This window comes from Rhodococcus sp. IEGM 1241 (genome assembly GCF_033142365.1).
GTDB classification, from domain to species: domain Bacteria; phylum Actinomycetota; class Actinomycetes; order Mycobacteriales; family Mycobacteriaceae; genus Rhodococcus_F; species Rhodococcus_F erythropolis.
On the sequence record NZ_JAWLSE010000005.1, the window covers coordinates 1 to 57671 of the forward strand.

Below are 57671 nucleotides of genomic sequence, written 5' to 3' on the forward strand. Positions count from 1 at the left end.
CTACGCTACTGAGCAGGGTGAGCAGGCCTTGGTTGAAATCAAATAGCCAGAGCCTCCATCAGACCCAGGGCGATTCACCCCTCATATTCGGCCAGCTGTAGCGTGAGCGCTAGCCGAATTGATAGTTCTGGTCGAAAGTTGCCGAGATGGACCTGAGTGACGCCGGACTTCCTTCCGTCGCCATATACGGGCACGACGAGCTCACGAAACGCTCGAGATTGGTCGGGAACATCCAGAAGGGTGATTTCAGCCATGGTGCAGCACATTCATGACCCTCCCGATTTCGTTTCCCGGGGGAAGTCGGCGAACCTCTGAGATCGCTCTGTACTCCTCCTGGATGTTGACGTTACATATTCTCGCCAGCTGTGTAAAGATTGTAAGATGTCCGACTGTGTGATCTCGAGGGCATTCGGCATCTCCCGTTTTGGAAGGTTGGATTTGTTGAGGGGTCGTTGTTTTCGTGACTCATTTTCAGGATCCGTCTGAGGTGACCGCTGCGCACTCAGGCGTAAGGTCCACACCTGCGAAGTAGATATTTGTATCTATCTGGCATTCTTCGATCGCTCAGGGGCTGTTTGATATGCCGCCTAACGGTGCTTCCCGCCGAGTTCATCATCATTTCCGCTCGGTGCTTGATGACGGTATCCGGCCCGCTTGTCGGACCGGATACCGTCAGGTCCGCGCACACCCAGGTCCGCGCACACCCAGGTCCGGGGGGCAGCTATGTCATGACTGAGCGCGCTCGCGAGCTGGCATGCTCGAAAATTCTGCCGCGCTCGTTTCGCGTCGACTCTTGTCGCGCCACAGTAGGTAGACCAGAACTGCGGTGGTCAGAGTTGGGATGATCATGAGTCGGAAGAGCGACTCAGGCGACCATGATCGGTCGATCAGCATGCCGATGCCGATCGGCATGAGGATCATTCCGATTCGGCTGACGCCGATACCGAGACCCATTGCTGCCGAGCGATTTTCCGGACCGAATAGTTCGGGGACGAGTGCATAGAGGCCGATACTGATTGCGCACTGGACCAATCCGAGGGCAGGGGCAACGACCAATGCGAGAAGTAGATTCGTCGACACCAAGGAGAAGATGCCGAGTAGCACAGCGGAGGTCAGTGTGAACACAGTGATGAGCCGGAACAGGGATATCCGAGTGGACAGAACCGCCACGACGATACCGGATGTTGCTGCGCCCAAAGAGAGGAGGAGAACTCCGCTGATACCACTGTCTGTGGACATCCCCGCCATTACCAACAGCTTCGGTAGCCACATCGTGCTGAAGTAGTAGGTCACCACGATCATGACGAATAGCAGGATGACCACTATCATCTGCCAGGATCGAATTTCGAAACCTGTTGTGGAGTTGTCTTTCTCGACCGCGTTGGCAGTACCGTTGCTCACGGAGGAAGTATGGGGATCGATGCCCATGCGGACGAGTAAGTCGTCGAGTTGTAGGCGGGACCGGTTGGTGTTTTTGGTCTCGAGAAAGTCGGGAGTGTTGGGAATGCCGACGACGACCAGTGCACAGGCGATGCCGGTGATGACTGCGCCAAGGGCGAACGCACCTTCCCATCCGCTACGAGACATCAGAACTGCTGCGCCGGCACCTCCAATGGCGCTGCCCAGTGGCAGTCCGATGGACAGCACTCCGATGGCGGCCGTTCGACGATGGGTGGGTGCGAACTCACTGACTGTGATCGTGAGAAGGGGGAGCATTCCACCGATTCCGATGCCGGCGAGCATCCGGAACGCCGATAGCTGGAAGATATCGCCGGCAATTGCTGAAAAGCCGGTAAACACAGTGATGAGAGCTAGAGACACGATCATCAGTATTCGTCTGCCGAAGCGATCGGACATGGGGGCCAATCCCATTGCACCGATGGCCATTCCGATCGGTCCCATGGCAAGGAGGATCCCGGTGTCTGTTCCGGTCAGGTTCCAATCGTCGGCCAACGGTACGACTGCCAGCGACATCGACAGTAGGTCATAGCCTTCGGCCATGTTCGCAAAGATGCAGATTACGAGTACTCGGATCTGTAGCCGACTGACTGGTGCTGCATCGATCAATTGTCGGGCATCGGTCATGCGTGGTCCTCTTGGTGGAAGTGGCAGAAAGGGGGGCCGGGCTACCGGTGTCGGGGTGGGGAGTCGACGTGGATGGTCCTACCGAAATGCTTGGATTTCAATCGCTGACTGCTCGCTCTTGAACCGCGATGCGACGCGAGAAATGTGTGGACGGCATTGAGGTTCCACGTCAATTGAATACTAATGTGCCTCAATGTATTTCGAGGGAGTTTTGGGAGATTCTGCCAGCGGTGCTGCGTGGAGGCTGCACGTACTGGTTCTGCGCACGAAATGTGCGATCCGGGGCTGGTGTGCTACCTAAGATACGCGAAGACCGTTGCCCGCCTGTGATTCTTGCGGTAGGCAACGGTCTTCGTGCGATCGGAAGGGTACCTCTACATGCTTGCCGGACTGAGATTGGACTCGTTGCTGGTGGTCTCGAAATCGTCGAGATCAGGCCGGTGCATCATTTGGAAATAGTCGACCAGCCGCCATGGCATCACGGTTCGGATCGATCCGAATGCATTGCGGTAGTACGGATTCATTCCTGGGTGTGTCCACACCAGGTTCTCATGTTCGGCGTCGACCCGGGCGAGGTAGCGTTCGAATGGTGCGGGTTTGACCTCGATAGTGGCCAGGTCGCGCACCAATGCCTCTGCCATAAGCGCCACGGCATAGCGCGACTGCACTTCCGAGGTGAAGAATGCACTCCCGCCGTGTCCGAGACCTGTTGTGGGGCCTTGCAATATGAACATGTTGGGGAATCCGGGAACAGTCACACCGAGATGGGCACCAGTTCCCCGCGTCCATGCTTCCGCGAGCGTCGTGTTCTCGCGCCCAATGATGTCGAGTTGGGCGGCGTTCTTCGAGACGTCGTATCCCGTGGCAAGCACGATCACGTCCGCACTGACCAGTTCCCCGCTGTGGAGCCGGATTCCTCCTGATTCGATCTGCTCGATTGCCCCGGTCTCCAGCCGGACCTGGGGCTTGGTGAGCATCTTGTACCAGCCGTTGTCGAGGAGTATTCGCTTGCCGTATGGCGGGTAGTCAGGAACGCATTTGTCGATCAGGTCCTCGCGTCCGGACAGTTGCTCGTGGATGTGTTCGGTCATCTCCTCGCGGTGGCGATCGTTGATCCGATTGAGAGACCGCTCGGGATGTGGCCAGTCAGGGTCCTTGCGCAGAGTCGGCAGCAATCCATCGCCGTAACGCCAGATCATGATGAAGCGGTACCAACTCGAGTAGTACCGCTCTTGTGTCAGCAGCGCCTGGGCGTCCTCGTTTATCAGCTCGTGAAACCGGGGAATGGGGCGAATCCATTGGGGAGTGCGCTGCAGGACGGTGAGTTCGGATACTTGGTCGGCGATCGTGGGCGCGATCTGCATGCAGGACGCACCGGTGCCGACGATGGCCACCGACTTCCCGGAGACATCCAGGTCTTCCGGCCACTGGGCGGCGTGGAAGATGGGCCCGTCGAATTTACTGACACCCGCGATATTCGGAGTCTGGGGCGCGCCGAAGGGGCCGATCGCCGTGACGAGATACCTGGCCTCGATGGTCTGCTGGTTCCCGTCGTGATCGACGAGGACGCGCCAAGTGCTGGTGTCCTGTTGCCATGTGGCAGAGACGAAACTCGTGTTGAACTGGATGCGCTCGCGCACCGCGAACTCGTCGGCACAGGTTTCGAGGTACTCCTGGATTTCGCTTCGTGCAGAGAAGAAGCGGGGCCACGGGTAACGCGGGCCGAAGGAGTATGAGTACGAGTGATTCGGTGTGTCGACACCGCATCCGGGGTAGGCGGTCGATCGCCAGGTTCCGCCAACTCCCGATTGTCGTTCGATCACCAGATGGTCGATCCCGATATCCGCCAGCATCGCGGATATCGCAATCCCGCTCTCGCCGGCTCCGACCACAAGGACGGGTAGCAGTCCGTCAGGAGATACCGTTGCTCTCTCTGAACCGGTGGGATCCGGGATGCCGGTGAGTGGAGATTCGAATCCGATCTGCTCACGAATCATCGTCGCGTACTCGGCGGGGACACGACGTCCGATCGCGACACTCATCATCTCGGTCAGTAGTTCGTCATCCGGGGAGGTGAGGACAGGTTCAGCTGACCCGCTCAGGATCTGCAGCGCCATATCGCGCAGCTCTTGCTGTACGTCATCCTCCAAGCCGGCGTCTTCAGGAGCGATCAGCCGCACATCATTGACGGGTCGGAACCGAGGGCTCAGCCAATAACGATCCCCGGTGTGGTGGAAGACCATCATCAACAGGGCACGTAGGTCGGCTGCCGCCACCGCGCGGCGCGCGGAGTCTGAATCGAGTGTAAATCTTTGTGCTTGAGGGGGATCCGTGATCCGGGTTGTCACGAGCGTGCTCCTCTGCCTTCGTTGCCGACCAGATTGAACTGGCCGAGTCCTACGCCTCCGTCGATACCGATTTCCTGCCCGGTGATGTATCCGCTCGCGTCCGCAGCAAGGAATCCGATCAGGTCGGCGACCTCGGAGGGCTGGCAGAGCCGGCCCGTGGGTATCGTTCGAAGCAGAGCTGAGCGGTCCGATTCCCGAAGCGCCGCGGTTCCAGGGGTTTCGACGAACCCAGGCTGCACACAGTTCGCGGTGATGCCGTAGGCGACATTCTCGATGGCGACGGTACGGATCGCGCCCTGAAGTCCGGCTTTGGACGCAGCGTACGCAACTTTTCCGGCGAGACCGGTTTTCGCCGCCATGCTGGAAACTGCGATGATTCGCCCATAGCGGCGTTCACGCATGCCCGGTAGGCACGCCTGAACGACGCGGAAGGCACCCGTCAAGTTGACATCGATGTCGCGGTTCCATTTCTCCCTCGACATCGAATGTGCGGGAGCGATCGTGTCGACGATCCCAGCGTTGCTGACGCAAACGTCGACATCGCCGAAGATATCTTCGGGCAGTGGGTCATTCGCCACGTCGAGAATGACGTCGGCCGGTGGGTTGATATCTACCGTGACCACCTTGAATCCGATATCACGCAGTCGATCGACAATGGCGCGGCCGATCCCGCCCTCGGAACCTGTGACGAGTGCAACTCGTTGGCTCATATTCACCTCTCTTGGAACAGACGTCGCGTATCCCGGGCGGTTTGCGCGCCGGGTTCTAGGGAATCAGACCATGTTGTGTAAAAAAATACTAGTGGGAATATTTACAGGACATGGGGTATTGCGTTGTTGCGGATGAAGAGTTAGCGTAGGGCGCGTCATTGTGAAGAGGATCACTTTGCCGGCTCCAGTCGGCTCCTGACCATTGATGAATCCAAGCTCCCCAGCTATGTGAAACCCATTCACGGAACGTGGATCACGGGAAGTCGACTGTGTCGAGACCCCGAATTCCGACCGATAGCTCTATCACCGTCGAAAGGCTGAATAGTCGATGACCCGCACACAGGAACTGGAAGCGCTGCTCGAGTTCGATTTCGCAAACGCGGTCGATGCGCTTGACCACTTTGCGCGCGCCACCCCAGATCGCCTCGCTGTCCTGTACGGCGAGACCGGAGAGCGTTTCACCTTCGGAAAGTTCAGCCAATTGACTGACAATTTCGCAGGAAATCTCGAGAAGATCGGGATCAACCCCGGTGATCACGTTGGGGTTCTATCGATGAACCCCATGGTTTCGGTGATCGCCATGTACGGCGCCTGGAAGGCAGGGGCGGTCTACGCGCCGGCGAACTATCAGTACGCCGGCGATCTGCTCGCCTATCAGTTGAGCGATTCTCGGCCGGCCGTACTCATTGTCGATGAGGCGCTGTACGGGGAGGTGGAGCGAATCGCCGACCGGTTGTCGTCGTCACCACGGATCGTCCGCGCCGAAGGTTTGCAAGCAGGCGAGTTCGCGCAGATGCTCGAGGCCGCGCGGCGACCGCAAGTCCGGGTCGAGTTTGATGATTCGGCGAGCATCATCTACACCTCAGGTACAACCGGACCATCCAAAGGTGTTGTCCAATCGCACCGTTGGCTGAACGTGTACACCTGGATGGGGCGGCGCCTCCTGACTGCCGACGACGTGGTGTACAACGACCTGCCGATGTACCACATCGCGGGAGCGCATATCACCTTTGTACGGGCACTGTGGGCGGGTGCTTCGGTCAGCTTGTGGAACCGGTTCAGTCCCAACGATTTCTGGCACAGGATCAATGAGACTGGCTGCACCACTGCAGTGCTGTTGGACGTGATGATCGCATGGCTGGTCAATGCTGCTCCGTCCGATGCGGATCGCCATAACCCTCTTAACAAGGTTCACCTCCAGCCGTTGCCGGTCAACCACCACGAGTTTGCGACACGGTTCGGCATCGACTTCACTACGTCGGGTTTCGGTCAGTCGGAATCCGGGCTGAGTGTCATTGCACTCTCGGAGCAGTTGCCTGCCGGTGAGGGAACACCGTCGACGCTCTACCGGGGGTTGACCCACGATCAGATACGAGACATGTTCATCAGCAATGGATTGCCGGTGTACCAAGGCGCTGATGAGATACCGAAGGGCACGATGGGTAGAGAACTGCCATTTTCCGAGGTGACCGTTCTCGACGAGCAAGATCGCGAGTGCCCGCCGGGTGAGGTAGGTCAGCTCGCCATCCGGCCCCGCATCGCCGACGCATTGTTCAAGGAGTATCTGGGCAAGCCGGAGGCAACTGTGCGTGCCTGGCGAAATCTGTGGTTCCATACGGGGGATGCTGCAACCCGTGATGCCGATGGCACATTCTATTTCGTCGATCGCATCGGCGACCGACTGCGCGTCAGAGGCGAGAACATCTCGAGCTTCCATATCGAGGAGTTGCTGATCAAGCACCCCAAGATTCAATTGGCAGCAGTGGTTGCGGTTCCTCCCGCCGAGGGCGATGAAGACGATGTCGTCGCGTTCGTCGAGATGGTGGAAGGCGCCGAGTTCGACGTAGATGAGATCCGCGAGCACTGTTCGAACACAATGCCCAAGTTTATGAGGCCGAGGGAATTCGTTGCTGTGGAACAGATTCCACGGACAGCAACCAACAAGATCGAGAAGTACAAGTTGCGAGATGCGTTCTTGAAAGGTGCGTCAGTGTGAGGATCGCCGGAAAATTTTGCGCTACGCCGTACGAAGCACTGTGAGGAGAGCTCGTGTTCAACATTGGAGTTGATATCGTCGACCGGATCGATGTCGAATTGCTTCGTGACGGCGATGAGCCATTGGTGGACTTCATGATCGAGGCGGCAGAGAGCTGACGATGAATACTGTGACGACAAACATTGCGACATTGATCGGCGCGTCGTGTCGCGAGAACAGCGAGCGAATTGCGTTGGGCGATGCGCAGTGTTCGCTGACCTACCGTGAGCTCGAAGAGCGAATCGTTTCTGCGGCAGCTGATCTGGTACGGCGCGGCGTCAAGCCAAACGATCCGGTCGCATTGTTGATGCTCAACGGAGTTGACTACAGCGTGGCCTACTTCGCAGTTCAGACAGTCGGTGGCATCGCAGTGCTGGTGAATGCGCGACTGGCCGCACCGGAGATCGAGCATGTCCTCGAGGACAGCGGTGCGCGAATCCTGGTGACCGAGAGTCAATTATTGGACCGGGTGCCGTCGCGAATTGCATCGAGCGTTGTGACCGTTGCCGAACTACGTGGATCGCCGACCCAGGACGGGTATATCGGCGATTGGGCAGGGGCGGAGCGAACGGCCGGCGATGTGGCAAACATTCTCTATACTTCGGGAACCACGGGCCGACCGAAGGGCGCGATGCAGACACATGCGAACCTGCTCGCGAACTGCGAGACGTCGCGAAGAGAGTTTGTCATCGGCGCCGAGGACACCGCACTCGTGGTCGCGCCACTGTTTCACGCCACCGCGATCAACTCTCAGCTGATCCCGTTCGTGGCGTCCGGGGCGACCTGCGTGCTGGTTCCGGCATTCGACCGTTCGACTGCAATCGCCACGCTGCGCGATCACCGCGTGACGGTGTTCGCCGGTGTGGCCGCGATGGTCGAATTGTTGGCACTCGATGATGCATTCGTCGAGGCCACGGTGCCAGATCTCCGAGCGGTCATTCTCGGTGGTTCACCAGTCGGTCCTTCTACGCTGGAAGTGCTGCGGAGACGTTTTCCGAGCGTAGGCGTCGCGAACGTCTGGGGGATGACAGAGGCGACATCAATTGTAACCGTCGGCCATCGCGATGACCTGTTCGAACGACCTTGGACCGCAGGGAAAGTCGTCGATGGAACCGATCTGCGAGTCCTGGTTGACGGCGAATTCGTCGTTGATCCGGACGTTGTTGGTGAACTAGTCGTGCGGGGGCCGAACGTCACAGCCGGTTATTGGAAAAATCCCACGGCCACCGCCGAGACGTTCGTCAATGGCTGGCTGCATACCGGAGACATCGGTCGAATTGATCCCGAGGGCTTCGTCGAGGTACTGGATCGATTGAAGGACATGATTATTCGAGGTGGTGAGAATGTGTACTCGGTCGAGGTCGAGGCCGTACTGGTCGCTCATCCGGGGGTCGCCGAGGTCGCTGTCATCGGCGTACCGGACTCTGTGTTCGGGGAACGCGTGTGTGCTGTCGTAGCGCGGGCCGCGGGCTCGAATGTCTCGGCGGAGCAACTGCGCGAGCATGCCTCTCGCGATCTGGCCGACTACAAAGTTCCTGACGAAGTCCGGTTCGTCGAGGCTCTGCCTCGCAATGCATCCGGAAAGGTGCTCAAGCGCCGGATCGGTGAGGCGATCCCTGCAGGAACGTAGAGCTGGAGCCTCAGCGGTTTGATCGGCGAAACTTGCCGGATGCGAGGTTCTCGGGCAGAACACAGTTTGTGCCTTGTTCGCAGCGGAAGCGGTGGTAAATGCTGACCCAGGTCACTCGTAGCTCAGATTGCGGTGTCCGGTGGCGCAGTCGCGGCACCGGACACACGCCGACTAACGCGATCAGTCGGCGGCGATGATCGGTCGATCACATGGCGAGGCTTTAGACGGGAACAATCAAGCAACTGCTGCTCGCGGTGGCGAGGACGGTTCCGCTGGAGTCCTGGACCTCGGCTTCGGCAAATGCAATTCTCTTGCCGGGCTTGGTGACCCGCCCGCGGGCGAAAATCTCGCCTTTGCCGGCGTGGATGGGCCGCAAGAAGTTGACCTTGATCTCGATTGAGCTGTAGCCGAGTCCGATCGGAAGCGTGGAATGGACCGCGCAACCGGCCGCAGAGTCGAGCAGAGTGCACGCCAAGCCTCCATGGACCATCCCGATCGGGTTGTAGACCGACTCGTCTGGCTCGCATGCGAAGACGACATCTCCGACGTCAACGGCGATGAGTCGTGCGTTGATAAGTTCGCAGATCGGTGCCCCGGCGGTCTCGCCTCTCATCCATGCTGTGAGGAACTCCAGGCCTGAACGTTCGTGCCCGGCGGCCGCTGTTGCATGAGGATTGTGCCAGGAAACCGTCTTGGTTCGGAGTTCGCCGGCGTCTGAAATCGCCTCATTGTGTTTGGTTGTCATGCCTCGGACCGTAGCATGCTGAATCCGTAATCCGGACTCAGGGTTATGATGAGCTAATGGCACGTGAATGTTCTGTCGCAGCAGCCTTAACCGTGGTCGGCGAGCAGTGGTCGCTACTCATCCTCCGCGAGGTCTTCCTCGGTGTGCGTCGCTTCGACGGCATTATGGAAACCACGGGGGTCTCACGGACGATTCTCACGAGTCGGCTTCGAAGCCTGGTCGCGGCCGGCGTGCTGGAGCGCATCGACTACCATGAAGCGGGTTCACGAACCCGTCAGGAGTACCGCCTCACGCCAGCCGGTCGTGAACTGCAGCCGGTATTAACTGCGCTTATGCAGTGGGGTGACAGGTATCTCGTCAGTCCAGCCGGCCCGCCATTGACGGTGTTCCACGCCGACTGCGGTGCTACAGTGCGCGCCACCCTACGATGCGAGCAGGGACACGTACTTCCCGACACCGGACATGCGCTGAACGTGCGACACAACCGATGACAACGGTGCGTCTCGGGTGCCGCAGTGGTCGAACGGACCAGTTGCTCGACCGCTGTCAGGTAAGGGATCAGCCTCGCCGTAGTTATGTACGCGTCGTGAAATACGTTCGTCGACAAGCATGAACTCGACGACACTCTCGATATCCTTGCTGCAATGATAGTTACCCGTGAATTGATGGTCGCAGTGGCGGGGAGTGTCCAAGATGTGGCTGCTGCCTCCACAGCATTGGCAATGCCGGTGTCGACGCTGCTCTGCCCAGACTTTGTTGGTGATTGCGGCACAAGGATTTTCGCTTATCCATCAGGGGCGACGAGTATCGCCTAGTCGCGGTGAACAACGCGACGGCCGCTCAACGCGGCAGGACTCATCGTTGACGCGGCCGTGACTCCGGCAGTCGGCTATGCAACGGCTTTCCAAATTTTCGGGATCGTCGCTGTCGTGGCTGCCTTGATCGCATTGGCCACAATCAATCCGACACGAGATGCAGTACGCGTCAACGGCAAAACGCATATCGCTAGTTGAGGGTCAAACCGCTGGTTGTCACTTTCGCGGGCTGGTCATGTGGCAACGTGGACTCATCCGGAATTGGTGGACACGGCGATGGACAGGTTTGTGCCAGCGCTTCGCGAGATATGAGTCGAGAGGGCGAATTCGGTGCAGTCTTTGCCCTGGAATACTCAGCGGAACTGCGGTATGTCTAAAGGTCGGTCGCCCGGATGTGGTCGTGTCAACCGACCACATCCGGGCGAAGGCTTTTGTTAGGCGTGTCGTTCGAACACGGCTGTCGATGCATATGGTTTCGATGCCAGAGCGACCTTCGCCTCGATCCATTTCGGCCTCTTGCGTGGCGGTGTGCGTCAGCCCTCAGGGCGTGAATCCAAGAAATTTCGTGTGCGGCTGCATACGGACCTATCCACCGCAACCTACGGCACCGTAGGTTACGGTGGAGGTGAAACCTACGGTGCCGTAGGTTGGGGCGAAGTCGCGCATTCACTCAACATGGAGGCAAGAAATGACGAGGATTCTGACGCAGCTGGAGCTGCTACAAGAGCTGCAGCCGGTTGCCGAGGAGAACGTCAACCGCCACATCTCCATGGCCAAGGAATGGCATCCACACGACTACGTTCCGTGGGACGAGGGTCGTAACTTCGCAGCCATGGGCGGCGAAGACTGGAGTCTCGAGCAGTCACAGCTCGGCGAGGTAGCTCGCGCCGCGATGATCACCAACCTGCTCACCGAGGACAACCTGCCCTCGTACCACCGCGAGATCGCCGAGAACTTTTCGCAGGACGGCGCCTGGGGAACGTGGGTCGGCCGGTGGACCGCCGAGGAGAACCGTCACGGCATCGTGATGCGTGACTACCTCGTCGTCACTCGCGCAGTCGACCCCGTCGAGCTCGAGCGCTTCCGCATGGAACACATGACAAACGGTTACAGCGCGCCCATCGACGAGGGCGACGCCGGCCTGCTGCACTCGGTCGCCTACGTGACCTTCCAGGAACTCGCGACGCGCGTCAGCCACCGCAACACCGGCAAGGCTTGCGACGAGCCGATTGCCGACAAGATGCTTCAGCGCATCGCCGCTGATGAGAACCTGCACATGATCTTCTACCGCAACATCTGCGCCGCCGCGCTCGATCTTGCTCCCGATCAGGCGCTCAAGGCTGTGGCGAACATCGTCCAGAACTTCCAGATGCCGGGCGCCGGCATGCCGAACTTCCGTCGTAACGGCGCTCTCATGGCCAAGCACGGCATCTACGACCTTCGCCAGCACCTCGACGAGGTCGTCTGGCCCGTCTTGCGCAAGTGGAACATCTTCGAGCGCAACGATTTCAGTGCCGAAGGCGAGAACACGCGCGAAGAGTTGGCGGCCTTCCTCGAGACCCTCGCCGCCAACGCGACGAAGTTCGAGGAACAGCGCGATCGCATGCTCGCACGCGAAGCCGCCAAGCGCGAACAGCAGGCCTCTTAGGGCATGTCTCATGAGGACGAATGGACTTGTGGGCGTGCTGTGGCATCTCAAGTGAGCAGCTGTTGCGGTTGGTTCCGGATGCGGTGTGTGAGATTTCCATCAAACCTATGGCGGTGACCCGGCGTCGCGATCGGTGCGTGATAGTACGAAAAAGGTCCGACGACGTGAGCGTGATGACGCTGGTGAACATTCAGCGCATCGGCGCACCCAACGCAGCGCGCCGACGGTGACCTTGCGCGGCAACCTGGAGACTCGTCCGGGATGCGCAGGATGCAATCTGACTGCGCACCAAGAGAACCCAAGAACTGCGCTCGGTCCCGGATTCGTACGACCATGATCTCAACGTGTTCGCCCGCACTGGTCACACGAACCTGGAAATGGAGGACACCAGCCCGATGCGCGTGATCGCATACACACCTGCTCAGGGTGCGCGCTTGACACAGTCCGCATCGTTGCCGCTTTGCGGTGGGCGGGTAAGCAACGTCGCCACGAGGCCGCCGCGACTTGGATGTAGAACGCGCTTGTCCCTCCATAGCTGCGACAAGCGTTCTTGATGGAGCAGGTGATGGGGAGCCAGGATAGCGCCTTGTCGACGCCCCGGACCAAGAATTTGTCGATGCAGATAACCTCAATGAGCCTGCGGCCGAGGCATATCGGAATCATCTTGGTCACGCAGTCAGCGGCGGCGTGAAATCATCGATGGCGGCGGCGAGCTGATCGACCGCATCAGTTCTGTTCTCCAATCACCGGTCTGCCAGCCGTCGTCGGCCCCTGGGAATCCTGTTCGCAGCCTTGGCAACCCGACGGGCTCTGCAGTCGTCGCATGTGTGAACGGCGCGATTATGCGACGAGCAGGGCAGGAGATGATGTTCGAGCAATGTTCGCTACGCACTCGTCATCGTGATGAACGGAAGTTTTTTTTGTGTCGCAGGACTCCATGGTCGGGCACCTATCCGGCGGCCAAAGCATTGATCCGGACCAGATCTCCGTAATTGCAGATCCAGACCAGCATAGCGCGGTATCCGCTTCGAGTTCGGGGGGCTTTGTGAGCTCGGAGACGGTGTCATCGTTATAGATGACTGCTACGACGTGCAACTTTTGTGAGGTCACCAAATCTCCGGGAGGTACCGTGATTTGCTGCCGTCCACACGTGGGGGGGCGGGCACGCCGATGATCCCACCTTGCTTGGCTCGAATCATCATTTCCGGGTGTGGGCCATGCCGGATCTCGGGCAGGGTTCCCGCCGCCTGTTCCCGACCTGAACTCCGAAACAACCAGCCGGTGAACGTGACTCAGTCCGATCAGGACACAGCGGCGACCTGCTGTCGATTCGACGAGCGGGCGAACTCTGGCCGCGAGATGCTCCTGTGTAGCCGGACGGTACTCCGGTCTTTCAATCCTGCCGATTGCATTGATTCCTGCACATGAACTTGGCCAGTAATCTTGGCCGTCGCCCCACTTCGAAACCAAGACAGGAGTCTCGTGTGTCGTCATCGCCGACCACCGACGCTATAACTAATTTTCCGAACAAAGAATCGTCAGCAAGACGCCGAAAGCTGAAATTCGGCATGATCGTCTCGGGCGTCGGGGGAGGCGGTGGTGGGTCCGGCACGGAGTTGTGGCGTCTTCCTGACGTCCCTACTAACGCGAGTACCAATATCGACTGGTACATCCAGCAGGCACAGGAAGCCGAAGAGGCTCTCTTCGATTTCGTATTCGCAACAGACAGTCAGTACGTTGAGCCAACCTTCACTCAGCATCATCTTAATCGGCTCGAACCGCTGTCTATGCTCGCTGCCGTTGCCACCCACACTCGGCATATCGGGCTGGCAGCTACGGTTAGCACGTCGTATTCCGAGCCTTTCGACGTTGCCAGGCGATTCGCGTCCCTTGACCTCATCAGCGGCGGCCGTGCGGCTTGGAATATCGTCACCAGCTACGACACAGGTACCGCCGGCAACTTCAGTCGCACAGGCCATGGCGATTACCCCGACCGATACCGCCGAGGATCCGAGGCGGTTAAGGTGGTGCAGGGTTTGTGGAATTCCTACGAGGACGGGGCGTTTGCGACGTCGAAGTCCGCCGACAGCTACCTCGATCCGGAGAAGATTCATCGTCTCGATCATCGCGGTGAATTCTTCGCGGTCACCGGTCCGCTGAATGTGCAACGGTCCCGGCAGGGGCAACCCGTGCTGATCCAGGCGGGGACCTCCGAGGACGGCCGAGAACTGAACGCTCAGGTCGCCGACGTTGTATTCAGCTTTGCCCGGAGCGTCGAGTGGGCAGCGGATTTCGCGAACGATGTGCGGCGTCGTGCGCAACTGCACGGCCGTAATCCAGACGACCTCATCTTCATCCCCGCACTGAGCGTCCGGATTCGCGAGACCGACGAGGAAGCCCGTGCCGCCGAGACGGCGACGCTCGCCAAGCGATCAGTGCTGCGCCGACTGGACAGATTGCGACGTCAATACCCGCAGGTCGATTTCGACCAACTGGAACTCGACTCGCCGCTGCCTGAATTTGGCAGCAAGGCAGCAGTTTCCGCCGTCGAGGAGCTCTACGAAGAGGCCTACCGGAACGGTTGGACCCTGCGGCAGCTTCTAGATGCAAGCGCTTATCATCACGCGCACTTCGTCGGCTCCCCGGTGACAGTGGCCGACGAGATCGAAGCCTGGTACCGGTCCGGAGCGGTCGACGGCTTCAACATCTTTGCTGGCGAGCCGGAGGACTTCGCAGCATTCCGGACACTGGTCGTGCCTATCCTGCAGGCACGAGGAATCTACCGGACGGAGTATGAGGGCGATACTCTGCGCCAGGTCCTCGAGATCCCTGTTCCAGTCAACAGTCACACCTTAGCTGCGATCGGTTCCGGCACCGCCTGACACCGAGTATTCGAGAAATGCCGCCTGACGCCGAGTATTTGAGAAATCAGGTTCGGAGGACCAATCAGGCCATGGCAGCGCGGCCGAGGACCTCCGAATGGTCGGAGTGCGGTGACGACTCTCGACGATAGCCGCCCAGGGACTACTCAAGTAGACGTCGTCGTCGCGCTGCTGTTATCGGTCCCCACCTCAGGAGCGATGGAGGTACGACGCACAGGCTCATTGGCATCCGAGAAAGACCAACACCCGTGCTACCAAAAGATTCGCGTACGCCTCTAGAGACGCCGGCGAACACGTAGTCGACACACTTTAGGCCTCGGCAGCCCTGCAAACCGCGTAGCGCAGACACAATGATCCGCGCAGCCGCAACAATACTGACGAAACAAGGAGAACGGGCGATGACTGAACGTCGACCTCTAGTGTTCGGTGCGATTCTGAATGGTGTTGGTGGAGCCGGAGGAGCTGAAGAACTTTGGCAGCATCCCGAAGTGCCGATCGATGCGAGCTCGAATTACGAATGGTACATCTCCCAAGCCGAAGAGTTGGAAGCGGCGCTGTTCGACTTCATCCTCATCACCGACGGCCAACATGTACATGCTAAGTCGCCGCATCATCATTTGAGTCGGTTGGAACCGATCACGCTGCTGTCGGCGATAGCAGCTCGAACCTCTCGAATCGGGTTGGTGGCGACGGTAAGTACCACGTATACGACGCCGTGGGATATTGCGCGGCGCCTTGCTTCGCTGGATCACATCAGTGGTGGGCGTGCCGCTTGGAATATTGTAACGAGTTACGATCCAGGAACTGCGAAGAACTTCGGTCGAAGCGAGCATAGCGACTATGAGGATCGGTATGCCAAGGCGCACGAGTCGGTCGACGTGGTGCGTGGCCTGTGGGACTCATACGAGGATGATGCGTTCGCGTCGTCGAAGAATGCGGATCGGTTTCTGAATCCGTCAAAGCTACATGCATTGGATCACTCCGGCACGTATTTCGATGTCGCAGGCCCGTTGAACATAGCGCGCTCGCCGCAAGGACATCCGGTGCTGGTGCAGGCTGGCGTGTCGGAGCCAGGACGTGAGCTAAACGGTCGTGTTGCGGACGTTGCGTTCAGCTTTGCGACATCGGTTGATTGGGCGGTGTCGTTCGCAGACGATGTGCGTGCGCGCGCAGTCAGTTACGGACGCGATCCCGAGCAGATCATGTTCCTCCCTGCACTCGGAGTGGTAATTTCGGATACAAATGAGGAAGCGGAAGAATTGCATTGGCAAATCATTGATCGCACCCCTTACGAACGGCAGTTCGACCGCTTGCAGCGCCAATATCCGACTATTGACCTGAGCGGACTTGATCCGGAAGGCAGACTGCCAGATTTCGGGATCTCTGCTGTGCAAGCTTCGAACGATCGCTTGATCAACCACGGTCGAAATGAGCGTTGGACAGTGAGAAGGATCGTTCGAGAGTTACAGCTGAACTCGGCCCGGTTTTGGGGTTCGCCAACAACGGTTGCCGATCAGATTCAGCAATGGTACGAGGCTGGAGCCGCTGATGGGTTTGTGCTGTTCGTCGGTGACCCGGAGCAATTTCGACGTTTCGCCGGGGAAGTGGTGCCCGAACTGCAACGCAGAGGAATCTACCGTGCGGAGTACTCGGGACCGACACTACGAGATCAGTTGGGGCTGCCACGCCCTGAGCGGCTCGATCGTGCGACGCCATCGCAATCGAAAGATTTTCGTCAACAGATCGCTTCACTCGACACATGAGCCTCCCTGGAATGTTTTGCTGAGTGTGGCGTCAGATGTAGCCCCAATTGTTAAGAGCGCTCGGATGCTTATCAATTGCGGCTTGTTCGTCACCGTCGATGGCGGCTCCGGCATTGCACTCAATGAGGACGAAATCGTCTCTGCCTTCTCCTGTAGAGACAGCAAATATCCAGGCGCAGCAAGATTCATGCTGGCCGTTGCCGTCCAGCAAGGTGGGCAACGGCTGGACTGCTTCGACACAGTCTTGCCCAGAATCTATAAATGGGACGACGATTTTGCGCCTGATGGCTGGAATTACGACGTCTACAACCGGTATGGCGGGGGGACGTCCGGACGTTGTGTTTATGGCCTATGACCTGACCGCCTTGGACTCGCGATACGTGCAGGGCACAGGACACTATGTGGACTCTCGTACGACGAGGGAATCGACGCCGCTCACGCGCGACTACAGGTGATGAGCGCTTCGGCGGGCGCAAACAGATGCTTCCGAGCGATTGAACTCGCGTGGAGTTGCCCTTCGGCGAGATGGCTGTGAGTTGACGAAACTCGAAATATTCATATTCAATTTTGCTTATCTGGTTGAGCTTTCATCTACGGAAAGGGCCACCCAACGCCTCGCTGAAGGCCGGTCGAGCGCCCCGGAAAATGGACTGTCGATAGCGGCCACCAATCCGGACAACCCTCACGCGTGTCGTGGCTTGTGTGTGGATGGAGCGTCATCCGTTCCCCTCAGTCTGCTCACGTCTGTCGCGGGTAACAGCAAGTATGCTGCTGCCACTGACCCACAGAAACTGGGTCTGCTCGCCACGTCCGGAATGGGTGCGGACCCCCTGTAGCGGGACAGTGAACGCCATACCGCAACTTCTTTCTGAAGCGCTGCGGCAAACTTCCCATCTGGATCAACATCGGCTGGCAGAGTCGAGTGGTTGTCAAACGTGCACTCGAATGCCTCGACGTCGAACTCTCAGAGGCCGGTCGGCCCATCTTGCTCGGCGAGATGGCAGTCGCCGCGGTGGTGCGGGCTGTTGGACTCGCGGGTCGCTCCGGCGCGCTGCCTTGATGACCTGACAGCAGCATAGGGTAGAAGGTCCTCGCAGGACGCGGATGAATCGCCACCGAAAGTATGAGCGGGTCCCCGAAAGGGTTGAACTTTCTCCGGTTTGTGTGACTTCGAGTACTACTGGTCGGTAGCCTTCGCTCCGAGCACGCAGATGTGACTCACGACATATCGACGATCGTGATCTCGCGGTGTGTCGATTCCATGCCTGAGGAGCCCAATGTCCAAGAATGCCTTGAGAACCCGAGTTGCCCCCACTATGGCGATCGCTGCAGCCCTTGCATTGATAGGAGGCGGGATCGCCACCGCAGAGGAGAATTCCTCGCTCGGTTCGTCCGGTACACCCACCGCTACTCCTTTGACGTTCGACGGGTGGTCGTCATGCCCCGTCGAAGACCTCGACGTTGCGACCTGCGCAACCGTCGTGGTGCGCGGCGGTTCGATGAAAATCGGGGGACTGACCGTGCCCGTCCCCGACGGCGGACTGAAGATCGCCGGCGGAGTCAAGTACGCCACCCAACCCGACGGCAGCTTCGTCGAAACCTTCGTCCCCAAGCCGGACGGCCGCAACGGGGTGTACTCGAACCCAATCTCCGTCCCGGGTGGCGCCATCGGAATCGACACTCCACTGAATCTGACCCAGATCACCGCAACAGTCGAAGCTGTTGGGCTACCGAACATCAAGGTGCTCGATCAAGAGCTGACGATGCCGGTACGACTGAAACTGTCGAACTCGTTGTTGGGTAACAACTGCTATCTCGGCTCCACAGCGAACCCGATCAACCTGCACCTCACCACCACCGGTAACCCGCCCTCGGAGCCCATCGGCGAATATCCCGGAGCAGTGTTCCCTGCCGTTCAGCACACCGACAATCTCTTCGCAGCGCCCGCCGCCAGCGGATGCGGGGTCTTCGGTGCACTCAACTGGGCGGTGAACCTGCGAGCAGGAACCCCCTCGGCCAGCGGAAAGAACTCTCTGACCACTTCCAGCGACGTCTACACCGTCGCCGCGCGCAAGGTACGACCGCCGGCAGCTTCCGCTGCGCAGGCAGCCGAACCTGCAGCTGTGGCGCAGATGGGAGCCGCCGGGTAGAGATCACACCCGCCTGAATTTCTTTCGACTGACGGTTCACCCCAAAGGTATTCGACAGAAAGGCACATCACATGTCATCACGCACAATGCTCGGCAAGGCCCCCGCGATCGTCGGGGCAGCAGCCGCATTGACCCTCGCTGCATCCGGGATCGCAGCAGCGTCCACCACGATCAGCCCCGCCACAGCCACTCCGGTGACGGCCACCAGCAGTGGGCTCAGTTTCGTGACAACCGGCGGTCTCGAGTTGTACTGCACCAGCGTCAGCGGAACCGGAACCACCCCTGCAGCGCCCGGTAACGTGAACTCCGGAACAGGCGGCATCAACATCAACATCGCCAGCGTGGCACTGTCCGGATGTGACCTCGAAGGTGTGCCGGCAACGATCACCACGTCCGGTTCCTGGGCTCTGAACGTCAACGCCGACAGCGGATCACCGATGGGAAGTATCAAAATCCCCAACGGCGGAGCCCACGTAGTCGCTGGTAGCTGCGTCATCGACGTCACCGCCAGCACCGCCGGCCCCGTCCCCTACAACAACACAACCCACACCGTCACCGCCAACAACACCGGAACGGTGAACTTCACCTCCAACGGCGGAAGCGCATCCTGCCCTGCAGCAGGAGCCGGAACAGCGAAGATGACCGGAGCGCTCAAGTTCAACTCCACGCCCGGCATCACCGTCACTCCCTGACCCGGAATGTAGTTGCATCACAGTCACACCCACCTTTCGGTAACACTGCGGGTGGGTGTGACTGCTCTCCGTGGCTCCACCACTTAGACCCGCTCCCGTGGGAGTCGATCCGCCTGAGAGACATGGAGCTACATCGACCACCAACCTCGGGCAGAAAACCTCCCTAGACGAACACCACATAGGGAACCCGGGCGGCGTCGCTGGTTCGGCGTACTCCACCGATCCGGGGCAGCTCAATCCGTCCCTCGACGACCTGACGTCGTACTTCGCCCATCGCGCACCCCTGTCATCGGCGGCAGCTACCCATCATTTAGTGCAGTTAAACAGGACTGATGGACAGTGGCTCTGTTGTGTGAAGATTCACGCCACCACGGGCGACGGTAAGACAGGCTTGGACCTATGAATGACGATGAGTTCAGGGGCACGTGGAGTCAGGGGCACGTGCCGCAAAAGAAGCACAGGGAACGTCGCGGCACACCTTTCTTGGTGTTGTGTTGCGCTCTGCATCGTTCATAACCTCGCAATAGGCGAACCGAGCTTGTCGACAAGTTAGGTTTGACGGGAACATCCGCGAAGCGGGTGCGTGCGTGAGCTTGTGCGGGTTCCGGCGCGTCGAGGAGGTGAGGTCGGTGTCGAGAGTTCGCACGGGGGAATCCGTTCTCGCTCGTGGCGTGCGGGTCATCGAGTCCTTCGGTGTCGGTGATGTCAGTCTGACCGTCTCCGACATCGCGCGTCGTTCCGGTCTGCATGTCGCGACCGCTTCGCGTTTGATTCACGAGCTCGTGGGTTTCGGATGGTTGGAGCGGGATGGCCGACGCGTGCGCATCGGCGTCAGGCTGTGGGAGGTCGCCTCCCGCGCGTCGTCGACTGTGGGGCTTCGCGAGGCCGCGATGCCGTTCATGGAGGACTTGCACGCGGTCGTCGGACAGCACACGCAGCTCGCTGTCCTCGAGGCTGACGAGGTGTTGTTCGTCGAGCGCTTAACGGCACCGGGCGCGGCGGTGAACTACACCCGGATAGCGGGTCGCTTGCCGCTGCATGCCTCGTCCTCCGGGCTGGTTCTGTTGGCGCACAGCGCCCTTGAGGTTCAAGATCGCATCTTGCGAAGCGAACTGCATGCCTACACCGACAAAACAATTCGAACTTCTCGCCAGTTGCGGACAGCGCTGGCGGAGGTTCGTCGGCAGGATTTCGCGTTCTGCGCTGGCCACATCTATCCGGAGACGACGGGTATCGCCGTTCCCGTCCGAGACTCGAACGTCGTCGTGGCGGCGGTGGCGCTCGTAGTCCCCAACGATGACCAGGCACGTACCTGGATACCCGCCTTGCAAGCGGCAGCTCGGGGCATCACGCGTGTGATGGCCACCATATCGTTCCCTCGAAGTGAGTATGAACATAAATACTCTCTCAATGATTGAGAAATCGATAGCTCTGGTGTGGGCGCAGCAGCAATCCTCGAATCATCAGGAATCGAGGAGGTACCGCCATGGCATACAGCACGGCAATCCCCGGCGCGCGCGCCGACCGAACCAGCACGGCAGCGGACTGCGCATTGAGGCTGACAGCGAAAACGCCCGCCTCGGATGGGGTAGTCGCCCTGACGCTCGAACACCCGGACGGTAAGCGTCTGCCCGATTGGGCACCCGGCGCCCACATCGATCTGATGCTCCCCTCCGGCATCACTCGACAGTATTCGTTGTGTGGGGACCGTTGGAATCCCAACAGCTACCGGGTCGGTGTTCTTCGGGAATCAGCGGGACGCGGTGGTTCTGTTTTCGTCCACGACGTCTTGGAAGTAGGTGATCTGGTGGGTGTCGGCGGGCCGCGGAACAACTTTCCCATGGTCCCGGCTCCGAAGTACCTCTTCATCGCTGGCGGCATCGGAATCACACCTCTCCTCCCGATGATCGCTCAGGCGGAGAAGTTGCACGCCGAATGGAAGCTGTTGTACGGAGGGCGAACCCGCGCTTCGATGGCCTTCGCCGACGAGCTCGCCGTGTACGGTGACCGGGTTGTCCTCGCCCCCTTCGACGAGGTGGGCAAGCTCGATCTGCCCTCGTACCTGCATGCAGCCGGCGAGAAAGAGGCGAAGGTCTACGTATGCGGCCCGGGCGGTCTCCTGGCCGCAGTAGAGCGCTACTGCACCTCGTGGCCTGTCGGAAATCTGCGCACCGAACGCTTCGTCCCCAAGGAGCAATCAGGTCCCGCGCGGACCGATCCCTTCGACGTCGAGCTTGCCCGTAGCCAGGTCACGGTGACTGTCCCTGCGCACGGCACGGTCCTCGATGCAGTGCGAGAGGTGGGAGTCAACATTCTCTCGTCCTGCCGCCAAGGGACGTGCGGGACCTGCGAAACGACCGTGCTCTCAGGCAAACCGGACCACCGCGATTCCATCCTCGATGACGACGAGCGCGCTGCGGCCGACTGCATGTTCATCTGCGTTTCCAGATCGTGCTCCGATCGCCTTGTACTCGACCTTTGATGCCGTGCCACCCGAAGGACTTCTGATGACTCCGTTCGCTTCTACTCGAGACCTCCCGGTCAGCCGAACCGATCCGTTCGATCTTGACATTCTCGAGGACCCACATTCGTTCCATGCCGCGCTACGCGATGCGGGGCCGGTGGTATATCTCGAGCAACGCGAAGTTTTCGGTATGGCGCAATACGAGCACGTGCACGCTGCGTTGACCGACTGGCAGGGGTTCCAATCCGCTGCGGGCGTCGGTCTGAGCAATTTTCGGTACGAAAAGCCTTGGCGGCCACCGAGTCTGCTTCTCGAGACCGACCCGCCGCATCACGATGCGCCCCGCGCTGTGTTGAGCAAGGTCCTCGGACCGCGGGCACTGACGAAACTGCGTGATTCCTGGTTCAGTGACGCCCGGTGCCTCGTCGACCGGGTTCTCGACTCCGGAACCGAGTTCGATGCCGTTGCAGAACTCGCGTCGACGTTTCCTCTGCGCGTTTTTCCCGATGCCGTGGGAATTTCGAACGCAGGGAGAGAGAATCTACTGCCGTACGGCGACCATCTTTTCAACGCCTTCGGACCGTCGAACTCGCTGGTGTCGAAGGGGACGCCCCGTGTCGCGGAGCTCTCCACGTGGGTCAATGTTCAATGCTCGCGAGATTCGTTGTCCACTGACGGATTTGGAGCGCAGATCTGGTCTGCAGCGGACCGCGGCGACATCACCGCCGAGCAAGCCCCCTTGGTCGTGCGTTCGCTGCTCTCGGCCGGCGTCGACACCACAGTCAACGGTCTAGCTGCGGTCCTGTTCGCCTTTGCTACCAACCCCGACCAATGGGCGCGGCTGCGGACCGACCCGCTTGCTTTCGCCCGACCCGCGTTCGACGAGGCCGTGCGCTGGGAATCGCCCGTACAAACGTTCTTCAGAACCGCCACCCACGACATCGAAGTCGGGGGAGTTGTCATCCCCGACGGTCACAAGATCCTCATGTTCCTCGGTTCCGCCAACCGGGATCCCCTGCGGTGGGAGCGCCCCGATGTCTTCGATATCACCCGCGATCCGTCGGGCCACGTCGGGTACGGCATGGGCATTCATCAGTGCGTCGGTCAACATGTCGCTCGCCTCGAGGCCGAAGCCCTCCTAACGGCCCTGGCCGCTCGGGTGGCGACCATCGAGCCCATCGAGCCGCCGACTCGTCACCTCAACAACACCCTGAGATCATGGAAATCGATGCCCCTTCGCGTGCAGCTGGCCTGAACACCGCAGCGTATTCCGTCCATGACCATCACCCGTCGGAGCTTTCTGTGCCGAATGTGATGACATCGGAAGGCGTTGTGGCGGTACGTGTATCGAGCCGTGTACGTGGCCGCGTCCATGTCGACGTTGCAATCGAACTTCGTCCCACCCGGACCCGGATGGAAGGCGCGCATCGAACTCGACCACATGGCATTGGATACGTGCCCTTGTCGTGAGGCGAATTGGTCACGCCCCGATCGACCCGGGCGGACATCGGCGGCTCGATGTCGAGGGGTACCTGTGGCTCCTGGCTGGTGATCAGTCGTCGTAGCGGCCGCATTGCCACCGTGGTCGCGTAGTCCGAGGCGGCGTGCGATCACCTCGCCGATCGTCGCGGGCCGACTGCTCGACGCCCAGTGGGCGCAGGGAACGAGATACCACGTATTCGCCGTCCCGCTGCTCGCCGGCACGGTTGCCCTTCGCTATGCGGAGCAGGCGCCCGGTTCTGACGGATAATGCCGGCCGATCCCGCCGAAACACGCAAGCAACGGAACAGATTTCACGCTGAATCCGACCGCAGCGGGGAAGGGCTCTTGCATCAACCGTTATAAGTCAGACTGATACTTATCATAAGTGAAATTTGTTTGACTGATCCCCGGGGCAGGATCGAGAGTGGTTGTCATCACATTCGCGTCAACCGAAAGCCGATTTCCTGTGGATATCTCCTCCCTTCCCGCCCCTTCGTTCGCGCTGGGCACCGCATCGATTCGCGGCGCCCAGCACGCCGTCGTCCTGGCTGCCGGCCGCCTTCTCGACCTCGATTCCGTCGCGCCGGCTCTGAACCTGAGCCAACCCGTCAGTACCCGCGACATCCTCGACGATTGGAATCGTCTGCTGCCGTTGCTGAAGTCGCTCGCAGTGTCCGGAGAAGGCGAGTGGAGCGACCTGGACGGCGCGACCGTTCTCGCTCCGATCGAACCGCGCCAGATCCTGCAGGCAGGCGCCAACTACCGCACACACGTCATCGACCTGGCGGTCAAGCACACCGATCCGTCCGACGACCGCTCCGAGGAGCAGGTCCGAGCCGACGTCGCCGCCATGATGGACAGCCGCGCGGCAGAGGGGGAACCGTACTTCTTCGTCGGGCTTCCCTCCGCTGTGACGGGCCCTTACGACACCGTCGCACTGCCATCGGGCACGCACAAGAACGACTGGGAGCTCGAACTCGTCGCCGTCGTCGGAAAGCCTGCCTACCGGCTCTCGCGTACCGAAGCGTTGGGGGCCGTCGCGGGCTACACCATCGCCAACGACCTCACCACTCGTGAACTCGTCTTCCGCAAGGACATGCCGGAAATCGGAACCGACTGGCTCCGAGCGAAGAACGCCCCCGGATTCCTTCCGCTCGGACCGTGGATCGTGCCCAAGGAAGACGCCGGCGACGTCTCCGAGATGCGCCTGACCCTCAAGCTCGACGGCAAGACCATGCAGGATGAGTCCGCCAAGGACATGTTGTTCGATGTCGCGGCGTTGGTCTCCGCCGTGTCGCAGACAGTGCAGCTGTACCCGGGCGACCTCATCCTCACGGGCAGCCCGGCCGGCAACGGCATGCACTGGGGACGGCTACTGCAGGACGGCGACGTCATGACGTCGACCATCACCGGTCTCGGCTTCCAGCGCACCCCCGTGGTGGGTGCGTCATGACCTCGATTCTCGTGATCGGTGGCGGTATCGCAGGATCCGCTGCCGCCATCGCACTCGCGGCGGGTGGGGCATCGGTGGACCTTGTCGAAGCGACGCCGCGTGCGAACGCCACTGGATCCGGAATCACATTGCAGGGAAACGCCCTTCGCGTGTTTCGAGACCTGGGTGTTCTCGACGAGGTACTCGAACACGGCTACAGCTTCGACACGCTCGGCATCCGAGCTCCCGACCTTAACGGCACGCTGCTGGTGGAAATGGCCGACGCCCGAACCGGAGGACCGGATCTGCCGGCAGGCATGGGTATGGAACGGCCGGTGCTGGCGGGCATCCTGCATGATGCCGCCGAACGTGCCGGAGCGAAGCTACGCTTTGGTGTCGCAGCAACCGACATGACCCAGGACGACGGCGGAGTGTCGGTGACGTTCTCGGACAACACGTCGGGGCGCTACGACGTGGTGGTCGGCGCGGACGGAGTCCGATCGTGGACACGGAAGGCACTCGGAATCAACCTGACGCCCCGCCCGACCGGAATGGGAATATGGCGGCTCGTCGGACCGCGGCCAGACAGCATCACCCGCACCGACCTGATCTACGGCGGAGCGGGTTACATCGCCGGCTACTGCCCCACCGGCGAGAACTCGCTGTACGCCTACATCGTCGAGGATGCCCAGGACCGCAGTGCGCTCACCCCCGAGGAACGGCTTGCCGTCATCAAGGGCCTAGCGGAGAACTATCACGGACCGTGGGACGACATCAAGGTGAACATCGACGATCCGGCGGCGATCAACTACACCTGGTTCGAAACGCATGTCCTCGAAGGCAGGTGGCATCGAGGGCGCATCGTGCTCATTGGAGACGCTGCGCACTGTTGCCCTCCCACCGTCGCTCAGGGCGGTGCTCAGGGCCTTGAGGATGCGATCGTGCTCGCCGAAATGGTGCTCGGCAGCGACGACCTCGACAGCTCACTGCGTGACGACAGCCTGCTCGACGCGTTTGCCGCGCGCCGGCTCCCTCGTGCCCGCACCGTCGTCGAGGCCTCCGTGCAGATCGGGACCTGGATGCTCGAACGCGATGCCGATGCGGACGTACCGGGACTGATGGGCCGCGTCGCCGGACTCGTGAGCGTGGCACCGTGACCGGGCAGATCGTGGACGTGCATGCGCATGCCATCGTGCCTGAGATCGAAGCCGCAGTCGCCGGTCAGCCAGGTCTCGACAAGCACCGCGCGCTGGACGCTCGACGCAACGGGGCGGAATCGGTCGCCGTGTCGGGGAAAATGTTCGGCGCTCGTATCCCGCAGTTGACCGACGTGAACCGGAGGCTGGCCGATATGGATGCCGCCGGGGTCGACGTCCAGGTGGTATCCCCGTCACCATCGCAGTATCACTACTGGGCCGATCCCGAACTGGCGCAAGTCGTGACGTCGAGCGCCAACCGCGGCATCGCGGCGCTCGTCGCGGAGGAACCGTCGCGCCTTGTCGGACTCGGGCTTGTTCCGCTGCAGCACCCCGACGAGATGGTTGCGGCGTTGGATGACGCAGTTCTCGCATGTGGGCTCGCGGGCGTCGAGATATCGTCATTCGCGCCGGGCGTCGAACTGGCCGACGAGCGACTCGAACCGTTCTGGACGCGTGCCGCCGAACTCGGGGCGATCGTGTTCCTACATCCATTCGGGTGCTCACTCGACGAGCGGCTCGACCGCTTCTATCTGTCCAACACCGTGGGTCAGCCGGCGGAGAACGCAGTCGCGTTGTCGCACATCATCTTTTCCGGAGTTCTCGACCGGCACCCGGCGCTGAAGATCGTCGCGGCGCACGGCGGGGGATACCTGCCCACGTATCTCGGACGCTCCGATCATGCATGGGAGGTCCGTCCCGAAGCGCGACGGTGCGCAGATCGCCCGAGCAGCTACCTGGCCCGCATCACCTTCGACTCGTTGGTCCACGGCCCCGGCGCGTTGCGCACGCTCGTCGATGCAGTCGGAGCGGAGTCGGTGGTGCTCGGTTCGGACTACCCGTTCGACATGGGTAACGAAGACCCCGTTTCGGAGGTTCACGCGGCCGGTTTGTCCGAGTCCGTCACCCGTTCCATTCTCGGCGACAATGCTGCCCGGTTGGGCCTGTCGCCGGCAGCCCGAGGAGTTCTTTCATGAGCTACGCATTCACACACCTGCGCCACGTAGACCTGGCGGTGCCCGACTATCGGCAACAGGTCGACTTCTACACCAACCATTGGGGATTGACCGAGGTGGGAACCGACGGCGCCGTCACCTACCTCGCAGCCGAAGGGTCTCCCGAGCAATACGTCGTCCGTATCCGCAAGGCCACCCACAAGCGGCTCGACCTGGTCTCCTACGGCATGGCCGATTCCGCCGGTGTCGACGCGCTGGCCGAGCGCCTCGGCGCGGGAGGGGTGCAGCTGATCGGCGAACCCGGCACGCTGCAGACCATGGGCGGCGGCTACGGCTTCCGGTTCTTCGACGTCGACGGCCGCACCATCGAGGTGTCGGCAGAGGTGTCCGTCCGGCAGCACCGCAAGATCGAGGAAGGCGAGTCGATCCCGGTCAAGCTCTCGCACGTGGTCCTCAACTCGCCGGACCCGGAAACCACGGTTGCGTTCTACGACAAGTGGTTCGGCTTCAAGCTCTCCGACACCCTGACCCATCCGCACATGGGCAAGATGATGTGGTTCCTGCGTACCAACGCCCAGCACCACAGCATGGCGGTCGCCAGGGGACCGCACGTCTCACTCCACCATGCCTCCTTCGAACTCCGCGGGCTCGACGAGTACATGCGGGGAACCGGCCGAATGTTGCGCGCCGGCGTCGAGAAGATCTGGGGACCGGGACGTCACACCGCCGGAAATAACACGTTCTCCTACTTCCTGGACCCCAACGGCAACACCATGGAATACACCACCGAGCTCGAGACGCTCGACGAGGACACGTGGCACCCGTCGTTGCTCGATTTCACGCAGCCCGAGGTGGCCGATCAGTGGGGCACAGCCAATGCGATGAACGAATTCGTCGCCGCCAGATCGTTCAACGACCCGGACAAGGGACTGTTCGTCCCGCCTCCGGTGTGACCCGAGAAGAAGAAAGGTAGATCAGGTGGACACACACAATGCCCGCGCCGAAATCGGTGCCCCCGCGCGTTCCGAGTTGCTCGCAAATTGGAGGGTTCTCGCGTTCGCGACGGTGGGGGCGGGACTGGGGTTCAGCGCCCTGGGATACACCCTGGGACCGTTGATCGTCCCCCTGCAAAACGAATTCGGCTGGGGTAGAGGGCAGATCACCCTCGCCAGCCTGTGGAGCTCGCTCGGAATGGCCGTCGCGCTGCCGTTCGTCGGCCCGCTCCTGGACCGATTCGGCGTCAAGCACGTTGCTGCGGTCTCGCTTCCGCTGTTCGCGCTGACTGTCTTCGCGCTCAGTCGCTTCAGCGGCGGGCTTGCGTTCTTCCTTGTTCTGTATGGAATTACGGGTGTATTCGGCGTCGGAACCTCGGCCGTCACCTACGCCAAGGCCGTGGTCGAACGCTTCGATCGTCGGCGCGGTCTGGCCCTGGGCATCATGGCAACCGGCCTCGGCTTGGCGGGGCTGGGGTTACCACCCCTCATGGCGGCCGTCATCGCGTCGGGAGGTTGGAGGAACGCGTATCTGACGCTTGCACTGCTGGCGCTCGTGCCGCTGATTCTCCTGGCGTTTACCAAGTTCGACTCTCCCTCAAAGGGCGCTGGCGCAACGACTCTCGTCGACCCCGACCTTGCCCCCAGCGTCAGGCAGTCACTGGCGACGCGTGAATTCTGGACTCTCGCCGTCTCGTTCTTCCTGCTCGGCTGGGCGCTGCTCAGCATGGTTCCACATTTCATCCCGATGCTCATCGACACCGGTGTCGACCCGGTCAGAGCCGCACTGCTCGCGTCGTTCGTCGGCGTCGGAACCGTCGTCGGTCGCCCGGTCCTCGGGTGGCTGATCGACCGGTACTACGCCACGCACATAGCCATTCCGATGTTCGTCGCCGCCGCGCTCGGCTGTGTTCTGCTGCTCGCCGGAGGCGCATCCTTTGCGCCCCTCACAGCACTGCTCATAGGGATCGGGTTCGGCGCGGAGATCGACCTCATGTCCTACCTGAGCTCGAAGTACATACACCCACTCAACTTCGGAGCGCTCTACAGCTACATCTACAGCGCGTTCATGATCGGCTCCGCCATCGGTCCGGTCGTTGCCGGCTACCTGTTCGACAGCACAGACTCCTACCGCACAGCGCTCGTCATCGCCGCGGCATTCCTGTGCCTAGGATCGCTCACACTCGCGTCCCTGCCCCGATACGACCGGGGAGCCCCGCGCACCGTCGCGCGCGAAACCGAAGCACTCCCTATGGAAAGGTCTGTATGAAATTCGCAACGTGCATCCACGAGGGCCGCGAGAAGGCCGTCGTAGTGCAGGAGGACGCAGTCCATCCACTCGAGATCACAATGCGTGAACTCGTCGACGGCGGTTTGGGCAAAGCACTCGAGCTGGGGGCAGAGGCGCTCCGGAAGCCCGGATTCTCGCTCGACGACGTGGCACTGTGCGCGCCGTTGCAACCGTCGACCATGCGTGATTTCGTCGCCTTCGAGGAACACGTCGAGGGCGTGCGGCGCAGTATGGACGGGGGCAGCGGTGTCGTCGACGCGTGGTACGAGGCGCCCCGCTTCTACTTCACCAACCCGTACACCGTCAGCGGCCCGAACGCAGTGATCCGGCCTCCGGCTGCGTGCAAGACACTCGACTTCGAGATGGAAGTTGCTGCAGTGGTGAGCAAGTCGGGTTCGAGCCTGTCGGTCGAGGAGGCACGCGATCACATCTTCGGCTACACGATCCTCAACGACTGGTCGGCGCGCGACATACAGCGACGCGAAATGCAGGTCAGTCTGGGTCCGGCGAAGGGGAAGGACTTCGCGAACACCCTGGGCCCGTGGATCGTCACTGCCGATGAGTTCGACGACTACCGCGACGGCGACGGCTTCCTCGACGTGTCCTGCACCGTGACGGTGAACGGCGAGGAGGTCGGCCGCGATTCACTGGCCAACATGGGGTGGACGTTCGAATCTCTCGTCGCGTACGCCTCGCGTGATTCCTGGGTCCACTCCGGCGACGTTCTGGGAAGTGGGACTACCGGCAACGGAGGCTGTCTCGCGGAACTGTGGGGCCGGCGTGGCGAGCAGTCACCGCCGCCGCTGCGAGTCGGAGACGTCGTGACCATCACGGTCGAGGGTATCGGCTCGCTCACCAACACAGTCGGCGACGGTCGTCCGTCGCCGGAGGTCCCACCAGCTCGGCGCGTCGACCACGCGGCGATCCGTAACTCTCGGAAGGCACTGTCATGACCACCTCATCCGTCACGGCGGCACTCGATCGCACCGACCCGGAAGGTGAAATCGCGAAATCGGTTCGTAGGAATTCGAACTGGGGACGGTGGGGCGACGACGACGTTCGCGGCACGATGAACTTCCTCACCGACGACGTGCGTGCTGCTGCAGGCTCGCTGATCAGGCGCGGTACGTCGTTCTCGCTCTCACAGAGTTTCGATATGGAAGGCCCGCAGAAGGGGTGGCGGCGACGCACCAACCCGGTCCACACCATGCTCGACACCGGAACCGACGCTGCCGCCGGCGTCCAGGGCTTCCCACATGGACTCGGCGGCGCCGACGACGTCGTCTCCATGCCGCTGCAGTGCTCCACTCAGTGGGACGGGTTGGGTCACATTTTCGATCACGGCCGGGCATGGAACGGGCGTCCCGCCGGCGAGGTCGTCACGTCCGCTGGTGACGGGGTGACCGGCATCGAGACGGTCGCGAACGGCATCGTCGGTCGCGGAGTGCTGCTGGACGTCGGTAGGCGATTCGGGGACGACAGGGAGCTGCCCGACGGGTTCGCCATCACTACCGAGCATCTCGTAGCGACGATCGAAAGCCAGGGAGCCTCATCTGAGGTTCGGCGCGGCGACATGGTTCTGGTGCGCACCGGCCAGCTCACGCGTGTGCGACGTGACGGGTGGGGCGACTACGCCGGAGGTGCGGCGCCGGGATTGTCGTTCACCACCGCGGATTGGTTGCACGACAGTGAGATTGCCGCGATCGCGACCGACACGTGGGGTTTCGAAGTCCGGCCAAATGAGTTCGATGTGGCGTTTCAGCCCCTGCACCAGGTCGCGATTCCCAACATCGGGTTGTTTCTCGGGGAGATGTGGGATCTGGATTCGCTCGCGGCCGACTGCGCATCCGACGGGGTCTTCGAGTTCTTCCTCACCGCGTCGCCCATCCCCGTGACCGGCGCCGTGGGCGCGCCCGTCAACCCCATCGCCGTGAAATAGTTGGGTCTACGGTTCACCGCCGGTGGACATCGACGCTGCCAGCGAGACGATGTCGCGCAGAAATGCGTGTTCGGGATCGCGGTCGTAGACCGGATGCCACCACATCGCTTCGACCAGCTCACCGATGTCCACCGGGCACTGCATCGTTCGGATGCCCGCGTCCAGAGGCAATAGCTGCACCAGCCTTTCCTGAAGGATCGCGATGCGGTTGCTGCCCGCCACCAGGTTCGGGACCGAGAGGAAACTTTCGGTGACGACCTGGACGTGGGGTTCGATACCGTGCATTCGCAGTTGGCGCGTCGCAGGCGTCGACGCTGTCTGTCCATGAAAAACGACTACCCACGGGAATGTCACGAGGTCATCTACCGTCAGAACTTCGTCGATGTGCACATTGTCGGTCGACGCCACGACGACCCACCTGTCGCGGTAGAGGTCGTGGTGGGGAAGGTCGGTGACGAAACCGTGTGGCACCAGCATTAGATCGGTTCCGAGCAGTGTGTGTTCGGCTCGGCCGACAAGGTCCGGTCCGGTCGGTCGAAAGCGTAGTCGTGCCCGCGGGGCGGCGTCGGTGAACAATCGCGTGAGGGTGTCTCCGAGGACGGTCAGACCGTAATCGCTGACCAGGACCGTGAATTCGCGTGTCGAATCGACTGCCTGGAACTCTGGTTGCGCGGAGAACACGCGAGCAACGCCTTCCAAGGCGAGGCGGGTGCGCTGGCGGAGCTCAGCAGCCAGCGGAGTGAGCCGGTACTCGTTGCCGACGCGATAGAGCAATTCGTCACCGAAGTGCCGGCGCAGACGAGCAAGGGCAGCCGAGAGTGCTGGTTGACTCAACCCCAACTGACGAGCCGCTTTCGTCACACTCCGGTGCTGCAAGAGAGCATCGAGTGAGACAAGCAAATTGAGGTCCAGGTTCGCAACATTACCGACTTCACGCACTAAGCGAAGGTAGCGCGTTTCTGTTCGTCAGTGGTGGTTCACCGCGCATTGCCGTCCTGCGAGTACTCGGTGCTATCGGCCTTTGCCGTCGATAGTAAGGTGCGACGCGACAAACAGTGTCGATGAATTGGTGGGAGCGCCGCGAGCGGGCCGGCGACCCCTTGCTGGACGAGTTCGCGGTCCACCTGCACGAGCATTTCAACGACGGATGCGCCTCCACTGCTGCACTTTACGAAGAACTTCGACCATTGGAATATCACGGCAGCTACTGCTCGATCCGCGACTAAGCCGTCTGCCGCGCCGCTCCGGTACCAAAGTTCGAATTCATCGGCGACAGTGGCGGGTGATAACCGAGTCGGTCGACGAGTTGTGAGAGTTTCTTGACGTACTCCCACGGTGCGGGCAGAGGCCGGAGACGCCCGTGGAAACGATCCGCGAGAGTGACCACGCCTCGAGGCTCGGAGCGTCGAAACGCGTGCGATTTGGCTGCACGTCGTGTTTCGCGCGTACCAAGACGCCGGCCTGACGCTTGACAGGTTCTCGGAATTATGTCTTGTTCGACCCCGAGGGGTGGACGAGGGTGGATCCAGTTTACTTTGAGTCGCGAGCTCGATCAGTGTGCGTTCCAGCTCGTCGGCACCGTTGAAGGTTTGTTTCGATCCGCCGGCACTCTGCCGTATGGCGTCCGCAAGGGTTGTTCCGGCCTTTTGGTGATATCGAGACAGCAGCCTTGTTCGTTCGATGGGATGGAAGAAATCGTCTTCTGGGTCGCCGGGGATGGAATGCTCTACTTGTTGTAGCAGACCGAGGGCGGCCTCGGCGTCCGGAGAAAGAGGGCTTTGTGCCTCACCGAACCTGGCCTCGATGGCAGATACGGGTGCGTTCAGCAGGTGGCGCAGCGTAGCGATCCCGTACGTCTGGACAAGGGGATAGCTGGGGGGCTCGCCCATAGAAGCATTTTGCCTGAGTGTCGAGCTCGTACGGGTGTGAGGGTGCGGGGTGTGACTTTCCGGCTGCCGCCGATCCTGCCGGCGTATGCGGATGGTGACATGTTCGCGGGGGTTGTCCGTACGAGTTTTCAGCGGCCAGGACGGCGATCGGTTTCTCACTATTGCCCTTTGGGCTCGTCGACGGGAAGATTGTCCCAACGTCGACAACTGGCTTCTCGTGTACGAGATCCGTTCCTCACCAGTCGATTTCGGCGGTACCGGGCCAGCTTGACTTGGTTCGCACTCTTTGTGCTCGGCACTGTCACGTTACTCGAAAAATGAAGTGGGGAAGCATGTTTGATACGGTATTCTGCGGGACGCCGCCAGTGCGTTCACTTTCAGGCGGCGGCAGTCTCGGTTCGGCAGCGGATCTCGAGGATCCGGCGCGATCAGGACCCGTGGAACGGATGTCGGCACCGGCAGAATTCCATCGCTCCGGTGTAGTGGTCCATCACCAGGATTTCTGCGCACCGAGCGGGTTGGGGTGCGAACCTGAGGCAGCGCTCGATCCAGCCGCGCTCGAGCGAAGGGGCCGGGTGCGCGCAGTTCCCGCATCGGCCGGGACGTTCGGCGACACGTACGGAACCGTGGTGCTCCGGGGGCATGCCAAACATCTTGGTGGTGCGATGTTTCCAGGGCAATGGTTCGGCTCGAGCGGAAGCTATGTCACGAAAGCCTGGCGGCGATATGCGAGGACCGAACGCGTTGAGGCTGCGCTACCTGGCTCCCTGATAATCCGATTGCGCAGACTGAGTTTTTTGGTGCAAGTTGCGGCTACTGCGCTGACGCCCAGAAATTCTCGGACTATCTGGGCAACGATCATGTGGTGGTAACCGCGAACAGAATCCGATCCGGCTCGCGTTGCATACGGGTGATCGCGACGCGGCCTCCGATCCAAGCACCAAGTGCACCAATCGCAACAGCGACAGGGATGGCGAAATAGTTCACCGGGTTCGGTAGCAGCGCCCCGAGTAGCACGCCGGGCGCCGTTGTCGCGGCGAAGATGACGATGGCGAGGATGATCAGTCCGAAGGACGAGCCGTTGAAGGACCCGCGGGTGTTGAAGGAGAACGTCTTCTTCATCTCCGGAACCGGGTAGGGCGCTTTGGCGGATATCGCCACTACCAATCCTGCACCGACTCCCATCATCGAAATGCCGACGGCGATCGGCACGGCCAGTCGGTCGGTCCCGAGGTCCCCGAAGATCCGTACAGCAGCTGTTGCGACGACCACGAAGGGTGTCATCACGATTGCCCACGCGATTTGTCGGCCCCGGACGTCAGCGGCAGCGGCTTCGGGGATCATCACCAGATGCCAGATCGATGCGCCGTCGAATCCGTACAGATTCGATCCGGCTGCCATTGCCAGGTAGATCAGGAACCAGGCACCCCATGCGGCGGAGAAGGGGATCGATGACGAGATCAGCGGTCCGAAGCCGGAGACCAAGGTCATGATGGCAACGGAGAGCAGTTGTGTTCGTCGGCGCATGTCTCCGTGCCAGAGCGAAAGCTCGCGAGAGATGACGGTGCCCAGTCGGGATGCGCGCCAACCGGTTCGAATGTCGCGGCCCTGGTTCTTCAATTGCACGGAAGTGGCGCCCGCTGATTCTGCGACCTTCCCGTTGAAGTAGCGAACGACCAGGCGTTGCCATGACCACAGCAGTGCGAGATCGACCAGCACCAGGGCGAGGACTGCTCCGGCGGCGAGGAGCCAGGCGTCTCCTGCTGCTGCGTCGACACTGGTGATTCCCCACGCGAACGGGATCGAATGCGCGACCGTGAGCGGCCACGTGACGTCGCCGTCCACGACCGTGCCGAGGCGACTCTGCAGCGGAAATTGCAGCAGATACAGCCCGCCGAAGAACGTGCCGAATGCCAACAGTCCCAGTTCGCGGCTGCGACGACTCCGCAGGAGCTGCGACATCGCCAGCATCGCGACCCGTGAGGTGCCGACAATGAGCAGGACCGTTGCGGGCCAAGCGATAATGGCCAATGGCAGTGCGGCAGGGTGGTGTGTAGCGGCATAAATTGGAATCGCTGCTGCAGCCAACGCGGTAATCGGCACGGTCATACCGAACAGTGACGTCGAGAACAGTGCTCTGGCGAGTCGGACGGGTTTCAGGGGGAGTAGTTGGAAATGTCTGGGGTGAAGATTGTCATCTGACAGACCAGACATGATCGGCATCAAGATCCACATCACGCCGATAGCCGACAGTGCGAGACTGGTTGTGCCGCTGACGAGTTCGGAAGAGCTCGCGCTCGTCCCCGAGGCTTGCAGGCACAGCAGAGCTGCCCCCAGAACGCCGAAGAGTGCTGCCACGACTTTGATGACGGCTCTGCCGCCGGTGAATTGACGTTTGTAGAGGGTCACGCGCATGCGGAGAACAGTGCGCCACAGTGAGGTTGGGGCGCTGCGCGTCGTCGGCAAGCTCGTAATGCTCATGCGCGCATCCATGACAGTCCGTCGGGATTGGGACTGCGGCTACCGACAAGGCGGACGAATGCCTCGTCGAGAGTGTTGCCTGCGCGCACCTCGTCGACCGTTCCTGAAGCCACGACGCGACCGTCTGCGATGACTCCGATGTGAGTACACAGTTGTTCGACAAGGGCCATCACGTGACTGGAAAGAATGACCGATCCACCTGAGTGGACGAACGAGAGCAGAATGCTCCGAATTCCGGCCGAAGAAATGGGGTCGACAGCTTCGAACGGCTCATCCAGTACCAGTAAGCGAGGGCCGTGCAACAAGGCCGAGGCCAACCCGATTTTCTTCGTCATGCCCGCTGAATAATCGGCGATGACCGTTCCACCTGCATCGGCGAGATCGAGCGCGGCCAACAGTTCGTCGCGTCGTGACGCGATGACGTCCTCTGGCATGCCGCGCAGGCGTCCGAAATAGGTGAGTAGTTCATGGCCGGTGAACTGGGCGGGTAGCGCCAGACCGTCGGGTAGAACGCCGAGCAGACTCTTCGCTGCGACAGGGTCGTTCCACACGTCGTAGCCGTACACCAGGCTGCGACCGTAGTGCGGGCGAAGCAATCCGACAGCCATCGACAGTGCGGTCGTTTTTCCCGCACCGTTAGGGCCCACCAGGCCGAACAACGAACCTGAGGGCACCGCGAGGGAAAGGTCGTTCACAGCAACTTTCGCGCCGAACGCCATGCAGAGGTGTTCCACCTGTAAGGCCATCGGTCCGGGAGGCAACTGGCCTGTCTCGGGGAGAGGGTGCATCGATCGAGGGTAACTGTCCGGAGCCCTGTGCGCGGAGACAGAGCGGAGCGATGCAGGCTGCGTGCACCGAATGTCATTGGTAGGTGGTTGGTCGCGGCATGAGTCGCTGGTTCGCAAGCTGAGCGGATGGCAGGAGTCGAACCTGCGTGGACGGTTTTGCAGACCGCTGCCTTGCCGCTCGGCCACACCCGCATTGATCCAATTATGTTCGTAGTGAACAACAGTCGCCAGGATTGTGATCAGGGTGAATTGATCGCCATGTGACGGATTGTGGGGAAGGCGGTGAACTGGCGGGCTAGGCGCGGGAGAACACCGCGACCAGGAATTCGGAATTGTCCTTGAACGGGCGCAGGTCCCACGTGGACAGCAGCAGATCAGCCTCGAGGCCACTCGCGGCCGCGTCGGCGAGAAACTCGGGGAACTCGTAGCCGCGGCCGGCACCGAATCCGATGACCACTCGGCCGCTCGGAGCGAGATGACGAGCAAATCCTGACAATACTGCGTGCCTGGTTGGCGGAGCGAGAAACGCCATCACGTTGCCTGCCGACACGATGACGTCGAAATTCGCCTCGACACCGCGGGCCGGTAGATCGAGCTCGGCGAGATCGCCGACAAGCCACGTCGGGCCGGGGTGGTCCTCCTCCGCGGCAGCGATGAGAACCGGGTCAACGTCGACTCCGACAACCACATGCCCGACGTCGTGCAGATAACCGCCGAGTCGGCCCGGCCCGCACCCTGCATCGAGAACCCGGCCACCGCGTCCGAGCATCGCGTCGATCAAACGTGCTTCCCCGACAATGTCCTTGCCGTCCGCTCTCATGGAACGGAAACGCTCGACATATCGTGTGGAATGCGTCGAGTCGGCTGCAGTGATCTCTTCCCACTGGCTGGGGATGCGCTCGTTCGGGGCCTGTGCAGTCATCTTTCGAGGGTACCGACAGCTCACCGGGTGCCGACGACCGTCCCGTCTGCGGCATATCCGACGAGGGTTGGACGAGGGGAGATGAGCGAGAGGGGAATCCATCCGTAGAAGCGGTCTTCGGCAAGAATTGTCGGATAGATTTGGCCGTCTGCGGTGTGAAGTTCGGCCCGAACGGCACCTCCCGCCCCTGCGTCGTAGGTCGCCTCGTGCGGACCGGCCTCGTACCCGGCGCCGCCCCCGAATGAATCTGCGCCGTACAAGTCGTCGTTCGATCTGCAGCCGTGTCCGAGGCTGATGAACTTCGACGGACCAACCTTGTCGGTCTCGGATGACGTCTCGAAAACCGGGGCGACGCACCTCCAGCCATCAGCGCCGTGGGCAACGAAGACGCTGAACACGGTTCCGTCAGGTCCGGGGATGGACCCGACCCGCTCGGCGGTGGACGGATCTATTCCGCCGTTGGTTCCCGGCATGGTATGCCAACCCGAGTACATATCCGTAAACGGTTTTGGCATCATCGCCGTGGCAGCGGCGCAGCCCACCATTCCCGCTGCACAGAGCATCGCGACGAGAGCTACGGCGCCTACTCGGCGGCGTGGAACTCTGGGTGTTCCAATGTTGTTTTCGTCAGCGATGATTCGGATGCGAGTGGCAACCTGGACGTTCTCGGGCCAGAGTTCGGCGGAAAGAGAATCGGTCGGCCGCAGCTTCTCGAGGGTGGTCAGCAGATCTTTGCTCATGGAGTACTCCCGTGTTCGGCGGCAGCGCAAGGTCGGGCGGTGTTCATCGGGATCGCGGTGTCAGGTTCTGAAGCCAGCCCGGTGCTCAATCGACGCCGAGCGCGAAAGAGTCGAACATGCATGGCTGGAACCGAACACCCGGCGACCCGCGCTGCTTCGGTGGCGGTCAATCCGTCCCAGGCAGTCAGGAGTAGGGCTTCACGCTCGGTGACGGTGAGTGTTGTCAGTGCTTCGAGCAGTTCTGTGCGGTCGGTGACAGTGACGTCGGCGCCCGGCGTCGATGCCGCAATCTGTTCGATGCGTCGCATCTTCTCGGTCAACGCATCATGGCGCCGAACGCTCCGACGGTTGTTGTTCACGGTGTTTCGAGCCACCACCAACAGCCATGGAAGTGCCTGTTCGGGCACTTCGTCCAAGCGTCGCCAGGCAACGAGGAACGTCTCGGAGACAACTTCCTGTGCGCTGTGATGATCAACGTGGCGGCAGGTGTACGCGAACACCCGACCGGCGTAGGCGTCCCACAAGACGGTGAAACGCTCTTCGTCGCTCGGTGGTGGCCCGTCCTCGGATTTCGGCGTCATAAGAAGAGATGTCCGGCTGGTTGCTGATCCTTACAGCGTGGGCGCCAATGGACGGTATGCCGTGTTACTCCGGCCGAGGATTCCGACGGTCAGGAGCAACAACGCAAGGATGTACAGCGTCATGATCCAGATGCCGGCAGCGGCAGGCTGCCACTTGTTCGCCTGACCGAGCAGGATCAGGGCGTCAGAGGTGAGGAACAGTGCGCCGCCGATACCGGTGATCGTGTTGTAGGCCAGTGCGGTGGACGCGGTTCCCACCAGGATTGCGGCGTACACAGGGACGGCAATCCGAAGTGCCGGTTCGAGACCGGTCCAGGCGTACGACACAAGGGCAATTCCGGCAACGGCGTACGCGCACAAAAACCATGGCCGCCTTCGTATCTCCCGAAGAGCGCCGTGCGAGAGAAAGAATCGGATGAAACAGACGTGACCGATCGCGAAGGCGGCCATCCCGATGACAAACGTGGAGTCCCAGATCAGGAACAGGTCTCCGAAAGCGCAGGCAATCAGCGCAGCAGCAACAATCCTCGGTCCGCCTTGGTCGACAACCCAGGCAGCCAGAATCGGCGCGAGCATGACCTTGGTGATCCCGTCCCAGGGCACAGCATCAGCGGCATTCAGGATCAGATGAAGAATCGCCACCGCGGAAAACCCGACAAACCATGGCGACCGGAAGGTACTCGGCAGTCCGGCGTCGCGAACAGATTCACGCATCGGCTCAGTGCACGAAGTCCGCTGCACGCTCGGCGAGATCGAGCGCCGGCTGGGGGAGTATGCCGAGGATGAGCGTTACACCGGCGCCGAGGCCGATCACACTGCTGGTCAGTGCACTCGGCACCACGACGGTCGGTGCGTCTTCCGCCGATTCGGTGAAGAACATCAACACGATCACTCGCACGTAGAAGTAGGCGGCGATCGCGCTGCACAGGACGCCGACGATCACGAGAGGCGCGGCCCCACCCTCGGCGGCCGCGCTGAACACCGCGAACTTTCCGATGAACCCACTGGTCAACGGAATCCCGGCGAAAGCCAACAGGAACAGTGCAAACACAACGCCGACCAATGGTGAGCGTCTGCCCAATCCGGCCCAGCGCGACAGCGCAGCGACCTCACCGTCAGCGTCCCGGACCACACTGACGACGGCGAACGCACCCACGGTGCTGAATCCGTAAGCCAGAAGATAAAACATCGCCGAGGCGAGGCCGGCATCCGAGTCCGCCACCACGGCGGTCAGAATGAATCCGGTGTGCGCGATAGCCGAATAGGCCAGCATTCGCTTCATATCGGTCTGCGTCACTGCAACGATCGATCCGACAACCATCGTGAGAATCGCGACCGCCCACATCAGCGGGCGCCAGTTCACGTATTCATTGGGCAGGGCCACGTAGAAGACGCGAAGGATGGCGCCGAACGCGGCAATCTTGGTCGCAGTCGCCATGAAACTGGTGATCGGCGTCGGCGCCCCTTGATAGACGTCGGGAATCCACGAATGAAACGGCACTGCACCGACTTTGAACAGCAACCCCACTGCCACCAGGGCCGTTCCGAGCCAGAGGAAGGCGTCGGTGCCCGACCCGATGCGTGCTGCGTCGGCGATACCGGAGAGCGTGACCGTCCCGGCATAGCCGTACAGCAACGCAATTCCGAAAACGAAGAACGCCGACGAAAATGCCCCGAGCAGAAAGTACTTGAGCGCAGCTTCCTGGGAGAGCAGGCGACGTCTACGTGCCAGACCGCACAGGAGATACAGAGGCAGTGAGAACACTTCGAGCGCAACGAACATCGTCAGTAGATCGTTCGAAGCCGGAAACAACAACATACCGCCGACCGCAAAGAGCGTGAGCGGAAAGACTTCGGTCTGGGCGATACCGACCTTCACTGCTTCTTGCTCCGCAACACTTCCCGGGACGCTCGACGCTTGAGGGGTGAAACTGCCGAGCGCGTCATGTTGCGCAATCACTTGGGCGGTGTTGCCCGAGCCTCGCTCGGCAATCAGCAGTACCGCGGGGATCGACACAAGAAGGATCGTGGCCTGCAAGAACAGCGTCGGTCCGTCGACAGCAACAGAACCCATCATCGCCGTCGACCGCGTGCCGGCGAGCAGAAGCACTGCCACGAATGCGGCCGCCAAACCTCCGACACCGAGGACGAGTTGCACTGGGTACCGAATACGCCGGGGTGCAAAGGCTTCGATGAGTACCCCGACCACCGCAACACCGAACACGATCAACATCGGTGCGAGCAGGCTGTATTCGATACTGGGTGATGCCGCGTCGGCCGAGCCGAGGATGGTCACGTCGTTGAAGGAACTCATTTGTGGGCACCTCCTTCGTGGTCGGCGACGAGCGGCGTCGGTGCCTCGTAGACGACCGTGTGGCTCACTGCAGGAGTGATGACGTCCAAGGCAGGCTTGGGGTAGATGCCGAGAAGCAGGAGGAGTGCGATCAGAGGGGCGACCACCACGAGTTCGCGTCGCGCGAGGTCGCGGATCGTTCCCTGCCCTTCCTTCACCGGTCCGCCCATCATGCGCTGATAGAGCCAGAGTATGTAGATCGCGGACAGTACAAGCGCGACAGTCGCCACGATAGCGGCCACGTGGTAGCGCGAGTACGTTCCGATCAGCACCAGGAACTCGCTGACGAACGGAGCGAGACCCGGCAGAGACAGTGTTGCCAACCCCGCAACGAGGAATGTGCCGGCCAGGACGGGTGCGACTTTCTGGACGCCGCCGTACGCTGCGATCGATCGTGTACCTCGCTGCGAGACCAGGAAGCCCGCAATCAAGAACAGCGCGGCAGTGGAGATTCCGTGATTGACCATGTACAGCGCGGAACCTGCCTGGCTCTGGCTGGTCATCGCGAAGATTCCGAGAATGATGAAGCCGAAGTGTGAAATCGACGTGTAGGCGATCAGTCGCATGACGTCTGTCTGCGCGATCGCCAGTATTGCGCCGTAGACGATTCCGATCACGGCGAGCGTGATGATCCACGGTGCAAAAGTCGACGACGACTCCGGGAACAGTTGCAGGCAGTAGCGAATCATCGCGAAGGTGCCTACCTTGTCCACGACCGCCATCATCAACACTGCTGTCGACGGAGTCGATTCCACCGCGGAGTCCGGCAACCAACTGTGCAGCGGCCAGAGCGGTGCCTTGACCGCGAACGCGAACATGAATCCGAGGAACAGGGCGTTGAGCACCCCGGGTCCGACGCCGAGTTCACCGCTGCTCGCCGCGGACGCGATCGCTCGGAAGTCGAAAGTGCCGCTGGTGAAGGGACTCTCGTCGCGCGTGGTGACCACGTACAGGCCGATGACCGCAGCGAGCATAACCAGGCCGCCGAGGAGGTTGTAGAGCAGAAACTTCACGGCTGCGCGAGATCTGCCCACTCCGCCGAACCCGCCGATGAGGAAATACATCGGTATCAGCATTGCCTCGAAGAAAATATAGAACAGGAGAATATCCAAGGCGCTGAACGAAATCATCACCATGGACTCGACAACAAGGATCAGCGCGAAATAGGTGTGCGGCATCCGCTTGGGTGATGTTGGGTCCGCGGGGACGTCGTTCCAGCCCGCGATCAGTAGTAATGGCACCAGCACTGCGGTGAGAAGAACCAGAACGAGTGCGATGCCGTCAAGCCCGAGTGTGTAGCTGGTACCGAAAGCCGGTATCCAGCTATGGCTTTCGACGAACTGAAACTGCCCGCCGCCGCGGTCGAACGCAACTCCGAGACCGCCGGCGATCACCAGGACTGCCACGGACACTGCCAGCGCGAGAGATTTGGCAAATTGGTACGACCGTGCAGGCAGAGCGAGGACAACACCCGCTCCGATGAGCGGAAGCAGCCAGAGCGCCGTCAGCGCAGGGAAGCCGGCATTGGTCACAGAGTCGCTCACCGCCGCTTCGATCACCACAGTGTCACCGCCATCATTGTCGCGACCACGAGTGTTGCTCCGACAAACATCACCAGCGCGTACGAACGAACGAACCCGGTCTGCAGCTTCCGCGTGAGCGTGGACAACCCGGTGACGACCACCGCAAAGCTACCCACGACGCCGCCTATTCCCTTGGTGTCGACCACTTCCAGCGACTTGGTGAGTTGTTGTCCCGGCTTCATGAACACCGCCTCGTTGAAGGCGTCACCGTACAGATCACGGCGAGCCGCAACGGTCAACGGAGAAACCGGAGTCGGTGCCACCACGGGAATCTCCCGGGTGGCGTACTCGCGATAAGCAATCGCGACGCCGGCGGCGACTGCGAGCAGCGCCAGCGCGGTGATCGACCATGCGGGTATCGGCGGTTCGACGTGATGGGAGCCGACTACCGGTTCCAGCCAGTTCTGCAAGCTGGACCCGATGGTCAGGAGCATGCCGGCCCCGACGGATCCCACCGCCAGAATGATCATCGGAGACGTCATCACCGCCGGAGATTCGTGAGGTTTCTGGTTCTCCCAGCGGGCCTTCCCGAAGAAGGTCATCAGCATCACGCGGCTCATGTAGAAGGCAGTGAGCGCCGCACCCAAGAGCGTGACGATGCCAAGCACAACACCCTTGACGCCGCCCTCGCCGATTGCAACCTCGATGATCTTGTCCTTGGAGAAGAACCCGGCAAACGGCGGAACACCGATGATGGCAAGATATCCGAGCCCGAACGTGACAAAAGTCAGTGGCATGAACGCTCGGAGTCCGCCGTAGCGCCGCATGTCGGTTTCGTCGTTCATCGCGTGCATCACGGAGCCGGCGCCGAGGAACAGGCCCGCCTTGAAGAATCCGTGGGTGATCAGATGAAGGATTGCGAAGGCGTATCCGGCTGGTCCGAGACCCGCGGCCAGGACCATGTATCCGATCTGACTCATGGTCGATGCGGCGAGCGCTTTCTTGATGTCGTCCTTCGCACAGCCGATGATCGCACCGAACAGGAGCGTCACGGCACCGACGATGACAACCACGAGTTGAGCGTCGGGCGCGAGATCGAAGATCGGATTGGAGCGCACGATCAAGTAGACGCCGGCGGTGACCATCGTGGCCGCGTGAATCAGAGCCGAAACGGGGGTGGGGCCCTCCATCGCGTCGCCGAGCCACGCCTGCAGCGGCACTTGCGCCGACTTCGCGCACGCAGCGAGGAGGAGCATCAGACCGATCGCCGTCAGGACACCTTCGCTTGCGCCGGACGCGTCGCCGAAGACATTGCTGAACGAGAGCGAGCCGAATGTGCTGAACATCAACATCATTGCGATCATCAATCCGATGTCGCCCACCCGATTGACGACAAAAGCCTTCTTGGCGGCAGTCGCCGCCGACGGCTTGTGCTGCCAGAAGCCGATCAGCAGGTATGACGCCAAACCGACGCCTTCCCAGCCGACGTAGAGTCCGAGGAAGTTGTCGGCGAGCACCAGAAGCAGCATTGCAGCGAGGAAAAGATTGAGGTACGCGAAGAACTTACGACGCTCGGGGTCGTGCGCCATGTATCCGACCGAGTAGATGTGGATCAGCGAACCTACACCGGTGATGAGCAGAACGAAACACATCGACAGTTGGTCCAGTTGCAGTCCGAACTCGACCTGAAGACTGTCGACCGGGACCCAACTGAACAGGTGCTCGGTGACGGTGCGGTCGGCGGTGTCACGGCCGAGCATGGCGATGAAAAACACCACTGCGACGACAAACGACGCGATAGCCATGACGCAGGCAAGCAGGTGACCCCACGCGTTCGTGCGACGACCGGCCAGCAAAAGGACAGCGGCGCCGCACAGCGGCAGGGCGGGGAGCAACCAGATGGCGGACGTGATTCCTCCTGACATATCAGTACTTCAGCAGGTCTGCGTCGTCGACGGATACAGAACGCCGAGATCGGAAGATGATCATGATGATTGCCAGGCCGACGACTACTTCGGCCGCAGCGACCACCATCGTGAAGAAGGCGAAGATCTGGCCGTCCAGATTGCCGTGCATGCGCGCGAAGGTCACGAACGCCAAGTTGGCGGCGTTGAGCATCAATTCGATACACATGAACACCACGATGGCGTTGCGGCGCAGGAGGACTCCTGCAGCTCCGATCGTGAACAACAGGACGGACAGATACAGATAGTTCTCGGGATTCATCGCTGAGTCTCCTCACCGGTGCTCGGATCCGGGGAACGTGGAGTGAGCGCGCTGCTGACCGAGAGCGTCGAGAATGTTCCGTCCGGCAACAAGGCCGGCATGTCCACTGCGTTGTGACGTGCGTACACGCCGGGACTGGGGAGTGGAGTGGCCGAGCCCTTTTCGGGATTGTCTTCATCGCTGCCCAGGTACGCGAATCGTTGCTTGGAGAGTTCGCGTTGGCTGAGTGTGGCTCCGATCTTCTCCCGGTGTGCGAGCATCATTGCGCCGAGTGTCGCCGTGATCAGCAGTGCGCCGGTCAGTTCGAAGGCCCAGACGTAGCGGATGAAGATGAGATCGGCGAGTGCGTCGATGTTGCCCTGGTCGAGTCCGGTGAATCCGGTGAAGCCCGAGATCGACGCATTTCCGAGGCCGCCGATAAGGAGTAGCCCGAATCCGACGCCGATCACGATCGCGCTGACTCGTTGTCCGCGTAGCGTTTCGACCAGGGAGTCCGAAGAATCCACGCCCACCAGCATCAGGACGAACAAGAACAACATCATCACCGCGCCGGTATAGACGACGATCTGAACGACACCCAGGAACAGTGCGCCCTGCACAATGTAGAACACGGCCAGGATGATCATCGTCATCGCAAGGAAGAGTGCAGAGTAGACGGCCTTGGGAGCGGCGACGACACCCAAAGCGCTGATCACCGCAAGGGTTCCGAGGATCCAGAACTGCACCGCCTCGCCGGTGGAGGTCGATGTCATCGTTCCCTCCGCCAGGATCGTGGTGGTGACCGCCGCGATCATTTCTCGGTCTCCGGGTTCGGCTCTCTCTCGGGTGCTGGCTGTTCGGGTGCTGCTTGTTCGGGTGCTGCTTGTTCGGGTGCTGCTTGTTCGGGTACTGCTGTGATGTCGCCGCGGTAGTAGTCGTCCTGAGTTGTGCCGGGACGCAGCGCGTGTGGTGGCGCTGTCATGTCGGGTTTCAGGGGCGCGAGCAGTCGGTCCTTCTCGTAGATCAATCCAGCTCGATTGTCGTCGACCATCTCGTACTCGTTGGTCATCGTGAGGGCCCGAGTGGGGCAGGCCTCGACGCAGAGGCCGCAGCCGATGCACCGCAGGTAGTTGATCTGATACACCTGCCCGTAGCGCTCACCGGGGGAGAACCGTTCTTCTTCGGTGTTGTCAGCACCCTCGACATAGATCGCGTCGGCGGGGCAGGCCCAGGCACACAGTTCGCAACCGATGCACTTCTCGAGTCCGTCCGCATACCGGTTGAGTTGATGGCGACCGTGGTATCCGGGCGCGGTGGGGCGCTTCTCCTCCGGATAGAACTCGGTCTCGGGTTTCTTGAACATGGTCGAGAGCGTCACTCCGAAACCCGCGATAGGTCCGAGGAATTCAGGCATGGGAGTCCTCCGATGTGTCGGAAACATCTGTGCGTCGCGGCGGTGGCACGTTCTGACCAGGCAGTTTTTGACCAGGCAGTTTTTGACCAGGCAGTTTTTGACCAGGCAGCGGTGGAACCGGGAAGCCGCCCGACATTGCATCGAAAGGCAAGGTCCCCGAAGCGGTGACCAACGCGGCAGTTCGGCGTCGGCCGCGGTAAGTCCCGGCCAACACGATCAGGAGCGCAGCTCCGAGAACCAGTGCGACGCAGAGAAGTACGACCCAGGTGTTGTAGCCCTCGTTGCGGAACGCACGAACGGTCGCGATCACCATCACCCATACCAAAGCTGCTGGGATCAAAACCTTCCAGCCGAGATTCATGAACTGGTCGTAGCGCAATCGAGGAAGCGTGCTGCGCAACCAGATGAAGACGAAGAGGAAGCCCCACACTTTCGCGACAAACCACAGCACCGGCCACCAACCGGAATTGGCGCCGTCCCAAAGATTGAACGGGAACGGTGCGTGCCACCCGCCCAGAAACAGCGTGGTGGCCAGAGCGGACACCGTCACCATGTTCACGTACTCGGCCAGCATGAACATCGCGAACTTGAGGGAGGAGTACTCGGTGTGGAACCCACCTACCAGCTCACCCTCGGCCTCGGGAAGGTCGAAGGGAGCCCTGTTGGTTTCGCCGACCATGGCTGTCACGTAGATCAGGAAGGACGGCAGGAGGAGAAAGACGTACCAGGCTCCCTGTTGGGCGTCGACGATGCCGGACGTGGACATCGTGCCGGCGTAGAGGAAAACGGCAGCGAAAGACAGGCCCATCGCTACCTCGTACGAGATGACCTGAGCGGTCGATCGAAGTGCGCCCAGTAGGGGATACGTCGATCCCGAAGACCAGCCGGCAAGGACGATCCCGTACACACCGATAGAAGTGACGGCCAGGATGTACAGAACGCCGACCGGTAGATCGGTCAGTTGCAGGGGTGACCGGGTTCCGAAAATCGACACCTGTGGACCGAACGGGATGACAGCAAACGCCATGAAGGCGGGCACGACCGCGATGACGGGCGCGAGGAGGTAAATCGGTTTGTCGGCGCCGGTCGGTGTGATGCCCTCCTTGAGGGCGAGCTTGATTCCGTCAGCGAGGCTCTGGAGCATTCCACGGGGGCCGACGCGGTTCGGTCCGACACGCATCTGCATGCGTGCCATGACCTTTCGTTCCGCGTAGATCGCCACCAGCGGGGTGAGTACGAGGAACACGAAGATTGCGAGAGCCTTGCCGATCACCAACCACCACGGGTCGTGCCCGAACGCCGACAGGTCGACCGGAGCTGCGACCGTCCCGTACTCGTGGGTGTTCATTGCGCTCCCGCCTTCGCAATCTTCACCACGGACCCCGCGGTGACGCAGAGCGTTTCGTAGATCGTGCTACCCGGTGAATTGAGCGGGAGCCAGACTGTTCGAGGCGGGAGGTCGGTGATCTCCAACGGTAATGTGATGGAACCGGATTCAGTCGACACCGCAACGTGATCGTCGTTGTCGGCGCCGATCTCGGCAGCGGTCTCGGCCGACAAACGCACGAGCGACGGCCGTGCCGTGCCCGCCAGGTTGGGCTCGCCGTCTTGCAATCGGCCGTTGTCGAGCAACATTCGCCAACTCGACAACACTGCCTCGCCCAGTGCCGGTGTGGGCATGGTGCCTGACGGGACCTGAGGCGAGGTGGGGCGCGATCCGGACCAAGCGCCGAGGCGGTGTATCTCCGAGCGTGCGGAATCTGCGTCGGGTAGGCCCAGATCGATGCCCATCTCGGCTGCGATCGCGTGGAGAACGCGCTGATCCGGCATTACCCCTGTCGTTCTCAACGCGGTGTCGAACACGCGCTCGCGGCCTTCCCAGTCGAGGAAGGTTCCGGGCTTCTCGGCGACCGGTGCCACCGGGAAGACGACGTCGGCGAGTTCGGTGACTCCGCTGTGACGGATCTCCAAACTCACAACGAACCCTGCGGCTTCGATCGCGGCCCTTGCCCTCGCCGGGTTCGGGAGATCACTCAACTCGACGCCGCCGACAAGAAGCGCAGCAGTCGTCTGCCCCGGATCCAGCAGACTCGCGGCGTCGCGACCGTCGGATGCCGGGATGGAGGCCCCCCACACTGATTCCACCTCCTGACGTGCTGCCGGGTCCGCAACGGGGCGTCCGCCGGGAAGCAATCCCGGTAGCGCGCCGGCCTCGACGGCGCCGCGATCACCAGCGCGGCGTGGTACCCAGGCCAAAGAAGCTCCCGTCGATTCGGCGAGTCGCAGCGCCGCGGCGAAGCCGCCTGCTACCGCACTCAGTCGCTCACCCAGCAGGATCACAGCACCGGGCTGCCGGAGGAGCTGACCCTCCTCACTGCTGGGGTGGGACAACGAATCCATCAGAGCTGCTTCACTTCCGGGTACGGTCCGAAGTAGACCACCGCCCATCTTCTGCAGGCCGCGCGTAGCGAATGGCGCGCTGGAGAGCACAGTCGTCTTGCCGAAACGTGCGGCCTTGCGCAGTCGCAGGAAGATGATCGGTGACTCCTCCTCGGGCTCGAGAGCTACCAGCAACGCGGTCGGGGCAGATTCGAGGTCCTGGTAAGTCACCGACTCTTCGAGTGTGCGGCCAGCGACGTGAGCTGAGAGGAAACCTTCCTCTTCGGCTGAGTGAGCGCGGATTCGGAAATCGATGTTGTTGGTAGCGAGAGCAACTCGCGCGAACTTACCGTAGGCGTAGGCGTCCTCCAAGGTAGAGCGTCCGCCGACGAGTACGCCTGCGTCACCGCGGGCCTGCGCGAAGGATCGCGCAACGAGGTCGAGTGCCATGGGCCACGACGCCGGAATCAATTCGCCGTCAGCGTTGCGGATCAGGGGAGTGGTGATCCGATCACCTTGGGTCGTGTACGTGAAAGCGAAGCGCCCCTTGTCGCAATTCCATTCCTCGTTGACGTCGGGGTCGTCCCCGGCGAGACGACGGAGAACCTTTCCGCGACGGTGGTCGGTGCGCTGAGCACATCCGTCGGCGCAGTGTTCACACACGCTGGGGCTGGACACCAGATCGAACGGTCGCGCCCGGAATCGATATGCCGTACTGGTGAGCGCGCCGACCGGGCAAACCTGGATGGTGTTGCCCGAGAAGTAGGACTCGAAGGGCTCGTTGGCGTAGATCCCGACCTGTTGAAGTGCGCCGCGCTCGAGTAGATCGATGAACGGGTCGCCGGCGATCTGACTCGAGAATCGCGTACACCTGGCGCAGAGGACACAACGCTCGCGGTCGAGGAGGATCTCGGACGAGAGGGGGATGGGCTTGGGGTAGGTCCTTTTCTCCTCACCGAACCGGGATTCGGTGCGACCGGTCGACATCGCCTGGTTCTGGAGCGGACACTCGCCGCCCTTGTCGCACACGGGGCAGTCCAGAGGGTGGTTGATGAGCAGGAGTTCCATCACCCCGCGTTGCGCCTTCTCGGCCACAGGCGACGTGAGCTGTGTGGTGACGACCATTCCGTCCGCAACCGGTGTCGTGCAGGACGCCACCGGCTTGCGTTGACCCTCGACTTCCACGATGCACTGGCGGCAAGCACCGACCGGGTCCAATAGAGGATGATCGCAGAACCGCGGAATCTGGGTGCCGATCATCTCCGCAGCGCGAATGATCAACGTGCCCTGGGGGACCTGGAGTTCCCGGCCGTCGATGGTGAGGGTGACGAGATCAATCGGCGGTGCCGCATCGGTTCCAGTGGTGGCGTCGGCTGCAGTCATGAGACGAACGCTCCTGTCGCGAGAACGGACCGGTGAGGATCGAACGGGCATCCGTTACCGTCGAAATGCGCTACGTATTCCTCGCGGAAGTACTTCAAGGAAGACATGATCGGGCTGGTCGCTCCATCACCCAACGCGCAGAAGGACTTTCCGAGGATCGTGTCCGAGATATCGAGAAGTTTGGTGAGATCGGCCTCGGTTCCTGTTCCACCTTCGAGCCGACGCAGGATCTGCACCAGCCAGTACGTGCCCTCGCGGCACGGCGTGCATTTACCGCAGGATTCGTGAGCGTAGAACTCGGTCCATCGCAACACCGCACGCACGATGCAGGTTGTCTCGTCGAATATCTGCAAGGCCTTGGTACCGAGCATGGATCCCGCGGCGCCGACGCCCTCGTAGTCGAGTGGGACATCGAGATGTTCGTCGGTGAAGATCGGTGTCGAGGATCCGCCGGGAGTCCAGAATTTGAGGGTGTGTCCAGCGCGGACCCCGCCTGCGTATTCGAGCAGCTCGCGCAAGGTGATTCCGAGTTCAGCCTCGTACTGGCCGGGTGTGGTGACATGACCCGAGAGCGAATACAGCGTGAATCCCGGTGACTTCTCACTTCCCATCGACCGGAACCACTCCGGGCCGCCCAGGACGATCGACGGAACACTCGCGATGGACTCGACGTTGTTGACGACGGTCGGGCAGGCATAGAGACCGGCGACAGCGGGGAACGGCGGCCGCAGGCGGGGCTGACCGCGTCGTCCCTCCAACGAATCGAGGAGAGCCGTCTCTTCCCCACAGATATAGGCGCCGGCTCCGGCATGGACGACGAGATCCAGATCGAAACCCGAACCGAGGACGTTGCGGCCCAGATATCCAGCCGCGTAAGCCTCGGCGACAGCGGTCTGTAGGCGCCGCAGAACCGGGACAACCTCACCTCTGACGTAGATGAACGCCTTCGCTGCTCGAATTGCGTACGCCGCGATGATCACTCCCTCCACCAACGTGTGTGGGGTCGCCATCATCAACGGCATGTCCTTGCATGTGCCCGGTTCGGACTCGTCGGCATTGACGACGAGGTAGTGAGGCTTGCCGTCTCCTGGCTTGTCTTCGGAGACCTGGGGGATGAAGCTCCACTTGAGGCCGGTCGGGAAGCCCGCGCCGCCACGTCCGCGCAGGCCCGCGTCCTTGACGGTTTCGATCACGGCGTCGGGGGGCGTGGCCAGCGCTTTGCGCAGCGCCTGGTAGCCGTCGCGGCGAAGGTAGCTGTCGAGGGTCCATGAATTCGGTTGATCCCAGTATCGACTCAGGACGGGGGCGAGTGTCATGTCACTTCCCTTCGCCGGGAGCGTCGGCCGCGGAGGCCGAGCCGGGTGGGTTGTCGTCGAGAGATCGGCTGATACGTAGTCCGGCAAGAGTTGCATCGCCGACGGTCTGCGCTTCGGCTGCCTCGATTCGCGTATCCGGAAAACCAGCCAGAGTGCGCGCAGTCTGCCGGAACGAGCACAGCGTGGCACCGCGATCGGGTGTCACGCGCTCTCCGGCGCGGAGCGCATCGACGAGTGAGCGCGCCGATTCCGGGGTCTGATTGTCGAAGAACTCCCAGTTGATCATCATGACGGGGGCGTAGTCGCACGCCGCATTGCACTCGATGTGTTCCAGGGTGATCTTACCGTCGGACGTCGAGATGGAGTGTCCACCTTCGTCTCTGGAGCCTGTCGAGCCCAGGTGCTCTTCGAGTGCCGCGAGGATGTCGTCGCCGCCCATGATCGCGCACAGCGTGTTGGTGCAGACTCCGACAAGATACTCACCCGTCGGCCCCCGGCGATACATGGAGTAGAAGGTGGAAACTGCGGCGACCTCGGCGCCCGTCAATCCCAGCTTGGCACTGCAGAAATCGATCCCGGCCGGGGTGATGTACCCGTCCTCGGATTGCACGAGATGAAGGAGCGGCAACAGGGCGGATCGACTGGTGGTCGCGGCGGCGTCAGGCTCACGGTAACGAGCGATGACGGTTTCGGCGTCGGCGTCGAGTCGGGCGAGTACGTCGGGTGGATAGCTCGATCGTGCGCCAGGGCGTACCAATTGCGTGGGCTCCTCCGGGCGCGGCCCGAGTTCGATGAACACGCGTGACGAGCCGTTCGGGCCGGTCATCGGTCCACTCCGCCCATGACGGGATCGATACTGGCAACCGAAGCGATCACGTCGGACACCATGCCTCCCTCACACATCGCGGCGACCGCTTGAAGGTTGGTGAACGACGGGTCCCGGAAATGGACGCGGTACGGCCGGGTTCCCCCGTCGCTGACCATGTGCACCCCCAGTTCGCCACGCGGAGACTCGACGGCGACGTACACCTGACCTGGCGGCACGCGGATACCCTCGGTGACCAGTTTGAAATGGTGAATCAGACCTTCCATGGAGGACTCCATGATCTTGGCGATGTGCTTCTGCGAGTTGCCGAGGCCATCCGGTCCGACAGCGAGATCGGCAGGCCAGGCGATCTTCTTGTCGTCCACCATGACCGGGCCCGGTTGCAGCTTGTCGAGGCACTGCTCCACGATCTTGAGGGACTCCTTCATCTCATCGACGCGGATGACGTACCTTCCGTAGCAATCGGATCCGTCGTGTGTCACGACGTCGAACTCGTAGTTCTCGTAGCCGCAGTACGGCTGCGCTCGACGCTGATCGTGGGGGAGACCTGTGGCGCGAAGGACCGGCCCCGTCACCCCGAGCGCCATACAGCCGGTGAGATCGAGATATCCGATTCCCTGGGTACGTGCTTTCCAGATGGAGTTGTCGCTGAGCATCAGTTCGACGTCACGTAACCGTTTCGGTAGGACCTTCAACAATTCCCGAACCTTCGCGACCGACCCGTCGGGTAGATCCTGAGCGAGACCACCAGGCCTGATGTAGGCGTGATTCATCCGCAGTCCGGTGATCGTCTCGAACACGTCCAGAATCAATTCGCGCTCGCGGAATCCGAACAGCATCGCCGTTACGGCGCCCAGTTCCATTCCGCCGGTCGCCAGGGCCACGAGATGTGAGGAGATCCGATTGAGTTCCATCATCATCACGCGAATGACGGTGGCTCGCTCGGGAATGTCGTCGGTGATATCGAGAAGTTTCTCGACCCCGAGGCAATACGCGGTTTCGTTGAAGAACGGTGACAGGTAGTCCATTCGAGTAACGAAAGTGACACCCTGCGTCCAGTTCCGGAATTCGAGATTCTTCTCGATTCCGGTGTGCAGGTAGCCGATTCCACATCGAGCTTCCACGACCGTCTCACCCTCGATCTCGAGAATGAGGCGCAAGACCCCGTGAGTGGACGGATGCTGTGGGCCCATGTTGACCACGATCCGTTCCGCCTCGCCGGTTCGCTGGCGGGCGGCCGCGGTGACGATGTCGTCCCAGTCCTGACCCGATGCCGTGACGACGGTTTCCGTCGTGGCACCGGAGTTGCTTCCTGTCGTCTCGTTCATCAGTTGTACGACCTACGCTCGTCGGGAGGCGGAGTCTGGGCGCCCTTGTACTCGACCGGGATACCGCCGAGCGGATAGTCCTTCCGCTGGGGGTGGCCTTTCCAGTCGTCGGGCATCTCGATGCGGGTCAGGGCCGGATGACCGTCGAAGACGATCCCGAAGAAGTCGTACGTCTCGCGTTCATGCCAGTCATTGGTCGGGTAGATCCCGACGATCGACGGAATATGCGGATCGGAATCCGGCACAGATACTTCCAGCCTGATTCGGCGGTTGTGCGTAATCGAGGCAAGTGGATACACGGCGTGCAGTTCACGACCGGTGTCCTGCGGGTAGTGCACTCCGTCGACACCCAGGCAGAGCTCGAAGCGAAGGTCCGGTTCGTCGCGCAGTCTTCGCGCAACCTGCGGCAAGTGGGAGCGTTCGACGTGCAGCGTCATCTCGTCTCGAAAGATCACCACACGCTCGACTGCAGCGGTGAAAGTGCCACCCGCGCTGCTCAATGCCGCGTCCAACGAATCCGCGACTGCATCGAAATAACCGCCGAAGGGTCGAGAAGCCTTGTCCTCTAGAGAGATCGGAGGGGCAAGCCTGCTGTAGCCCGAGGTGTCGCCAGTGCCGCGGACCCCGAACATCCCTCTCGCGCCGGTGTTACCCGAGGTCATCGCAGCAGCCCCTTCATGTCGATGGTGGGGGTGGATGCCAGTGCGGCGCGCTCGGCTGCCGCGCGTGCCTCTTCGCGGTTCACGCCGAGGGGCATTTCCTGGATCTTTCGGTGCAGTTCGATGATCGCGTTCAGGAGCATCTCCGGCCGCGGCGGACAGCCGGGCAAGTAGATGTCGACCGGCACGATGTGGTCGACGCCCTGAACCACTGCGTAGTTGTTGAACATTCCGCCGGACGACGCGCATACACCCATGGCCAGAACCCATTTCGGCTCGGCCATCTGGTCGTAGACCTGACGAAGTACCGGGCCCATCTTTTGGCTGACCCGCCCGGCCACGATCAGAAGGTCTGCCTGTCGCGGCGACGCGCGGAATGCCTCCATACCGAACCGCGCCAGGTCGAAGCGACCCGACGTGGTTGCCATCATCTCGATGGCGCAGCACGCGAGCCCGAAGGTGGCAGGCCACAGTGATCCTTTGCGGGCATAACCTGCCAGGCCCTCGACCGTGGTCAGTAGAAATCCGCTGGGGAGCTTTTCTTCGAGACCCATATCCGACTCTTTTCAGTCGTAACAGCTGCGGTGTGACCGGTTTTGTCTGACTCGTGTGTGCTGTTCCTGTGTTCGCTGAGCTAGTCCCAACCGAGACCGCCTCGTCGCCATTCGTATGCGTATGCCACCGAGACGTTGACTATGAAAAGGCCCATCGCCGCGAGGCCGAACAAGCCGAGCGAATCGAAATGCACCGCCCACGGATAGAGGAAAACGATCTCGATGTCGAAGATGATGAACAGCATTGCCGTCAGATAGAACTTGACGGGAAACCGTCCGCCACCAGCGGTACGGGGTGCCGGTTCGATTCCGCATTCGTAGGCTTCGAGTTTCGCCCTGTTGTACCGCTTCGGGCCGACCACGGACGCGAGAACAACCGACACCACAGCGAAGGCCATCGCGATGACCCCGAGAACGAGAATGGGGATGTAAGCGTTCATCTCACCCGAACTCCTCTCCGCTGTGCGGATGTCCGCCTAGCCCGAAGGTGCCGTTAACCCGAAGGTGCCGTTAACCCGAAGGTGCCGTTCGATTTCGATACTGCCAGCAATTCGACACTTATGTGACCTGCGACACCCACACTAGGGGAGGCCTCCGACATTGGGTTGATTTTCGAGGTGCCGAGTTTCGCTCTCGAAAGTCCGAAGTAGTCGGCGCCGCAACGAATCACCGCTGCAACGGGTGCTCACAGGCTCAGTTGCCGACGCAGAAGCGCGATGACGGTGGAAGAGAGTTCCATCGGATCTATCGGCTGCGGCACTGAGGCTTCCGCTCGCGACCACGACGCCAGCCACGCATCGTCGGGTCGACCGGTCAGTACGAGGATCGGTGGACAGTCGACGATCTCGTCCTTGAGTTGTTTCGCGACGCCCATGCCGCCCGCCGGACTCGCCTCGCCGTCGAGGATGGCGAGATCGATTCCGCCGGCATCGAGCTTGTCGACGACGATCGGCGCGGTCGCGACCTCGACGTAGTCGATGGTGGGCATCGAAGGATGTGGGCGCTCTCCGAGAGCGAGCCGAACTTGCTCGCGGGTGTGTGCGTCGTCGCTGTAGACGAGGATGCGCACGGGTGCCATGGAGTTGGGCTCTGCGGTCTCGGCGGACACGCGGCCGACGTTACTCCGGGCGGTCCACGGCTACCGGCGAATGTTCAACATCGGCAAGAACTTCCGAGAAATCGCAGCTGGGCTTCACGGCAAACGGCCCCTACCCGGCGATGAACGCCGAAGTAAGGGCCGCCTGAATTGCGTGTGCGCTCAGAAGTTTTCGACGAACTTCGTCAGGCCCTTGCTTGCAGTTTCCAGGGCCGTCTTCTGCGCCTTCTTCACCAGGAAGCCCGGCAGCGGGATCTTGGGATCGATGGTCAGTTCGAAGGTGACCTTGGTTCCACCGTCGGTGGGAGTCAAGACGTACGAGCCGTCCTGCTGGTTCTGCTGGCCGCTCTCGACGAGTGTCCAGGTCACCTTGTCGTCGCCCTCGAAGGTGTAGTCGACTACCTGCTCGTCGTTGATTCCCAGAATGGACACGGCCATGCGAACGCGATGGGGGCGACCGTCGTCGTGAGTGCTCTCGATGGTGATCTTCTTGTGCGCAGACGACCACTCCGGCAGCCGATCGACTGCAGCTACGGCCTTCATCACCGTTTCCGGATCAGCTTTGATCTCGAATTCCTTGACGCCCGAAACGGCCATGAACGTGCTCCTTCTCGCCTTGCGGCAACGGTTCGTGATTACTGCAGTTGCGCAATTAGATCATCGGCGATCAGGGTGGCGTCGAACTAGTCCATGCCGTTCTTGCGCATCTGGTCCCGCAATGCGCCCTGAACGGCTTGTGAAACCCACGAGTTGAGGGAGACTCCGTTCTGATTGGCTGCCTCCTCGGCGCGGGCTTTGATCTGCTCCATCATCCTCAACGTCACTCGGCTGATATCGCCGCTGACGTCGTCGAACGAGTAAGTGGAGTCCTTTCTCTCATCGTCTGCCTTCTCGTTTCCGCCCTCGCCGCCGGTCGAATTCGTCGGGCGGACGACGTCGGTCACGATCTCGTTGCCGTCGAGGTTGACCCTGACCTCACGGCCGTCGAGTTTGGTCCCGATCTCCTTGGCCAACTCCGTCGCCGCGGCCAACAAGACCAGGCGGACCGAGGGTTCGATGGCGGCGGACAACGACGCCGCAATCCGGCGCGTGTGATCGTCGCCGAGTTCGGCTGCGGTGACGAGGTCATTCTGCAGCTTCGCGGTGTACTCCGAAATGTCCATGACACCAGACTGACGTCAAAAGTGACGTCAGTCAAGGGTGTGGTGACGTCACTCGATCTCGGGGGAGCGCAACCGCTATAGAGTTGCCCAGCACCTGAGGCGAACGGCGCCCGGGTTTCGTGCTGGTCGTTTCGTGCTTGTCGAGGAGTGGGTTGTGCCGAACACGGTGTCGCTGGAAGTGCAGTTGGTGGCGAAGTCCGAGTTCTTCCCGCCCGAGGACATTCCGTGGGAGACGGACGCGGATGGCGGCGAAGCGCTCGTCGAGTTCTCCGGCCGAGCCTGCTACCAGAGTTGGTCCAAGCCGAATCCGCGAACCGCAACCAACGCCGGCTACCTCAGACATCTGCTCGAGGTCGGACACGTTTCGGTGCTAGAGCACGCGACGGTGAGCTTCTACATCACTGGTATCTCGCGCTCGTGCACTCACGAATTGATTCGTCACCGGCACTTCTCGTACTCGCAACTCTCGCAGCGATTCGTTCGCGAGAATGATGCGAACGTTGTCGTGCCTCCCGCGGTCGAAGGTGATCCCGAGCTCGAAGCACTGTTTCTGTCTGCCACCGACGAGAGCCGTCGCGCTTACGGCGAACTGCTGACCGCCCTCGAGGGGAAATTGCAATCAGTGCCCGGTGCCCCGATGCGTGGCAAGCAAGCCAGGCAAGCTGCGCGCTCGGTGCTGCCCAACGCAACCGAGACGCGCTTGGTCGTGACCGGGAACTATCGGGCCTGGCGGCACTTCGTCGAGATGCGCGCCACCGAACATGCCGACGTCGAGATCCGGCGAGTCGCGATCGAGTGCCTACGTCAGCTTCGTGA

At 61.4% G+C, this 57671-nt stretch carries 50 protein-coding genes and 1 tRNA gene (1 of these 51 running past the window's edge); 22 read left to right on the plus strand and 29 right to left on the minus strand.

Annotated elements, in window-relative coordinates; genetic code table 11:
• Positions 1–726 precede the first annotated feature (726 nt).
• From R4P70_RS21340 to R4P70_RS21350, 3 genes are all read right to left on the minus strand, one after another.
• Positions 727–2085: an MFS transporter gene (locus tag R4P70_RS21340; protein ID WP_317831647.1), complete on the minus strand. Its 1359-nt coding sequence runs from the start codon at positions 2083–2085 to the stop codon at positions 727–729.
• Positions 2086–2459: 374 nt separating this feature from the next.
• Positions 2460–4433: an NAD(P)/FAD-dependent oxidoreductase gene (locus R4P70_RS21345; RefSeq protein WP_317831649.1), complete on the minus strand. Its 1974-nt coding sequence runs from the start codon at positions 4431–4433 to the stop codon at positions 2460–2462.
• On the minus strand, positions 4430–5143 hold the full coding sequence (locus R4P70_RS21350) for an SDR family NAD(P)-dependent oxidoreductase (RefSeq protein ID WP_317831651.1): 714 nt from the start codon (positions 5141–5143) through the stop codon (positions 4430–4432). Before R4P70_RS21350 ends, R4P70_RS21345 begins: the two co-directional genes overlap by 4 nt.
• A 328-nt stretch (positions 5144–5471) precedes the next feature.
• On the opposite strand from R4P70_RS21350, the gene R4P70_RS21355 reads away from it, so the two are divergent.
• Both R4P70_RS21355 and R4P70_RS21360 read left to right on the plus strand, forming a co-directional pair.
• Positions 5472–7139, plus strand: a complete 1668-nt coding sequence (locus R4P70_RS21355) for a class I adenylate-forming enzyme family protein (protein ID WP_317831653.1) — start codon at positions 5472–5474, stop codon at positions 7137–7139.
• A 169-nt stretch (positions 7140–7308) separates the two neighbouring features.
• Positions 7309–8808 carry a class I adenylate-forming enzyme family protein gene (locus R4P70_RS21360; protein WP_317831655.1) on the plus strand — a complete coding sequence of 500 codons (1500 nt, stop codon included), beginning with the start codon at positions 7309–7311 and terminating at the stop codon, positions 8806–8808.
• Positions 8809–9028: 220 nt separating this feature from the next.
• Here the strand turns inward: R4P70_RS21360 and R4P70_RS21365 are convergent, their stop codons facing one another.
• Positions 9029–9553, minus strand: a complete 525-nt coding sequence (locus R4P70_RS21365; RefSeq protein WP_317831657.1) for a PaaI family thioesterase — start codon at positions 9551–9553, stop codon at positions 9029–9031.
• Between the two features lie 56 nt (positions 9554–9609).
• On the opposite strand from R4P70_RS21365, the gene R4P70_RS21370 reads away from it, so the two are divergent.
• The 18 genes from R4P70_RS21370 (at position 9610) to R4P70_RS21455 (ending at position 31255) form a co-directional block, all read left to right on the plus strand.
• Positions 9610–10044, plus strand: coding sequence for a helix-turn-helix domain-containing protein (locus tag R4P70_RS21370; protein WP_317831659.1), 435 nt, complete (start codon positions 9610–9612; stop codon positions 10042–10044).
• A 1012-nt stretch (positions 10045–11056) separates the two neighbouring features.
• Complete coding sequence (locus R4P70_RS21375; RefSeq protein WP_003940492.1) at positions 11057–12016, plus strand: acyl-ACP desaturase; 960 nt, start codon at positions 11057–11059, stop codon at positions 12014–12016.
• 1568 nt (positions 12017–13584) lie between these two features.
• Positions 13585–14898 (plus strand): NtaA/DmoA family FMN-dependent monooxygenase, encoded by a 1314-nt coding sequence (locus tag R4P70_RS21380; RefSeq protein WP_317831662.1) that lies wholly within the window; start codon positions 13585–13587, stop codon positions 14896–14898.
• A 398-nt stretch (positions 14899–15296) separates the two neighbouring features.
• A complete protein-coding gene (locus R4P70_RS21385; RefSeq protein WP_317831664.1) occupies positions 15297–16661 on the plus strand; it encodes an NtaA/DmoA family FMN-dependent monooxygenase in 1365 nt (454 codons plus the stop codon).
• A gap of 82 nt (positions 16662–16743) precedes the next feature.
• The gene (locus R4P70_RS21390; protein WP_317831666.1) at positions 16744–17016 is read left to right on the plus strand and encodes a hypothetical protein; all 273 of its coding nucleotides are present in this window, start codon (positions 16744–16746) and stop codon (positions 17014–17016) included.
• A gap of 567 nt (positions 17017–17583) precedes the next feature.
• Entirely contained in the window at positions 17584–17721 is a 138-nt protein-coding gene (locus R4P70_RS21395) for a hypothetical protein (RefSeq protein ID WP_317831668.1), read from the plus strand.
• A 217-nt stretch (positions 17722–17938) separates the two neighbouring features.
• Positions 17939–18811, plus strand: a complete 873-nt coding sequence (locus R4P70_RS21400) for a hypothetical protein (RefSeq protein ID WP_256065133.1) — start codon at positions 17939–17941, stop codon at positions 18809–18811.
• A gap of 71 nt (positions 18812–18882) precedes the next feature.
• A complete protein-coding gene (locus R4P70_RS21405; RefSeq protein ID WP_317831671.1) occupies positions 18883–19503 on the plus strand; it encodes a hypothetical protein in 621 nt (206 codons plus the stop codon).
• A gap of 629 nt (positions 19504–20132) precedes the next feature.
• Positions 20133–20921, plus strand: a complete 789-nt coding sequence (locus R4P70_RS21410) for an IclR family transcriptional regulator (protein WP_099697724.1) — start codon at positions 20133–20135, stop codon at positions 20919–20921.
• A gap of 68 nt (positions 20922–20989) precedes the next feature.
• Entirely contained in the window at positions 20990–21985 is a 996-nt protein-coding gene (locus R4P70_RS21415) for a PDR/VanB family oxidoreductase (protein ID WP_317831675.1), read from the plus strand.
• Positions 21986–22010: 25 nt separating this feature from the next.
• Complete coding sequence (locus R4P70_RS21420; RefSeq protein ID WP_099697723.1) at positions 22011–23222, plus strand: cytochrome P450; 1212 nt, start codon at positions 22011–22013, stop codon at positions 23220–23222.
• Positions 23223–23873: 651 nt separating this feature from the next.
• Positions 23874–24902, plus strand: coding sequence for a fumarylacetoacetate hydrolase family protein (locus tag R4P70_RS21425; RefSeq protein WP_317831678.1), 1029 nt, complete (start codon positions 23874–23876; stop codon positions 24900–24902).
• Entirely contained in the window at positions 24899–26038 is a 1140-nt protein-coding gene (locus tag R4P70_RS21430) for an FAD-dependent monooxygenase (protein ID WP_099697722.1), read from the plus strand. Before R4P70_RS21425 ends, R4P70_RS21430 begins: the two co-directional genes overlap by 4 nt.
• On the plus strand, positions 26035–27054 hold the full coding sequence (locus tag R4P70_RS21435) for an amidohydrolase family protein (RefSeq protein WP_099697721.1): 1020 nt from the start codon (positions 26035–26037) through the stop codon (positions 27052–27054). Before R4P70_RS21430 ends, R4P70_RS21435 begins: the two co-directional genes overlap by 4 nt.
• A complete protein-coding gene (locus R4P70_RS21440) occupies positions 27051–27986 on the plus strand; it encodes a VOC family protein (protein WP_099697720.1) in 936 nt (311 codons plus the stop codon). The genes R4P70_RS21435 and R4P70_RS21440 overlap by 4 nt, the downstream gene beginning before the upstream one ends.
• Before the next feature lie 25 nt (positions 27987–28011).
• Complete coding sequence (locus tag R4P70_RS21445) at positions 28012–29295, plus strand: MFS transporter (RefSeq protein WP_099697719.1); 1284 nt, start codon at positions 28012–28014, stop codon at positions 29293–29295.
• On the plus strand, positions 29292–30269 hold the full coding sequence (locus R4P70_RS21450) for a fumarylacetoacetate hydrolase family protein (RefSeq protein WP_099697718.1): 978 nt from the start codon (positions 29292–29294) through the stop codon (positions 30267–30269). The genes R4P70_RS21445 and R4P70_RS21450 overlap by 4 nt, the downstream gene beginning before the upstream one ends.
• The gene (locus R4P70_RS21455; protein ID WP_099697717.1) at positions 30266–31255 is read left to right on the plus strand and encodes a cyclase family protein; all 990 of its coding nucleotides are present in this window, start codon (positions 30266–30268) and stop codon (positions 31253–31255) included. Before R4P70_RS21450 ends, R4P70_RS21455 begins: the two co-directional genes overlap by 4 nt.
• 6 nt (positions 31256–31261) lie before the next feature.
• On the opposite strand, the gene R4P70_RS21460 is transcribed toward R4P70_RS21455, so the two are convergent.
• Complete coding sequence (locus R4P70_RS21460; protein ID WP_099697716.1) at positions 31262–32194, minus strand: LysR family transcriptional regulator; 933 nt, start codon at positions 32192–32194, stop codon at positions 31262–31264.
• A gap of 122 nt (positions 32195–32316) precedes the next feature.
• Here R4P70_RS21460 and R4P70_RS21465 point away from each other — a divergent pair, with 122 nt between their 5' ends.
• On the plus strand, positions 32317–32481 hold the full coding sequence (locus R4P70_RS21465; RefSeq protein WP_180279598.1) for a hypothetical protein: 165 nt from the start codon (positions 32317–32319) through the stop codon (positions 32479–32481).
• Positions 32482–34002: 1521 nt separating this feature from the next.
• On the opposite strand, the gene R4P70_RS21470 is transcribed toward R4P70_RS21465, so the two are convergent.
• From R4P70_RS21470 to R4P70_RS21585, 24 genes are all read right to left on the minus strand, one after another.
• Positions 34003–35625, minus strand: a complete 1623-nt coding sequence (locus tag R4P70_RS21470; protein WP_317831688.1) for an ABC transporter permease — start codon at positions 35623–35625, stop codon at positions 34003–34005.
• The gene (locus tag R4P70_RS21475; RefSeq protein WP_046378458.1) at positions 35622–36413 is read right to left on the minus strand and encodes an ABC transporter ATP-binding protein; all 792 of its coding nucleotides are present in this window, start codon (positions 36411–36413) and stop codon (positions 35622–35624) included. Before R4P70_RS21475 ends, R4P70_RS21470 begins: the two co-directional genes overlap by 4 nt.
• Positions 36414–36534: 121 nt before the next feature.
• A tRNA-Cys gene (locus tag R4P70_RS21480) sits at positions 36535–36605 on the minus strand.
• A 103-nt stretch (positions 36606–36708) separates the two neighbouring features.
• Complete coding sequence (locus R4P70_RS21485; protein WP_020969448.1) at positions 36709–37335, minus strand: class I SAM-dependent methyltransferase; 627 nt, start codon at positions 37333–37335, stop codon at positions 36709–36711.
• Positions 37336–37355: 20 nt separating this feature from the next.
• The gene (locus R4P70_RS21490; protein ID WP_317831693.1) at positions 37356–38075 is read right to left on the minus strand and encodes a hypothetical protein; all 720 of its coding nucleotides are present in this window, start codon (positions 38073–38075) and stop codon (positions 37356–37358) included.
• Positions 38072–38656 carry an RNA polymerase sigma factor gene (locus tag R4P70_RS21495; RefSeq protein WP_046378461.1) on the minus strand — a complete coding sequence of 195 codons (585 nt, stop codon included), beginning with the start codon at positions 38654–38656 and terminating at the stop codon, positions 38072–38074. Before R4P70_RS21495 ends, R4P70_RS21490 begins: the two co-directional genes overlap by 4 nt.
• 30 nt (positions 38657–38686) lie before the next feature.
• Positions 38687–39370, minus strand: a complete 684-nt coding sequence (locus R4P70_RS21500) for a lysoplasmalogenase (RefSeq protein ID WP_031333292.1) — start codon at positions 39368–39370, stop codon at positions 38687–38689.
• A gap of 4 nt (positions 39371–39374) precedes the next feature.
• Positions 39375–40970, minus strand: coding sequence for an NADH-quinone oxidoreductase subunit NuoN (gene nuoN, locus R4P70_RS21505; RefSeq protein ID WP_021333586.1), 1596 nt, complete (start codon positions 40968–40970; stop codon positions 39375–39377).
• Positions 40967–42571, minus strand: coding sequence for an NADH-quinone oxidoreductase subunit M (locus tag R4P70_RS21510; protein ID WP_317831697.1), 1605 nt, complete (start codon positions 42569–42571; stop codon positions 40967–40969). Before R4P70_RS21510 ends, nuoN begins: the two co-directional genes overlap by 4 nt.
• Positions 42565–44457 carry an NADH-quinone oxidoreductase subunit L gene (gene nuoL / locus R4P70_RS21515; RefSeq protein ID WP_317831699.1) on the minus strand — a complete coding sequence of 631 codons (1893 nt, stop codon included), beginning with the start codon at positions 44455–44457 and terminating at the stop codon, positions 42565–42567. Before nuoL ends, R4P70_RS21510 begins: the two co-directional genes overlap by 7 nt.
• Before the next feature lies 1 nt (position 44458).
• Positions 44459–44758, minus strand: coding sequence for an NADH-quinone oxidoreductase subunit NuoK (gene nuoK / locus R4P70_RS21520; protein ID WP_003942238.1), 300 nt, complete (start codon positions 44756–44758; stop codon positions 44459–44461).
• Complete coding sequence (locus R4P70_RS21525; RefSeq protein ID WP_019748167.1) at positions 44755–45552, minus strand: NADH-quinone oxidoreductase subunit J; 798 nt, start codon at positions 45550–45552, stop codon at positions 44755–44757. Before R4P70_RS21525 ends, nuoK begins: the two co-directional genes overlap by 4 nt.
• Positions 45549–46151, minus strand: coding sequence for an NADH-quinone oxidoreductase subunit NuoI (gene nuoI, locus R4P70_RS21530; protein WP_205907865.1), 603 nt, complete (start codon positions 46149–46151; stop codon positions 45549–45551). The genes R4P70_RS21525 and nuoI overlap by 4 nt, the downstream gene beginning before the upstream one ends.
• Entirely contained in the window at positions 46144–47499 is a 1356-nt protein-coding gene (gene nuoH, locus R4P70_RS21535) for an NADH-quinone oxidoreductase subunit NuoH (protein ID WP_070385267.1), read from the minus strand. The genes nuoI and nuoH overlap by 8 nt, the downstream gene beginning before the upstream one ends.
• Complete coding sequence (locus R4P70_RS21540) at positions 47496–49913, minus strand: NADH-quinone oxidoreductase subunit G (protein ID WP_317831703.1); 2418 nt, start codon at positions 49911–49913, stop codon at positions 47496–47498. The genes nuoH and R4P70_RS21540 overlap by 4 nt, the downstream gene beginning before the upstream one ends.
• On the minus strand, positions 49910–51229 hold the full coding sequence (nuoF, locus tag R4P70_RS21545) for an NADH-quinone oxidoreductase subunit NuoF (RefSeq protein WP_019748171.1): 1320 nt from the start codon (positions 51227–51229) through the stop codon (positions 49910–49912). Before nuoF ends, R4P70_RS21540 begins: the two co-directional genes overlap by 4 nt.
• 1 nt (position 51230) lies before the next feature.
• Positions 51231–52055 carry an NADH-quinone oxidoreductase subunit NuoE gene (nuoE, locus tag R4P70_RS21550; protein WP_020969458.1) on the minus strand — a complete coding sequence of 275 codons (825 nt, stop codon included), beginning with the start codon at positions 52053–52055 and terminating at the stop codon, positions 51231–51233.
• Positions 52052–53383, minus strand: a complete 1332-nt coding sequence (nuoD, locus tag R4P70_RS21555) for an NADH dehydrogenase (quinone) subunit D (RefSeq protein WP_317831707.1) — start codon at positions 53381–53383, stop codon at positions 52052–52054. The genes nuoE and nuoD overlap by 4 nt, the downstream gene beginning before the upstream one ends.
• Positions 53383–54045, minus strand: a complete 663-nt coding sequence (locus tag R4P70_RS21560) for an NADH-quinone oxidoreductase subunit C (RefSeq protein WP_019748174.1) — start codon at positions 54043–54045, stop codon at positions 53383–53385. The genes nuoD and R4P70_RS21560 overlap by 1 nt, the downstream gene beginning before the upstream one ends.
• The gene (locus R4P70_RS21565; RefSeq protein WP_003942234.1) at positions 54042–54596 is read right to left on the minus strand and encodes a NuoB/complex I 20 kDa subunit family protein; all 555 of its coding nucleotides are present in this window, start codon (positions 54594–54596) and stop codon (positions 54042–54044) included. Before R4P70_RS21565 ends, R4P70_RS21560 begins: the two co-directional genes overlap by 4 nt.
• Positions 54597–54676: 80 nt before the next feature.
• Complete coding sequence (locus R4P70_RS21570) at positions 54677–55036, minus strand: NADH-quinone oxidoreductase subunit A (protein WP_003942165.1); 360 nt, start codon at positions 55034–55036, stop codon at positions 54677–54679.
• Positions 55037–55281: 245 nt separating this feature from the next.
• Positions 55282–55674 carry a hypothetical protein gene (locus R4P70_RS21575; RefSeq protein ID WP_283567509.1) on the minus strand — a complete coding sequence of 131 codons (393 nt, stop codon included), beginning with the start codon at positions 55672–55674 and terminating at the stop codon, positions 55282–55284.
• A 180-nt stretch (positions 55675–55854) separates the two neighbouring features.
• Positions 55855–56289 carry an SRPBCC family protein gene (locus R4P70_RS21580; protein WP_020907512.1) on the minus strand — a complete coding sequence of 145 codons (435 nt, stop codon included), beginning with the start codon at positions 56287–56289 and terminating at the stop codon, positions 55855–55857.
• An 86-nt stretch (positions 56290–56375) separates the two neighbouring features.
• Complete coding sequence (locus R4P70_RS21585) at positions 56376–56855, minus strand: toxin-antitoxin system HicB family antitoxin (RefSeq protein WP_021344051.1); 480 nt, start codon at positions 56853–56855, stop codon at positions 56376–56378.
• A gap of 154 nt (positions 56856–57009) precedes the next feature.
• Here R4P70_RS21585 and thyX point away from each other — a divergent pair, with 154 nt between their 5' ends.
• Positions 57010–57671 carry the 5' portion of an FAD-dependent thymidylate synthase gene (thyX, locus tag R4P70_RS21590; RefSeq protein WP_099697732.1) on the plus strand. 91 nt of this gene lie beyond the right edge of the window, so 662 of the gene's 753 nt are visible here — the first part of the coding sequence; it begins with the start codon at positions 57010–57012; its stop codon lies off the right edge, out of view.

What these genes read in the sequence shown, in the direction of transcription:
- R4P70_RS21340 (WP_317831647.1), bottom strand. Translation starts at nt 2,085, where the DNA reads ATGACCGATGCCCGACAATTGATCGATGCAGCACCAGTCAGTCGGCTA.
- R4P70_RS21350 (WP_317831651.1), bottom strand. Translation starts at nt 5,143, where the DNA reads ATGAGCCAACGAGTTGCACTCGTCACAGGTTCCGAGGGCGGGATCGGC.
- R4P70_RS21355 (WP_317831653.1), top strand. Translation starts at nt 5,472, where the DNA reads ATGACCCGCACACAGGAACTGGAAGCGCTGCTCGAGTTCGATTTCGCA.
- R4P70_RS21365 (WP_317831657.1), bottom strand. Translation starts at nt 9,553, where the DNA reads ATGACAACCAAACACAATGAGGCGATTTCAGACGCCGGCGAACTCCGA.
- R4P70_RS21370 (WP_317831659.1), top strand. Translation starts at nt 9,610, where the DNA reads ATGGCACGTGAATGTTCTGTCGCAGCAGCCTTAACCGTGGTCGGCGAG.
- R4P70_RS21375 (WP_003940492.1), top strand. Translation starts at nt 11,057, where the DNA reads ATGACGAGGATTCTGACGCAGCTGGAGCTGCTACAAGAGCTGCAGCCG.
- R4P70_RS21380 (WP_317831662.1), top strand. Translation starts at nt 13,585, where the DNA reads ATGATCGTCTCGGGCGTCGGGGGAGGCGGTGGTGGGTCCGGCACGGAG.
- R4P70_RS21385 (WP_317831664.1), top strand. Translation starts at nt 15,297, where the DNA reads ATGACTGAACGTCGACCTCTAGTGTTCGGTGCGATTCTGAATGGTGTT.
- R4P70_RS21400 (WP_256065133.1), top strand. Translation starts at nt 17,939, where the DNA reads ATGTCCAAGAATGCCTTGAGAACCCGAGTTGCCCCCACTATGGCGATC.
- R4P70_RS21405 (WP_317831671.1), top strand. Translation starts at nt 18,883, where the DNA reads ATGTCATCACGCACAATGCTCGGCAAGGCCCCCGCGATCGTCGGGGCA.
- R4P70_RS21415 (WP_317831675.1), top strand. Translation starts at nt 20,990, where the DNA reads ATGGCATACAGCACGGCAATCCCCGGCGCGCGCGCCGACCGAACCAGC.
- R4P70_RS21420 (WP_099697723.1), top strand. Translation starts at nt 22,011, where the DNA reads ATGACTCCGTTCGCTTCTACTCGAGACCTCCCGGTCAGCCGAACCGAT.
- R4P70_RS21430 (WP_099697722.1), top strand. Translation starts at nt 24,899, where the DNA reads ATGACCTCGATTCTCGTGATCGGTGGCGGTATCGCAGGATCCGCTGCC.
- R4P70_RS21440 (WP_099697720.1), top strand. Translation starts at nt 27,051, where the DNA reads ATGAGCTACGCATTCACACACCTGCGCCACGTAGACCTGGCGGTGCCC.
- R4P70_RS21450 (WP_099697718.1), top strand. Translation starts at nt 29,292, where the DNA reads ATGAAATTCGCAACGTGCATCCACGAGGGCCGCGAGAAGGCCGTCGTA.
- R4P70_RS21455 (WP_099697717.1), top strand. Translation starts at nt 30,266, where the DNA reads ATGACCACCTCATCCGTCACGGCGGCACTCGATCGCACCGACCCGGAA.
- R4P70_RS21465 (WP_180279598.1), top strand. Translation starts at nt 32,317, where the DNA reads ATGAATTGGTGGGAGCGCCGCGAGCGGGCCGGCGACCCCTTGCTGGAC.
- R4P70_RS21470 (WP_317831688.1), bottom strand. Translation starts at nt 35,625, where the DNA reads ATGAGCATTACGAGCTTGCCGACGACGCGCAGCGCCCCAACCTCACTG.
- R4P70_RS21475 (WP_046378458.1), bottom strand. Translation starts at nt 36,413, where the DNA reads ATGCACCCTCTCCCCGAGACAGGCCAGTTGCCTCCCGGACCGATGGCC.
- R4P70_RS21485 (WP_020969448.1), bottom strand. Translation starts at nt 37,335, where the DNA reads ATGACTGCACAGGCCCCGAACGAGCGCATCCCCAGCCAGTGGGAAGAG.
- R4P70_RS21490 (WP_317831693.1), bottom strand. Translation starts at nt 38,075, where the DNA reads ATGAGCAAAGATCTGCTGACCACCCTCGAGAAGCTGCGGCCGACCGAT.
- R4P70_RS21495 (WP_046378461.1), bottom strand. Translation starts at nt 38,656, where the DNA reads ATGACGCCGAAATCCGAGGACGGGCCACCACCGAGCGACGAAGAGCGT.
- R4P70_RS21500 (WP_031333292.1), bottom strand. Translation starts at nt 39,370, where the DNA reads ATGCGTGAATCTGTTCGCGACGCCGGACTGCCGAGTACCTTCCGGTCG.
- nuoN (WP_021333586.1), bottom strand. Translation starts at nt 40,970, where the DNA reads ATGAGTTCCTTCAACGACGTGACCATCCTCGGCTCGGCCGACGCGGCA.
- nuoL (WP_317831699.1), bottom strand. Translation starts at nt 44,457, where the DNA reads ATGTCAGGAGGAATCACGTCCGCCATCTGGTTGCTCCCCGCCCTGCCG.
- nuoK (WP_003942238.1), bottom strand. Translation starts at nt 44,758, where the DNA reads ATGAATCCCGAGAACTATCTGTATCTGTCCGTCCTGTTGTTCACGATC.
- R4P70_RS21525 (WP_019748167.1), bottom strand. Translation starts at nt 45,552, where the DNA reads ATGATCGCGGCGGTCACCACCACGATCCTGGCGGAGGGAACGATGACA.
- nuoI (WP_205907865.1), bottom strand. Translation starts at nt 46,151, where the DNA reads ATGCCTGAATTCCTCGGACCTATCGCGGGTTTCGGAGTGACGCTCTCG.
- nuoH (WP_070385267.1), bottom strand. Translation starts at nt 47,499, where the DNA reads ATGAACACCCACGAGTACGGGACGGTCGCAGCTCCGGTCGACCTGTCG.
- R4P70_RS21540 (WP_317831703.1), bottom strand. Translation starts at nt 49,913, where the DNA reads ATGACTGCAGCCGACGCCACCACTGGAACCGATGCGGCACCGCCGATT.
- nuoF (WP_019748171.1), bottom strand. Translation starts at nt 51,229, where the DNA reads ATGACACTCGCCCCCGTCCTGAGTCGATACTGGGATCAACCGAATTCA.
- nuoE (WP_020969458.1), bottom strand. Translation starts at nt 52,055, where the DNA reads ATGACCGGCCCGAACGGCTCGTCACGCGTGTTCATCGAACTCGGGCCG.
- nuoD (WP_317831707.1), bottom strand. Translation starts at nt 53,383, where the DNA reads ATGAACGAGACGACAGGAAGCAACTCCGGTGCCACGACGGAAACCGTC.
- R4P70_RS21560 (WP_019748174.1), bottom strand. Translation starts at nt 54,045, where the DNA reads ATGACCTCGGGTAACACCGGCGCGAGAGGGATGTTCGGGGTCCGCGGC.
- R4P70_RS21565 (WP_003942234.1), bottom strand. Translation starts at nt 54,596, where the DNA reads ATGGGTCTCGAAGAAAAGCTCCCCAGCGGATTTCTACTGACCACGGTC.
- R4P70_RS21570 (WP_003942165.1), bottom strand. Translation starts at nt 55,036, where the DNA reads ATGAACGCTTACATCCCCATTCTCGTTCTCGGGGTCATCGCGATGGCC.
- R4P70_RS21575 (WP_283567509.1), bottom strand. Translation starts at nt 55,674, where the DNA reads ATGGCACCCGTGCGCATCCTCGTCTACAGCGACGACGCACACACCCGC.
- R4P70_RS21580 (WP_020907512.1), bottom strand. Translation starts at nt 56,289, where the DNA reads ATGGCCGTTTCGGGCGTCAAGGAATTCGAGATCAAAGCTGATCCGGAA.
- R4P70_RS21585 (WP_021344051.1), bottom strand. Translation starts at nt 56,855, where the DNA reads ATGGACATTTCGGAGTACACCGCGAAGCTGCAGAATGACCTCGTCACC.